Raw genomic sequence first — 57671 nt, 5'->3', positions numbered from 1 at the left:
CCAGCTCGACGTTGATCACCATGTCCAGGGCATCGATGTCCAGACCGCGGGCCGCCACGTCAGTTGCAACCAGCACCGAGGTGCTGCGGTTGGCGAACATCGCCAGCACCTGATCGCGATCACGCTGCTCCAGGTCACCGTGCAGGCCCACGGCCGACATGCCTTTGGCGGTCAGGTGATCGACCACTTCCTGAACCTGCTGCTTGGTGAAACAGAACGCCACGCAGGACTGCGGACGGAAATGGTCGAGGACCTTCACCACCGCTTCCAGGCGTTGCTCAGGGGAAATTTCGTAGAAGATCTGCTCGATCTGGCTGTCGGCGTGCAGCGCTTCGACCTTCACGGTCTGCGGATCGCGCATGAACTTGGAGGCCAGTTGCTTGATGCCGACCGGGTAGGTGGCGGAGAACAGCAACGTCTGACGGCGCTCCGGGGTCTGCTCGATGATGTCCGCGATCGAGTCATAGAAACCCATGTCGAGCATGCGGTCGGCTTCGTCGAGGACCAGCGTGTTCAGGCCGTCCAGCACCAACGAGCCTTTGCGCAAGTGCTGCTGGATGCGGCCCGGCGTGCCGACGATGATGTGCGCGCCGTGCTCCAGCGAGCCGATCTGCGGGCCGAAGGACACGCCGCCGCACAGGGTCAGGACCTTGATGTTGTCTTCGGCGCGGGCCAGACGACGGATTTCCTTGGCGACCTGATCCGCCAGCTCACGGGTCGGGCACAGGATCAGTGCCTGGCAGCCGAAGTAGCGCGGATTGATCGGGTTCAGCAGGCCGATACCGAAGGCCGCCGTCTTGCCGGAGCCGGTTTTGGCCTGGGCAATCAGGTCCATGCCCTTGAGCATCACCGGCAGGCTCTGCGCCTGAATCGGCGTCATCTCGGCATAACCAAGGGATTCCAGGTTAGCCAGCATGGCAGCGGAAAGGGGCAGTGAATTGAACGCGGTGTTAGTCACAAGGGTGGCCTGCAAAACAAAATGTCGCGCAGTGTATCAGGTCGCGGGCCCTGCCTTGGGGGCGCGGGCGATAAATGGTGGGGGAATTGGGCGGTTCATTTTTCGCGTTTGTCCTGTAACCATCGGTTCCCTGTGGGAGCGAATTCATTCGCGAAAAGTTCTAAGGCCGACAGACATGTGTCGGATGCACCGGCCTCTCGCGAATGAATTCGCTCCCACAATAGATCCGCGTTTAGCCAGCGGATCGCATCACGCCTCGATTTCCGGCTCGGTCTGTGGCTTGCGTGGCGGAATTTCCGGTGGCATGCGCGGTGAAAGCTGCAGGAAAATCGACGCCGCCAGCATGGCCAGCACGCCCACGCACAGGAACGTCAGCTGGAAGGCACCCAGCACGCTGCTGACCTCGCCGGTCGACACGTCGTCCGTAAACCCGCCCAGCAACGCGGCCGCGCAGGCGACGCCCAGGCTCAGGGACAACTGAGCCACCACGGAAAGCAGGCTGTTGCCGCTGGCTGCGCTGGCGTCATCGAGATCGATCAGCGTGACCGCATTCATCGCCGAGAACTGCAGCGAGTTCACACCGCCCAAAAACGCCAGATGAATCAGCAATACCCAGTACGGCGTGTCCGCATCGACCAGCGCCATGCTCGCCAGCAGGATCCCGAGCAGCAGCGTGTTGCCGGTCAGGACAATACGATACCCCAGGCGCTCGATGGCCCGGGTGGCCAGCGGTTTGGCGAACATTGCCGCCAGCGCCAGCGGGATCATGCTCATCCCGGCGTGGGAGGGCGAGTAACCCAGCGCCACTTGCAGCATCAATGGCACAAGAAAAGGCAGCGCACCGCTGCCCAATCGTGCAAACAGATTGCCCATGATGCCGACGGCGAAACTTCGGGTGCGAAACAGCGAGGCCGAAAACAGCGGCGACTCCACGTGCCCGGCGCGCAACCAGTACGCGGCCAGGCACGCCATCCCGCCGAACAGCAGCATCACCACGCGCAGGTGCGGCAGACGCAGTTCGCCCAAGCCTTCCAGGGCGATGGTGATCAGCACCATCGATGCGCCGAACAGCGCAAACCCCACTAGGTCGAAACGTGTTCGACCGCCACCCTGTAGGTCCGGGATGAACTTGCGCACGGCGAAGCACCCCAGGATGCCGACCGGAATGTTGATCAGAAAGATCCAGTGCCAGCTCAAGTATTCCACCAGCCAACCGCCCACCGTCGGACCCATCAGCGGGCCGAGCAGGGCGGGCATGGTGATGAAGCTCAGGATGCGCACCAGCTCGGTTCGCGGGTAAGCGCGCAACACGATCAACCGGCCCACCGGCATCATCAGAGCGCCGCCCAGACCCTGCACCACCCGCGCGGCAACCAGCATGCCGAGGGAGTTGGCGGCCGCACACAGCAGCGAGCCAAAGCTGAACAGCAAGATGGCGCTGAAGAAAATGCGCTTGATCCCGAACCGGTCGGAAATCCACCCCGACGCGGGAATCAGCAAGGCGATCGTCAGCATGTACGCGATGATCACCGACTGCATGCGCAGCGGGTCTTCGGACAGCGAACGGGCCATGGACGGCAGGGCCGTGTTGAGAATCGTGCCGTCCAGGCTTTGCATGAAAAACGCAATGGCGATGACCCAAGGCATCCAGCGCAGGGTTCGGGCGTCCAGTGGCGGCGTCGAGGTCGGCATGTGAAGTTCGAGGTCCTTACGGGTTGTGTATAACTTGGGGAAGTCTCGCAGTTCCTGTAGAGGAGCGCGCTTGGTCTGGGCCGCACTCGGACGATTGCGGTGTGTCAGGCGACATCTACATCACAGGCCCACCGCAATCGCGGGCAAGCGCGCTCCTACATGGATTGCGTCTGGCTAGAGGGTCAACGTCAGCCTGTTCACCAATGCGCCCGGCAGCAGATTCGAGGCTGTCTGACGTTGACTGTAGGTACTCGCCGACAGGATGAGTTCCCTTTCACTCGTCAATTGTTCGAGTGCGCTGCCCAGCAGACTGAAAAGACTGTCGTCGAAGCGCATGGTGCTCACGGGCGCCTTGATCTTGCCGTTCTCCACCCAGAACGTCGCAAAGCGGGTCATCCCGGTGATTCGTCCGGCGGTGCGGTCGGAGAAGTTCAGGTACCACAGGTTGCTGATGTACAGCCCGGTGCCCAGCGCCTTGAGCACATCGTCCAGGGCCAACGAGCCGCCGTTCATGCTCAGCGCGCTGGGCGATTCGCCCCAGCCGGCGCCGTTGGCGGTCAGGTTGTACTCGGCCGCGCTGCGTGAGTCGATCAGGCGATCCTTCGCAACACCGTCGACCACCAGCGACAGGTCGGCGCGTGGATAACCTTCACCCGAGAACGCTGGCGACAATGAGCCCGTGACCTGCTCACCCAGGCTCACCAACGGATTCAGCGTCGCATGGCCGTCATAAAGACGCTGCAGCGGACTGGTCTTGTCCGCCAGCGATTGCGCCGAGAAACCGCCCCAGCACAGCATGCTCATGACTTCTTCCAGTGCCGCAGGCGCCAGATACGCCCGGTATTGACCTGGCGGCAGCGGGTGCGAAGGATGCCCCAGAAACTCCAGCTGCTCGCGGGCAAGGGCGAAGCGTCGGGCGAATGCCTCGTCGTCCCACGCATGACCCGCGTAATTGGCCTTCACGGCCTGACCGTTTTCGTGGAACAGGCTCCAGTCAACGTTAAAGCTGTTTGCCTGATGCCAACCCAGCGCGCCGCTGGAGCTGGCGAATCCGCGATAGATCGGCCCGGCGGCGTAGATGCCGACCAGGTCCAGGCCTTCGCCCAGTTGCGCGATCTGTTCGACCACACGGGCACTGTCGGGCAACGGCGCGTCCTGGACATTGCTGCTTTGCCAGGCGTCGTCGTTGAGCAGCAGATAAGGGTCGACCGGCAGCAGCGTCAGGGTTTCGCGAAGTTGGTGCAGTGCTTCGTTCAGGCGCTGACGGTCCACGGTTTCGTCGCCGGACAGTGTCAGGTTCAGGTCGGCGTGCCGACCGTCTTCGATCAATTTGAACTGCAGGCTGGCCTGCTGCACGTGACCGGCCTGGCGCACTTTGGCGTGGTTGAACCGAATGAAATCCGACGCCTCGGCGTTGTAGCTCAGGGTGAAGCGTTCCTGGGGCGTGACAGCGCCGCGCAGCCAGTCGGCCAGGGCATTGAATCGGGCTCGATGGGACATCAGGCGTCACCTCCAAAAACATCGACGTTGGCAAATACGCAGGCAGGCGAGGCATGGCCGACGCGCACCACCTGATTGGGCTCGCCTTTGCCGCAGTTCGGCGTGCCGAGGACCTTGAAGGTGCTCGCGTCGCCAACGGCGCTGAGGTTGCGCCAGAACTGCGCGGAAATGGCGCGGTAGTTCGGGTTTTTCACCACACCCTTGAGCTCGCCATTCTCGATCAACTGACCCCATTCACAGCCGAACTGGAATTTATTGCGCGCATCGTCGATCGACCACGAGCGGTTGGTGCTCATCAAGATGCCGTGCTCGATACCGCTGATCAGTTGCGCCATCGATTGATCGCCCGGCTCGATGTTGAGGTTGGCCATGCGGTCGATGGGCGCGCGGTTCCAGCTACAGGCGCGACTGTTGGCAACGCCTTCCATGCCAGAACGGTATTGCGACAGCGCGCCGCCCAGAGGGCGTTCGAGGATGCCGTCCTTGATCAGGAACTGTTTGCTGGCGGGTGTGCCGTCGTCGTCATAGCCATAGCTCGCCAGTTGCTCGGGAATCTCCGGGTCGAAGGTCACGTTGAGCAGGTTCGAGCCGTATTGCAGGGTGCCGAAGTCGCTGGCTTTGACGAAGCTGGTGCCGGCGTAATTGCGCTCGTCACCGAGGATGCGGTCCAACTCCAGCGGATGGCCGATGGACTCATGGATTTGCAGGATCATCTGGTCCGGCGTCAGCAACAGGTCGCGAGGGCCGGTCGGGGTGTTGGGTGCCAGGATCAACTGCAGCGCCTGATCGGCGACGTTGGCCGCCGCCCCAATGATGCCGCAGGAGGTGATGACTTCCGCACCGCCTTGCTGGCCAAAGTTCTCGCGGCCCAGGCTGCGGGTCTGGCTGTCTTTGCCGTCGTAGGCCGTGACGCTGAGACCGGGGAATACAAAGCGCTGAGCCTGACGGATCTCGGCGCCGGCACTGTTGAGGTAGATCTGTTCGACGTTTTCGAGCCCCAGGCTGACTTGCCAGTTGACCAGGCGATCGTCCTTGGGCACGGACGCGGATTCGCTGCCGAGCAGGGCATAACACTCACTGAGCGACGGGAAGGCGCTGGTCAGGTTGGGTGAGAGGTAGTCGGCGCGGCTGGTCGCGACCGCCTGCTCGCGCAGGTCGAGCAGTGAGTACGGGGCGAGCATGCGGGCCTGAGCTTCGGCCCGTTCGAGCGCGGCCTGTAAACCCTGTTGCGAGAGGTCGTTGGTGGCCGCATACGCTTCGACGCCACGGATGCGCACGGTGAGCATCGCGCCTTCATCGGTGCTCAGTTGCGGCGGCTCGGCGACGTTCTTGCGCACGGACAGGTGCTGACTGGTCTGTTTGACGTAGCGCAGGGAGAAAAACTGGGCGCTGCTCTGCAGGGCGGCGAACCGCTGCTTGAGTTGAGCGGAGAAGTCGAACATGCAGGAAGGCTCCTTGGCGATTCGGACAGGCAATGGTCCGAATCATAGCGCGCTTGAGCCTTCGGGCGGAGAGCTAAGAAGGGTATGCATCGGCTGTACCGACCTCTTCGCCACCGTCGTAACCTCCGGCAGCTCCCACAGGATAATGCTCAGCAACCAGAAATTCGCCGCTGAGCGAGTCTCGCGTCAGAGGAAATCCAGTGTGTCACACACTCTCTGTAGGAGCTCCCACAGGATAATGCTCAGCACACAGAAATTCGCCGCTGAGCGAGTCTTGCGTCAGACGAATCCAGTGTGTGACGCACTCTCTGTAGGAGCTGCCGGAGGTTACGACGGTGGCGAATGCGTAGTGTCAGCCACCCTCAATGCTGCAGTGCTGATGCATTCGCGAGCAAGCTCGCTCCCACAGGGTTGGGGTTCTGTCCCGGGAAGCGAGCGGTTGGCTCAGCGCGCAGTTTGGGCAGCTTCACGCATCGGCTTGCCACGCGCCGGTGCATCGCCTGCGACGAAGTACTTCGCGGTGCTGCGCGGCAACGGCGCGCGACCACGGATCTTGTCGGCGATTTTTTCGGCGATCATGATCGTGGGCGCATTCAGGTTGCCGGTGGTGATGATCGGCATGATCGAGGCATCGACCACGCGCAGGTTCTGCATCCCGTGCACACGGCCTTCGCTGTCGACCACGGCCATTTCATCCGTGCCCATCTTGCACGAGCAGGACGGGTGATACGCCGTCTCTGCGTGTTCACGGACGAACTGGTCAAGCTGCTCGTCGGTCTGCACCTCGATGCCCGGGCTGATCTCGCGACCCCGGTACTTGTCCAGCGCAGGCTGCTGCATGATTTCGCGGGTCAGGCGGATGCCGTCGCGGAACTCCTGCCAGTCCTGCTCGGTGGCCATGTAGTTGAACAGAATGCTCGGGTAGTCGCGCGGGTTCTTGGACTTCAACTGCACGCAGCCGCGACTCGGCGAGCGCATCGAGCCCACGTGGGCCTGGAAGCCATGTTCCTGAACGCCTTTGCTGCCGTTGTAGTTAATCGCCACCGGCAGGAAGTGGTACTGAATGTTCGGCCACTCGAACTCTTCGCGCGAACGAATGAAGCCGCCGGCCTCGAACTGGTTGCTGGCGCCGATGCCTTTGCCCAGGAACATCCACTCGGCACCGATGGCCGGCTGGTTCCACCACAGCAGCGAAGGGTACAGCGAGACCGGCTCTTTGCAGGCGTATTGCAGGTACATCTCCAAGTGGTCCTGAAGGTTTTCGCCCACGCCAGGCAGGTCGTGAACCACCGGAATATCCAGCTTTTTCAGCAGCGCGGCAGGGCCTACACCGGATCGCTGAAGGACCTGAGGCGAGGCAATCGCGCCGCTGCACAGCAAGACTTCCTTGCGCGCACGGGCTTCGACGCGGGCGTCGCTGTCGCCAACCAGGTACGCCACGCCCACGGCGCGCTTGCCCTCGAATAGGATGCGATCAGTCAGCGCGTGGGTGACGATGGTCAGGGTCGAGCGCTTCTTGGCTTCGTCCAGATAACCGCGTGCGGTGCTGGCGCGACGACCGAACGGGGTGACCGTGCGATCCATCGGGCCGAAGCCTTCCTGCTGGTAGCCGTTGAGGTCTTCGGTGCGCGGATAACCCGCCTGAACACCGGCTTCCACCATCGCGGCAAACAGCGGGTTGTTGCCCGCTTTAGGTGTGGTCACGCTGACCGGGCCTTCGCCGCCATGGTAGTCATTCGGGCCGATGTCGCGGGTTTCAGCCTTGCGGAAGTACGGCAGGCAGTCGAGGTAGGTCCACTCTTCCAGCCCTGGCAATTTCGCCCAGCCGTCATAGTCCATCGCGTTGCCACGGATGTAGCACATGCCGTTGATCAGCGATGAGCCGCCCAGGCCCTTGCCACGACCGCATTCCATCCGGCGGTTGTTCATGTGCGGCTCGGGCTCGGTTTCGTAGGCCCAGTTGTAGCGACGGCCCTGAAGCGGGAACGCCAGCGCGGCAGGCATTTGGGTGCGGAAGTCGGCGCGGTAATCCGGGCCGCCGGCTTCGAGCAGCAGGACGGTGACGCCCGCGTCTTCGGTGAGACGGGCTGCCAGGGTGTTACCGGCAGAGCCGGCGCCAATGATGATGTAATCGAATTCCTGAGGCATGAAATCCTCCGTTCAGAAAGTTGTGGCGGGGGGGAGATGCGATCTGGAACCTGTAGGAGCCGGCTTGCTGGCGAATGCGTCACGTCATTCGACATCGGTGACTGACTCACCGCGTTCGCCAGCAAGCCGGCTCCTACACGTATATCGGCGCTGCCTCAGCGGCACCGATGATGCGTCGGTCAGAACACCGACGCGTAATCACCGAGCTCGACCTGTACCGATTTGATGCGGGTGTACTGCGCCAGCGAGCTGATCCCGTTCTCACGACCCACGCCCGATTGCTTGTAGCCGCCGACCGGCATCTTCGCGTCGGATTCGCCCCAGGCGTTGATCCAGCAGATACCGGCTTCCAGTTGGTGAATCACGCGGTGGGCGCGGTTCAGGTCTTTGGTCACGATGCCGGCGGCCAGACCCATTTCGGTATCGTTGGCGCGGCGGATCACTTCGTCCTCGGATTCATAACTGAGGATGCTCATGACCGGGCCGAAGATCTCTTCTTTGACGATGGTCATGTCGTCTTTGCAGTCGGTGAAAACGGTCGGCGCAACAAATGCGCCTTTGGCGAATTCGCCCTCGGTCAAACGATCGCCACCGACCAACAGGCGTGCGCCTTCATCCTTGCCCTTGGCGATGTAGCCCAACACGCTTTCCATGTGCGCGAAGCTCACCAGCGGGCCGAAGTTGGTGTTGTCATCTTCCGGGTTGCCGACGCGGATGCGATTGACGCGTTCCAGAATCTTGGCTTCGAATGCCGACTTGAGTGCGCCCGGTACGAACACCCGCGTGCCGTTGGTGCAGACCTGGCCGGAGCTGTAGAAGTTGGCCATCATGGCGATGTCGGCGGCGCGATCCAGGTCGGCGTCGTCGAAAATGATCAGCGGCGACTTGCCGCCCAGCTCCATGGTCACTTCCTTGAGCGACGAACTGGAGGCGCTGGCCATGACTTTCTTGCCCGTGTCGGTGCCGCCGGTGAACGAGATTTTCTCGATACGCGGGTGCTCGGTCAGCCAGGTGCCGACTTCGCGGCCGCTGCCGGTCAGGACGTTGAACACGCCGTCGGGCAAGCCGGCTTCGGTGTAGATCTCCGCCAGTTTCAGCGTGGTCAGCGAGGTGACTTCGCTCGGCTTGAAGATCATCGCGTTGCCCGCAGCCAGTGCTGGCGCGGATTTCCACAGGGCGATCTGGATCGGGTAGTTCCAGGCGCCGATGCCGACCGTCACGCCCAGCGGCTCGCGGCGGGTGTAGACGAAAGAAGAGCTGCGCAGCGGGATCTGTTCGCCTTCGATCGCCGGGACCAGACCGGCGTAGTACTCCAGCACATCCGCGCCGGTCACGATGTCGACGTATTTGGTTTCGGAGATCGCTTTGCCGGTGTCCAGGGTTTCGAGCGCGGCCAGCTCATCGTTGCGCTCACGCAGGATGTCGACAGCGCGACGCAGAACGCGCGAGCGCTCCATGGCGGTCATGGCAGCCCAGATTTTCTGGCCCTTCTCGGCGCTGGCGACAGCGCGCTCCACGTCGGCCTGACTGGCCCGTTGGACCTGGGCAAGCACTTCGCCGTTGGCCGGGTTGATGGCTTCGAAGGTCGCGTCGCTGCTGGCGTCGACGTAACCACCGTCAATGTAGAGTTTTTGCAGTTCGAAACGGGCCATAAAGTCCTCGCAGTTGTCTGTGAATGACGGTGACCGAGTGCGCTGAGCGCAGTGCCGGTCGATGTCGGGCGGCTGTGTCAGCGTGCCGCTTTTGCCAATTGGAAATCCATGTATTCGTAGGCGAGTTGTTGCGCCTGTTCGGTGTCGAAGGCATCGCCGGAAAGCGCGCCGCGCAACCACAGTCCATCGATCAGTGCCGCCAGGCCGCGGGCTGCGGTGCGTGCGTCATCCAATGGCAGCACGCGGCGAAACTGGCAGCACAGGTTGGAATACAGGCGGTGATCGTTGATGCGCTGTAACCGGTGCAGCGACGGTGAATGCATGCTGGTGGCCCAGAACGCGAGCCAGGTTTTCATGGCCGGTCCGTTGACCTGACTGGCGTCGAAGTTGCCCTCGATGATGACTTTCAGATGCGCCCGGGGGCTGTCATCGGTCAGTGCCTGTCTGCGTGCTGCAACGTTGATGATCAGTGCATTCATCAGGTGGCGCATGGTCGCTGCGATCAGGCCGTTCTTGTCCTGGAAGTAGTGACTGATGATGCCGTTGGAGACGCCCGCCAGTTTGGCGATCAACGCGATGCTCGCATCGCCCATCCCGACCTGATCGACGGCCGAAAGCGTGGCCTGAATCAGCTGCTGACGACGAATGGGTTGCATACCGACCTTGGGCATCTGTGAGTCTCCGTGGCTCGCCGGGTGATCGTGAAAGACTGAAAAACGGCCCCCAGTCTAGTGCTTTTTGATTGAACGTTCAATCAACAAAAAATGATGGGCGTGCGGAAAGGCCCTGCAAGCCTCTGATTCCGTGCCTTAAGCCAATCACCTGTAGGAGCGTGGCTTGTCCCGCGATCTGGTGCGCAGCGGCAGTAAATCCATCCACCTTGAGGGTGTCAGGCACACCGCATTCGCTGGGCTTTGCTGCCGGTTCCCGGCAGATCGCGGGACAAGCCTCGCTCCTACAGTTTCCGACGTCGCGCTTACCGGATTGCTGATCGTTCCCCTGTAGGAGCGCGCTTGCCCGCGATGAGGTCGGCACATTTAACATCGTTGGCGCCTGACACTACGCAATCGTCCGAATGCGGCCCAGACTAAGCGCGCCCCTACAGTCGGGTGGTGCGTTTAGCCGTGATTTTTACCGAGCAGCGCGTGGTACAGCTCGCTGTCACCCAGGATGCCGACCAGTTTGTTGTTCTCTTGCAGCACCAGCTTGTTGCCGGTGTGGTAACGAATCTGCAGCGCTTCACGCATGCCGATGTCCGAGTGCACGACGGTCGGTCGACGGCCCAGGTTCTCAACCGCCTGACCGGGTTCCCAGCTCTGCAGGTCAACCGCCGCGCCGTGCTGGCGCAGGCCTGTGATCGTGTTGCCGTCTGCCAGATCGATCCAGGAATCGTCGCCTGGGTCCAGGCACACTTGCGACCCGTTGATGCGGGTGCAATCGGTGATCGGACGCATCAGGCTGCGGCCACACAGAACGTTGAGCGGGTTGGTATGGGCGACGAAGGTGCGCACGTATTCGTCCGCAGGGTTCAGCACGATCTCTTCCGGCACGCTGTACTGGATGATCCGGCCGTCCTTCATGATCGCGATCCGGGTGCCCAGCTTCAGGGCTTCGTCCAGGTCGTGGCTCACGAACACGATGGTCTTGTTCAGCTTCTTCTGCAGGGCCAACAGTTCATCCTGCAGGCCTTGGCGGATCAGCGGGTCGAGCGCGGAGAACGGTTCGTCCATCAGCAGGATGTCGGCGTCCATTGCCAGCGCGCGGGCCAGGCCCACACGCTGCTGCATGCCGCCGGACAGCTCGTCAGGCTTCTTGTTACGCCATTGGGTCAGGCCCACCAGCTCGAGTTTCTCGTCCACCAACTGGCGACGTTCCTTCTCGGGGCGACCCTGCATTTCCAGACCGAAGCTGATGTTCTCGCGAACGGTCAGCCACGGCATCAGGGCAAACTTCTGGAACACCATCGCGATGCGCTTGGTGCGCATCATTTTCAGTTCAGCCGGGGTGCAGTTGGCGATGTTGATCTGCTTGCCTTCGTGCTCGACGAACAGCGAACCACGGCTGACCGTGTTCAGGCCGTTGATGCAGCGCAGCAGGCTGGATTTGCCCGAGCCGGACAAGCCCATCAGCACGCAGATTTCGCCTTTGTTGATTTCCAGGCTGGCTTTTTCCACGCCAACGATCTGGCCGGTTTTCTTCAGGATTTCTGGCCGCGCCAGGCCCTGATCCAGCAGCTTGAGAGCCTCGCGCGGGTCTTTGGAGAAGACGACGTCTACCTGGTCGAATTTGATGATGCTCATGCGTCCGCCCTCACTTTAGCGTCGGGTTGTTTGCAGATACGGTCGAGCATGATCGCCAGCAATACGATCGCAAGGCCTGCTTCGAAGCCCAGTGCGATATCAGCAGTGTTCAGTGCGTTGACCACAGGTTTGCCCAGACCGTCGGCACCCACCAGCGCTGCGATCACCACCATCGACAGCGACAGCATGATGCACTGGGTGATACCGGCCGCGATGCTAGGCATGGCGTGGGGCAGTTCGATTCGGGACAGCAGTTGACGGCGGGAGCAGCCGAAGGCCTTGCCGGCGTCGAGTAGTTCTTGCGGGACATCGCAGATGCCCAGGTAGGTCAGTCGGATGGGTGCGGCAATCGCGAACACCACCGTCGAAATCAGACCCGGTACCACGCCCAGCCCGAAGAGGGTCAGGGTTGGAATCAGGTAAACGAACGTCGGCACCGTCTGCATCAAGTCGAGGACGGGACGCATGCAGGTGTAAAACATCGGTTTGTGCGCGGCAACAATGCCCAGCGGCACGCCTATCACCACGCAGACCAGGGTGGCGAACAGCACCTGGGCGAGGGTTTCCATGGTTTCCTGCCAATACCCCAGGTTCAGGATCAGCAGAAACGAAATGACGACAAAGGCGGTCAGGCCCCACTTGCGCTGAATGAAGTGTGCAAGCAGAGCAATCAGGCCGATCAGGACAAAAGGATTGAACCAGGTCAGACCGGCGGTCAGTCCGTGGATCATGGTTTCCAGTGACGAGGCGATGGCGTCGAAGGTGCTGGCGCCGTGTTGGGTCAGCCATTCGACAAAGCCTGCGATGTACTGGCCTAGGGGGATTTTATGATCAGTCAGCATGATATCGATTGTCCGCGTGCGGGATGAAAAGAGGACAACAGGCGGGCGAACCCGCCTGCGTGTCGAGTTACTTCGTCAGCTCGGCTTTTGCGGCTTCCAGGCCAGGCTTACCGTCCACTGTGGTGACACCCGCCAGCCAGGTGTCGAGTACTTGAGGGTTTTTCTTCAGCCACGCCTTGGCGGCGGCTTCAGGCTTCATCTTGTCGTCCAGAATGTTGCCCATCAGTTCGCTTTCCATGTCGACGGTGAACTGCAGGTTCTTCAGCAACTGGCCGACGTTGCTGCACTCCTGGGTGTAGCCCTTGCGCGTGTTGGTGGCCACGGTCGCGGCACCGAAGTCGGGACCGAAGAAGTCGTCACCGCCGGTCAGGTACTGGATCTTGAAGCGCTTGTTCATCGGGTGCGGCGCCCAGCCCAGGAACACCACGGCGGTGTCGCGCTTGGCGGCGCGGTCCACTTGGGAGAGCATGCCGGCTTCGCTCGATTCGACGACTTTGAAACCCGCGGTTTTCAGGCCGAATGCGTCTTTGTCGATCATGCTCTGGATCAGGCGGTTGCCGTCGTTGCCAGGCTCGATGCCGTAGATCTTGCCGTCGAGCTCTTTCTTGAATTTGGCGATGTCGGCGAAATCATGCAGGCCTTTGTCGTACAGCGCTTGCGGTACGGCCAGTGTGTATTTGGCGCCTGTGAGGTTGGTGCGCACCACTTCGACGGTGCCGGCGTCGCGGTAAGCCTTGATGTCGTTTTCCATGGTCGGCATCCAGTTGCCGAGGAACACGTCCATGTTTTTGCCATCGGCCAGCGACTTGTAGGTCACCGGTACGGAAATCATAGTGGTCTTGGTTTTGTAGCCCAGAGACTGAAGGACGACGCTGGTGGTGGCGGTGGTTGCGGTAATGTCGGTCCAGCCTACATCAGAAAAATTGACTGTCTTGCACGCCTCGGGCTCTGCGGCCTGGGCCAGCAAGGGCAGACTCAGCGCAACGCCCAGCAATAGCTTGTGTGAACCTTTCATGGTTGGACTCCTTAGGTGTTTTCTTCTCGTCATCAGTCAGGGCTGACGCGTTTTTGGGTGTCGGCGAGTCAAGTGGGAAAACAGCTCTATCACTGCGTCTGGCGATTGAGTCGACAACGATCATGTAACAGGGAAAAACAAACGCCTACAGGGTGCGTCGTAACCAGTACAGAGGGGGTCGTATCCAGTGTCAGTGACGTCGCTTACAGATTTTTTCCCCGGTCGCCGAATGGTTTTCGAGTGTCGATGCGGCAAAAAGTGTCGAAAACAGTGGCTCTTCTTCTGGGGGATGTGCTCCTGGAGGCTTCTGCGTAGCCGCGACGTTCGTGGACAAGAGTGGGTCGGTGTGAGACGCCGCCCTTCGAGATAAAAGGCTGATGATGCCGCCATCTCGACGGATAGCAGCTTGAGCGTAGCAGTTCCGTCGCCGGCCGCTTGGCGCGCCGGGAACCCTGTTTTGCGGAGGTTTGCGGTTAATGGCTATCAGCGTGTTCGACCTGTTCAAGATCGGTATCGGCCCTTCCAGTTCTCACACCGTGGGGCCGATGCGCGCAGCGGCGTTATTCGTTCAAGGCTTGCGTGAACGCGACCAGTTGGCGTCGGTTTCGCGCATTGAAGTGCGCCTGTACGGATCACTGTCAGCCACCGGCGTCGGGCACGGCAGCGACAATGCCGTGATCATGGGCTTGATGGGTGAATGGCCTGACGCAATCGACCCGACGCTGATCGGTCAGCACATTGCCGAACTGCGTGAAACCGACACCCTGAAGCTCAACGGCGATCACCCGATCGCTTTCGTCTGGCAGCGCGACATGCAGCTGATCGACGAAAACCTGCCCTTTCATCCCAACGCCATGACCTTGATCGCCTTCGATGTGAGCGGCGAGTTGCACCGCGACACCTACTATTCGGTGGGCGGCGGGTTTGTGGTCGATGAAGCGCAAGCCGCCAGCGGCGTGCTGGACATGGACAACACTGCGCTGCCTTACGATTTCTCCAGTGCCGATGAGCTGTTGATGCTGTGCGAAAAACACGGCCTGCGCGTCTCGGAACTGATGATGGCGAACGAGAAAGTCTGGCGCAGCGAAGAGGAGATTCGCTCCGGCCTGATGCGCTTGTGGCGCGCCATGCAGGACTGCGTGGAGCATGGCCTCAAACATGAAGGTATTTTGCCGGGCGGCCTGAACGTGCGTCGGCGTGCAGCGCGCCTGCACCGCAGCCTGCAAGAGCTCAACAAACCAAACGTGATCGGATCGACATTGAGCGCCATGGAATGGGTCAACCTGTTCGCCCTGGCGGTCAATGAAGAGAACGCGGCGGGCGGGCGCATGGTGACGGCGCCTACCAACGGCGCGGCGGGGATCATTCCGGCGGTGCTGCATTACTTCGTCAAATTCAGCGATGAAGTCAGCGAAGCCAACGTGGTGGATTATTTCCTGGGTGCCGCATCGATCGGCATCCTGTGTAAGAAAAATGCCTCGATCTCAGGCGCCGAGGTGGGGTGTCAGGGTGAAGTGGGTTCGGCGTGTGCCATGGCGGCGGCCGGACTGGCGGACATCCTCGGTGCGACCCCGGCGCAATTGTGCAACGCCGCCGAAATCGGCCTGGAACACAACCTGGGTCTGACCTGCGATCCGGTCGGCGGCCTGGTTCAAGTGCCTTGCATCGAGCGCAATGCCATTGCCGCCGTAAAGGCGATCAATGCCGCACAGATGGCGCTGCGTGGCGACGGCAATCACTTCATCTCGCTGGACCGGGTGATTCGCACCATGCGCGACACCGGCGCTGATATGCATGACAAATACAAAGAGACCTCGCGCGGCGGGTTGGCGGTCAGTGCGGTTGAGTGCTGACCTGTGACTCGGCGGCGCTTGTTCCGACGCTTTCGTGAGCTTGCCCACGAAAGCGTAAGGCGGGGGCGCGCTGGATACTGAGCGGCCACCTCAAACGGTTCTGCTCGCTTTTGAATCACGTTTCAAACCCGCCGCTGCCTTTTGGCGCGTGAGCCTTGTGGACATGGCGCAAAGCCATGCTGCACACGCGTTCACAGGCCTGCCGTCGGTCACCCGTGCTTGGGGTGACACTCGTCAGCGTCAGAGATTTCGGCAATTCACACAAGTGCTACCGAATTGCTCATCCCTCCCTTTGTTTCCGTGGCTTCGGGATCGATAGGTCGCTATCGGAACAGCCATGTCGCTCCCGAATAGACGCATCGCGACGTCGCAATCAGGGTTTATTGAATGCCCATTCAACTTTAGGCATGGCATTTGCGTTGCAATAGCAAAGCTCTCCACTGACGAGAGCCAAACAACAAGAGCCTCTAACTGGGGCCATCAACCGCTTTATGTGTGAGGAGATACCGTGATGACTTCGTTCAACTCCGGGGCTCAACCCCAGAACCGTGCGCCTCAATCCATCGGCTTTCTGCTGCTGGACAATTTCACACTCATCTCGCTCGCATCTGCGGTTGAGCCACTGCGCATGGCGAACCAGTTGTCCGGTCGTGAGCTGTATCGCTGGACCACCCTGAGCGTTGACGGCGGCCAGGTCTGGGCCAGCGACGGTCTGCAAATCACCCCTGATGCTTCGATGCACAAGGCGCCGGTGCTGGACACCGTGATCGTTTGTGGCGGCGTCGGTATTCAACGCACTGTGACCCGTGAACACGTGAGCTGGCTGCAGAGCCAAGCGCGTCAGTCCCGTCGCCTCGGCGCCGTGTGCACCGGCAGCTGGGCGCTGGCCTGCGCCGGTCTTCTGGACGGCTTCGATTGCAGCGTGCACTGGGAATGTCTGGCGGCGATGCAGGAAGCTTTCCCGCGTGTTGCCATGAGCACGCGCCTGTTCACCCTCGACCGTAACCGCTTCACCAGCTCCGGCGGCACCGCCCCGCTGGACATGATGCTGCACCTTATCAGTCGCGATCACGGGCGTGAGCTGTCCGCCGCGATCTCGGAGATGTTCGTTTATGAGCGCATTCGTAACGAACAGGATCACCAGCGTGTGCCGCTTAAACACATGCTCGGCACCAACCAGCCGAAGCTGCAGGAAATCGTGGCGCTGATGGAAGCCAACCTCGAGGAGCCCATCGACCTTGACGAACTGGCGGTCTACGTTTCGGTTTCCCGGCGTCAGCTTGAAAGGCTGTTCCAGAAATACCTGCACTGCTCGCCATCGCGTTATTACCTGAAACTGCGCCTGATCCGTGCGCGTCAGTTGCTCAAGCAGACGCCGATGTCGATCATCGAAGTCGCCTCGGTCTGCGGCTTCGTGTCCACGCCACACTTCTCCAAGTGCTATCGCGAATACTTCGGCATACCTCCACGCGACGAACGCGTAGGCTCCAACACCGCGCAACAAGTGGCGATGATGCCGATTCCTCAGGCCATGGTCCTGGCACCGCTCTCCGGCCCGCTGTCGGCACTGAGCCAGGCGCGCAACGAATCGACGTTTGCGAGTGTGAGGTTGTAAAAAGCGGCGCTTCAAACGGTAGGAGCCGGCTTGCTGGCGAATGCGGGAGGCCAGTGACGGATGGCGTCGCTGACAAGACCCGGTTCGCCAGCAAGCCGGCTCCTACAATGTTTAATGTCGCAGCAGATCGCGATGTTATGCCTGCGTACGAGCTTTGTTATACGTCGCCAACGCCGGCAATAACTGCTGATCAATCGCCTGACGCACCGCTGGCAAGATGGTTGCGCTGCTGGTGAGCATCTTTTCCACCAATTGGCGCAATGCCCGAGCGCGGTCGTCGTTCAAGCCACACACGACCTGTGCGCAGGCTTGCTCAGCGGTGGCGCCGGAAGGCATTTCAAAGCCGATCGCTCTGAGTTGACCCAGTAGATCGTCCTGGTCGATCAGGTCCGCATGCATCATGACGCTCGCTCCTTTTATTGGGATTGAGCCGATTCTGGTAGCGCCGCGCACGCTCGGCAATACCTGTCGTCGGCAATGTCTGGGATACGCAACAGCACGTCGGTTTTGGCTATGTAACCATTTAGTTCATTCGGCATAATCGCCACATTCAAATTGCGCGGGCCACGGTTTGGTCACCCTCTGGGCCGCGCATGTCCCTCAACCCCGGTTTTGTAACGGCTTAACCGGGGCTTTTTTTGCCTGTGATTTGGTTTCCCGTGCGCGGTGGGGCACGAGCGGTCTGCGCAATGGCGGCTGTTTTGTTAAACTCCGCAGCCTTCCAGGAGCCGCCATGAACTACCGTCACGCCTTCCACGCCGGCAACCACGCCGACGTCTTCAAACACATCGTCCTGACTCGCTTGATCGCGCTGATGTCGCGCAAGGAGCAGCCGCTCGCCTACCTCGACACCCACGCGGGTCTGGGTCTGTACGACCTGCAAGGTGATCAGGCCACGCGTACCGGCGAGTGGATCGAAGGCATCGGCCGTTTGTGGGACGCGCACGATGTGCCGCCGATGGCTGCGGGCTATCTGGACGTGATTCGCCAGATGAACCGCAAGACCGGCGAATTGCGCTACTACCCCGGTTCGCCTGAGCTGGCGCGACGTCTGACCCGTGAGCAGGACCGCGTGTTGCTCAACGAGAAACACCCTGAAGACGGCGCGCTGCTCAAGGACAATATGAAATACGACCGCCGCGTGGCGGTGCACCTGGGTGAGGGCTGGCATGTGCCTCGGGCCTTGCTGCCGGTGCAGGAAAAACGCGCGGTGATGCTGATCGACCCGCCGTTCGAGCAACTGGACGAGATGAAGCGCTGCTCGGTCGCGCTCAAGGAAGCCATCGGCCGCATGCGTCAGACCGTTGCGGCCATCTGGTATCCGGTCAAGGACCAGCGTGCGCTCAAGCGTTTCTATCAAGAACTGGCTGAAACCGGCGCGCCGAAGCTGTTGCGTGTGGAATTGCTGGTGCATCCGCTGGACACGCCGAACAGCCTGAACGGCTCAGGCATGGCCATCGCCAACCCGCCGTGGGGGCTGGAGGAGGAGCTGCGTGAGCTGCTGCCTTGGCTGGCCGAGAAGCTGGGCCAGACTCAGGGTGACTGGACGATGGATTGGCTGATCGCAGAGAGCTGATTGCCTGAGGTGCTCGTGTGGCGAACACCGCCGCTGTAGGAGCCGGCTTGCTGGCGAACCGGTGGATCAGTAAACAATATGTTGTCTGACCTGACGCATTCGCCAGCAAGCCGGCTCCTACAGTGTATCGGTGTTGATCCTTAAGCCCGTTTGGCTCAAGCCAGGTTCAGGCTCGGCGGCATGCAAACGCCCGTGCCGCCAATCCCGCAATAGCCTTGCGGGTTCTTGGCCAGGTATTGCTGGTGATACGCCTCAGCGAAGTACACGGTCGGCGCCTGGTCGATCTCCGTGGTGATGTCCCCCAGACCGGCCTTGGTCAGTTCCGCCTGAAACACCTCGGCGCTGGCTTGGGCTGCTTCCAGCTGTTCAGGCGTGGTGGCGTAAATTACCGATCGGTACTGGGTGCCGATGTCGTTGCCCTGGCGCATGCCCTGAGTCGGGTTGTGCAGTTCCCAGAACATCGCCAGCAGCTCTTGATAGCTGACCTTCTCCGGCTCATACACCACCAGCACCACCTCACTGTGACCGGTCAGGCCGGAACACACTTCTTCGTAGGTCGGGTTCGGCGTAAAGCCGCCCGCGTAGCCCACGACTGTGCTTACAACGCCATCACGTTGCCAGAAACGACGCTCGGCGCCCCAGAAGCAACCCAGGCCGAAGATGGCGAATTCGACGTGCTCAAAGAACGGCCCCAGCAGCGGAGTGTCATTGACGAAGTGCTTTTCCGGCAGGGTCATCGGGGTTTCGCGGCCCGGCAGCGCTTGCTGGGCAGTAGGGAGTTCGTTTTTGTTCACAAGGATTTCCGAGCGCAGGGCCATGAGGTAGACCTCTCAGGGACAGGACAACCGACAGGGTTTGTCAGTGAAGGACGTATATGGGGTCAGATTGTGTTGTTACAAATGAAAGGCGACAAGTGTGCCGTACATGGAACGAGCGGGGAAGGGGAGCGAACCTTGGGCGTCAGAGCTGCGGCCCGCGTGGATAGCGCCGCAAGGCGTTGATCAGGTCTTCGCCCGGGATGGGTTTGTCGAACAGATAACCCTGGCCTACGTCGCAGCGGTGGCGACGCAGAAACGCCAGTTGCTCGGCGGTCTCGATGCCTTCCGCGACCACCGTCAGTTTGAGGTTGTGCGCCATGGCGATGACCGCCGAGGTGATTTCCATGTCGTCCTGATCGTCCGGAATGTCGCGGATGAAGCTGCGGTCGATCTTGATCACGTCGATCGGGAATTTCTTCAGGTAACTGAAGGATGAGTAACCGGTGCCAAAGTCGTCCATCGCCAGCGTCAGGCCGAGGGTTTTCAGGGATTCCAGTTGCAGGCGCGTATCCTCGGTCGCTTCCAGCAGCAGGCCTTCGGTGAGCTCCAGCTCCAGCAGCGACGGGTCGAGCTGTTCTTCGCGCAAGATGTTGGCGAGCGAGGTCACCAGTTCCGGGTCGGAGAACTGTTTGGGCGAGACGTTGATCGCCACGTGCAGCTTGCCGTAACCGGCAGCGGTGAGTTGCTTGCTCATGCGGCAGGACTGGCGCGCGACCCATTTGCCGATCGGAATGATCAGGCCGGTCTCCTCGGCGACGCTGATGAACTGGTCCGGTCGGATCATGCCCTTTTCCGGATGGTTCCAGCGCAACAACGCTTCCATGCCCAACAAGCGCCCGGTGCGCAGGCACAGTTTGGGCTGATAGAAGACTTCCAGCTCGTTTTGCGTCAGGGCGCGCCGCAAGTTGTTCTCGACGAACAGCTTGTAGCTGGCCTCGGCGTTGAGCGCTTCGGTGAACACCTGGACCTGATGCTTGCCGTTGGCCTTGGCCTTGTGCAGCGCCAGACCGGCGTTCTTCATCAGGGTTTGCGGGTCACGACCGTGCAGGGGCGCGCAGGCCAGGCCGACGGAGCCCGTCACGCTGATCAGCTGGTTATCGACGAACATGGGCTTGTCCAGCGTGGTCAGCACCTGACTGGCGATACGTTGACCGTCCTCGGGACCGGTGTCGTCGAGCAGCACTGCGAACTCGTTACTGGCAAAGCGCGCGAGAATCCCGGTCGGGCTCAGGCTGTTGCGCAGACGCCGCGCGAGGCTGATCAGCAACTTGTCACCGGTCTGGTGACCGAGGCTGTCGTTGATGCGCTTGAAGTTGTCGATGTCCACCAGCAGCAGGCTGATCGGCGTTTCGATGTCCCGGGCGAAGTGCTCGTCGAGGGTGCGAATGAACGCCGGACGGTTGCCCAGATTGGTCAGGTTGTCGGTGTACGCCAGGCGCTCGATCCGCTGCTGGGAGAGCTTGGCCTGGGTGATGTCTTCGTAGATGCCGATGTAATGGGTCAGCTCGCGGTTGTCGCCATAGACTTTGGAAATCGACAATTGGCCCCAGTACGGTTCGAGGTTCTTGCGACGGCTCTTGAATTCGCCCTGCCAGCTGTTGCCGCTGACCAGGCTTGAATTGGCGTCCAGCAACAGCGAGTTGAGATTTTCCAGCGCGGGGAGTTCCGACAGGCGATGGCCATGGACTTCATCCGCGGTGTACTGGGTGATCTCGGTGAAACTTGGGTTGACGTACTCGACCACGCCATCGCAATTGACCAGCAAAAACGCATTGGCGCTCTGCTCCACGGCACGCTGGAACAGGTGCAGTGCGTTGGTGGCGGTGCGACGATTGTGGTTGTTGATCGCCTGCGCAAACTGGTCGGCCAGCTCGCCCGCAAAGGCGATCTCGTCGGACTGCCAGTCGCGCGCCGTGCCGGTCTGTTCCAGGCACAACACGCCCACGACGTGGCCGTCGATGCGTATGCTGGCGTCGAGAATCGCGTTGATGTCACGCGGCCCGAGGCTTTCGGCCAGTTCACGGGTGCGCGGGTCGAGCTGCACGTCATTGGCGTCGATGGCACGACTGGTGTGCAGCGCTTCCAAATAACTGGGGTAGCGACTGATGTCGATGGCGGCGGGTTTGAAGTAACCGTCGATGTCCCGGCGATACTCGGCGATGGGCTCGAGTGTCTGGCCGTTGAGGTTCCAGATGGCCGCGCGATCAATGTCGTAGATCTCGCAAGCGCTCTTGGTGATCAGCTCGGCGGCTTCCTGCAAGGAGTTGCTGGAGCTGTAGCGATGGCGCGCCAGGCGCAGGATCAGGCTCTGCTGCGCACGAACCCGTTCAAGGTGCTGCAGCTGTTCGTGTTGAGCGCGCTGATTCAGCTCCAGTGCGATCTGCAGGCGCGAGTTCTGAACTTCCAGGTCCGGGCTGAACGCCAGCTCACTGGCGTCGAACACCTCATCCACCACCATCAGATAGCCACGCAGCAGGTGACGGTTGTGCTGCTTGTAGCCTTCTCCGATCTCAAGCAGGCCCAGCGGGCCGCGAGTCGTGTGAAGGGTGTAGCGGATGACGTAATGCGAGTTGCTGGCCAGTTGCATCTGTACGGCATCGTGCAAATGGTAGCGAGCCTCCGGTTCCATCAGGCTGGCATAAGGTGCGCCGATGAGGGCGCACAGCTCCATAGCCGGCATGTCGAACTGCTTTTCGCAGTTGGGATCCAGGTACAGCATCGCCCAGTTGGGTTCATTCAGCCGCTCGAAACGCAGCATGCCGAGCCGCGAGGGCACCGGCAATTGCGTCACGACCTCGGCTGCCGATCGGGCGGCAGCATCAGGTTGGCTTTTCATGAAGGAACTCGCTTTAAGAGTACTGTCGCGGATGGGCAAGGAGCCCATCGTTAAATCGCGTGTCGCAAGGTTGCATCATGGCGAACGGGCTGACAAGTGAGCGCGATGGCTTAGTGCTATAAATCTGTCGGCAAATCGGGGATTAACTAAAGGTTGTTGGTCGGATTTGTCGGGAAAGGCCGGTAAGTGGCTGATGTTGGTGCGTTGGGGTCGCCTTTTCGTCGTGTATGTCTGGTTTTTCGGTGGTGATGTTAAGAGGGGCTCTGGCTAACGCCAGACCTGTTTCGCCTTCGGCGAGTTACTTGATGACCCCAAGTAACCAAGGCGGAACAGTTCTGCCGTTAGGCAGAGCCACAACACAAGCGGCACCACCGAACTCGGCTATACCCCAACCCCAACCCCAACCCCCAAAAACCTGCGCCCAAAAAAAGCCCCGCCAAATGGGCGGGGTTGAGGTACGAGCGTGGCAGCTCGAAAAACAGCGAAGGCCCGTTTCATGGGAAACGGGCCTTGTACGGCTTACAGCAGAATCGTACGGATATCCGCCAGCAAATCGCTCAGACGCTTGGTGAAGCGAGCCGCTGCAGCGCCGTTGATCACACGGTGATCGTAGGAGAGTGACAACGGCAGCATCAGGCGTGGCTGGAAAGCCTTGCCGTCCCAGACCGGTTGCATGGTGGCCTTGGACACACCCAGGATCGCCACTTCAGGCGCGTTGACGATCGGCGTGAAGCCGGTGCCGCCAATGTGACCCAGGCTGGAGATCGTGAAGCAGGCACCTTGCATGTCGTTGGCCGACAGCTTTTTGCTGCGTGCTTTCTCAGCCAGCTCGGCGGCTTCGGCAGCCAGTTGCAGCAGGCTCTTCTGGTCGACGTTCTTGATCACTGGGACCAACAGGCCGTCCGGCGTGTCCACGGCGAAACCGATGTTGACGTATTTCTTGCGGATGATTGCCTTGCCGCTGGGTGCCAGCGAGCTGTTGAAGTCCGGCAGCTCCTTGAGCAGGTGCGCGCAGGACTTGAGCAGCAGAGGCAATACGGTCAGCTTCACGCCCGCTTTTTCGGCGACGGCTTTCTGCGCAACGCGGAAAGCTTCCAGGTCGGTGATGTCGGCCTGATCGAACTGAGTGACGTGCGGGATATTCAGCCAGCTGCGGTGCAGACCGGTTGCGCCCAGTTGCATCAGGCGAGTCATCGGCACTTCTTCGATTTCGCCGAAGCGGCTGAAATCGACTTCCGGAATCGGAGGAATGCCCATGCCGCCGGCAGCGCCGCCAGCAGCCGGTGCATCTTTGGCTTTGGTCATGATGGATTTGACGTAAACCTGCACGTCTTCCTTCAGGACGCGGCCATGTGGGCCGGTCGCCGTCACAGCGCTCAGCTCGACGCCGAATTCACGAGCCAGCTGACGAACAGCCGGGCCTGCGTGAACCTTGGCACCGTCTCTGGCAGGAGCGGCTGCAGGCGCAGGGGCCGCTTCGGCTTTCGGCGCAGGTGCAGCGGCTGGCGCTGCTGCAGGCGCGTCAGCCTTGGCCGGAGCCGGGGCCGCTGCCTGAGCAGGCGCGGCGGCAGGTGCAGCACCGGCCACTTTCAGTTTCAGGATCAGGTCGCCAGTGCCGACTTCGTCTTCGACCTTGACGCTGATGCTCTCGACAACGCCAGCGGCTGGAGACGGAATCTCCATCGAGGCCTTGTCGGATTCCAGCGTGATCAGGGACTGGTCAGCTTCGATACTGTCGCCCACCTTGACCAGCAGTTCGATGATGCGAGCTTTGCCCGACGAACCGATGTCAGGCACATGGATGTCCTGAACGGCGGCTTCGGCAGCAGGGGCTGGCGCGGCGGCAGGTGCAGGCGCTGCCTCAGCCGGTTTTTCAGCAGCAGGTGCTGGGGCCGCTGCGGCGGGCTCGGCAGCAGCTTCGGCAGCAGGAGCAGCGGCAGATTCACCTTCCACTTCCAGCTCGAGCAGCTCGTCGCCTTCTTTCAAGCGGTCGCCGATTTTCACTTTCAGACTTTTGACGACACCGGCCTTTGGCGCAGGGATTTCCATGCTCGCCTTGTCCGACTCAAGGGTCAGCAGGCTCTGATCGGCTTCGATGCGATCGCCAACCTTGACGAACAACTCAATGACTTCACCGTCACCGCTGCCGATGTCGGGTACACGAATTAACTCACTCACAATGTCTCTCCTTAGGAGAACCTGTTCACTCGACTGCGCTGCCGGGAGTGCGACAAAACAGCCTCGGATGCTCATTTACCGGAGTAAATTCCGCATCCTCGGCTGTCGTGCGCAATGTTGCAGCGCGCTTTGCGATCGTTAACGCAGGCCTTAGCAGTCCAGCGGGTTGCGTTTATCCGGGTCGATGCCGAACTTGGTGATGGCTTCCGCCACGACTTTCGGTTCGATGTCGCCACGGTCGGCCAGGGCTTCCAGAGCTGCCAGCACCACGAAGTGACGGTCGACTTCAAAGAAGTGACGCAGCTTCTTGCGGCTGTCGCTGCGGCCGTAGCCGTCAGTGCCCAGGACTTTGTATTCCTTGGTCGGAACCCACTGACGGATCTGGTCAGCGAACAGTTTCATGTAGTCGGTCGAAGCGATCACCGGACCTTTACGGCCGTTGAGGCATTCTTCAACGTAGCTCACCTGTGGCTTTTGGCCCGGCTTCAAACGGTTGGCACGCTCGACGGCCAGGCCGTTGCGACGCAGTTCGTTGAAGCTGGTAACGCTCCAGACATCGGCGCCGATGTTGAACTGCTCACGCAGGATCTTCGCCGCTTCGCGCACTTCGTTGAGGATGGTGCCCGAACCCATCAGTTGAACGTGATGAGCCGCTTCGCGCTTGTCTTCCTCAAGCAGGTACATGCCCTTGATGATGCCGTCTTCGACACCGGCCGGCATGGCTGGCTGGTGGTAGTTCTCGTTCATCACGGTGATGTAGTAATAGACGTTTTCCTGCAACGTCATCATCCGGTGCGTGCCTTCGTGCATGATCACCGCCAGCTCGTAGGCATAGGCAGGGTCATAGCTGCGCACGTTCGGGATGGTCGAGGCCAGGATGTGGCTGTGACCGTCTTCGTGTTGCAGGCCTTCACCGTTGAGCGTGGTACGCCCGGAGGTGCCGCCCAGCAGGAAGCCGCGAGTCTGTGCATCGCCAGCAGCCCAGGCCAGGTCGCCGATACGCTGGAAGCCGAACATCGAGTAGAAGATGTAGACCGGCAGCATCGGGGTGTTGTAGTTGCTGTAGGCGGTACCGGCAGCGATGAACGAGGAGAACGCGCCTGCCTCGTTGAGGCCTTCCTGCAGGATCTGGCCGTCTTTCTCTTCGCGGTAGTACATCACCTGATCGCGGTCGACTGGCTCGTAAAGCTGGCCGACTGGCGAGTAGATACCCAACTGACGGAACATGCCTTCCATACCGAAGGTACGCGCTTCGTCGGCGAGGATCGGAACGATGCGCTTGCCCAGTTCCTTGTCTTTCACCATCGAGGCGAGGATACGACCGAACGCCATGGTGGTGGAGATTTCACGGTCGCCCGAACCGTCCAGAATGGACTTGAGGGTGTCCAGTGGCGGAGTCGGGATGCTGGTGTTACCACGGTTGCGCTGCGGCAGGGAGCCACCGAGCTTCTCACGGCATTTGCGCAGGTATTTCATTTCCGCGCTGTCTTCGGCCGGACGATAGAACGGCAGCGATTCGAGCTCGGAATCGTTCAGCGGAATGTCGAAGCGGTCACGGAATTTCTTCAGCGACTCGATATCGACCTTCTTGGTGTTGTGCGCGGTGTTTTTCGCTTCGCCTGCACCGGTACCGTAACCTTTGATGGTCTTGGCCAGGATGACGGTTGGCTGGCCTTTGTGGTTGACCGCCTGGTGGTACGCCGCGTAGACCTTGTACGGGTCGTGGCCGCCACGGTTGAGTTTCCAGATCTCGTCGTCGGACAGGTTCTCGACGCGCTTGAGCAGCTCTGGATCGTCGCCGAAGAAGTGCTTACGGACGTAGGCGCCGTCTTTGGCCTTGTAGTTCTGGTACTCGCCGTCGATGGCTTTGTCCATGCGACGCTGCATGAGGCCGTCTTCGTCCTGAGCGAACAGTGGGTCCCACATGCGGCCCCAGATGACCTTGTTGACGTTCCAGGCAGCGCCGCGGAATACGCCTTCGAGTTCCTGGATGATCTTGGCGTTACCGCGAACCGGGCCGTCGAGGCGCTGCAGGTTGCAGTTGATGACAAAGATCAGGTTGTCGAGGTTTTCACGACCGGCCAGGGAAATGGCGCCCAGGGTTTCCGGCTCGTCGCACTCACCGTCACCGATGAAGCACCAGACTTTCTGCTTGCCAGCCGGGATGAAACCACGGTTTTCCAGGTACTTCATGAAGCGCGCCTGGTAGATCGCAGTAATCGGGCCCAGGCCCATGGAAACGGTAGGGAACTGCCAGAAGTCCGGCATCAGGTGAGGGTGCGGGTACGACGACAGACCGCCGCCATCCACTTCCTGACGGAACTTGAGCATCTGCTCTTCGCTCAAGCGACCTTCAAGGAAGGCGCGAGCGTAGATGCCGGGAGAAGCGTGACCTTGATAGTAGATCAGGTCGCCGCCGTGTTCTTCGGTCGGGGCCTGGAAGAAGTAGTTGAAGCCGATGTCATACAGCGTGGCGCTGGACGCGAACGTGGAGATGTGGCCGCCCAGATCAGGGTCTTGCATGTTGGCGCGCATGACCATCGCCAGTGCGTTCCAGCGAACGATCGAACGGATGCGGCGTTCCATGAACAGGTCGCCGGGCATGCGTGCTTCGCGGGTAACAGGGATGGTGTTGCGGTAAGGCGTGGTGATGGAGTACGGCAGCTGGGTACCACTTCGTGTGGCCAGCTCGCCCATACGGGTCATCAGGTAATGAGCACGGTCTTCGCCTTCTTTGTCGAGAACCGATTCCAGGGCGTCCAGCCATTCCTGGGTTTCGACGGGATCGAGGTCTTGCATGGCTTGCTCCAGGGCGGAAAGGCTTCCAGAATCGGTTGCCTGAGTTTGTTGCGACTGGCCTTGTGGGCAGACGACGTAAAAATTCTTGGATGGCCGGAGTTGTACCCGGCGTTGTGTAGTTTTACTACAAATCTTTGGCCGTTTCAGCTTTTTGACTTGTATATACAGTAGTAAAACTACAGGTGAACGATGTTTTCGCTCGGGTCATGCGGTGAAACAAATCGCTAATGTTGGTTGAAATAACAAGCAGATCAAGTGAAAGCTGATCCCGGCAACCAAAAATAATGAAGCGCTAGCAATTTTTAACCTTTGTTCGACAGTCCTGTCCGTATCGTGTGTACAACCTCCACGGCGGGTAGTCTTTTGAACGCCGACCAAGGATAGACCATGAGCCTCCCTTTGCTGGCTGATCTGCCGGCCGTCCTGCTGCCGTTGGTCACTCGTGCGCAACAGTCGTTCCGCGCTGCGCTTGTCTCTCTGACGGAGGCCGGTCAGGCGACTTTCGATGCCTGGCCCGCTGAACGTCTGGCGGCTTTTGATCGCGTTTGCGCGGCCAGCGACTTTGTCGCTGATCAGGTGAGTCGCGACCCTCAGATGCTGCTCGACCTCGCCGAATCCGGTGAGCTTGAGCGTGGCTTTAAAGCCGGTGAGCTGCGCCAGCAGATGGCCGTCGCAGTGCAGGAAGCTGCCAGTGACGATGAGCTGGGGCGTAATCTACGTCGGCAGAGGACGCGGCAGCAAGTCCGAATTATCTGGCGTGACCTGACCCGGCAAGCTGATCTGGTCGAAACCTGTCGCGACCTTTCCGACATGGCCGATGGCAGTATCGACCTCGCGTACCAGTGGCTGTATGAGCGGCATTGCCAGCAATTCGGAACGCCCACCGGTCGTCGCAGCGGCGAGCCACAGCACATGGTCATCCTCGGCATGGGCAAGCTTGGCGCCGTCGAATTGAACCTGTCGTCCGACATCGACCTGATCTTCGCCTACCCCGAGGGCGGCGAAACCCAGGGGGTTAAACGTCCGCTGGATAATCAGGAGTTTTTCATCCGTCTCGGCCAGCGCCTGATCAAGGCACTGGATCCGGTGACGGTCGACGGTTTTGTCTTTCGCGTTGACATGCGCTTGCGGCCCTATGGTTCATCCGGCGCGCTGGTGCTCAGCTTCAACGCGCTGGAGCAGTACTACCAGGATCAAGGGCGCGACTGGGAACGCTACGCCATGATCAAGGCCCGGGTGGTCGGTGGTGATCAGGCCAAGGGTGACGAGCTGCTGGAAATGCTGCGACCGTTCGTTTATCGGCGCTACCTGGATTTCTCGGCCATCGAAGCGCTTCGCACCATGAAACAGCTGATACAGCAGGAGGTCCGGCGCAAGGGCATGGCGGCGAACATCAAGCTGGGTTCGGGCGGCATTCGCGAGGTGGAATTCATCGCTCAGGCGTTCCAGTTGATTCACGGCGGCCGCGACCTGAGCCTGCAGCAGCGTCCTTTGCTCAAGGTGTTGCGCACGCTCGACGGTCAAGGCTACCTGCCTTCGGCTGTCATTGACGAGCTGCGCCAAGGGTATGAATTCCTGCGCTACACCGAGCACGCCATTCAGGCCATTGCGGATCGTCAGACCCAGATGCTGCCCGAGGACGATCGGGACCAGGCGCGCATCGCGTTCATCATGGGCTTTGCCGACTGGAACAGCTTCCACGAGAAGCTTATGTATTGGCGAGGTCGGGTTGACTGGCATTTCCGGCAAGTCATCGCTGACCCGGATGAAGAAGAGGGTCAGGAGGACGGCGGCGAAGAGATCGTCGGCGGCGAGTGGTTGCCACTGTGGGAAGAGTCTCAGAATGAAGAAAGCGCCTCCCTTCAATTGCAGGAAGGCGGATTCTCGGATGCGCAGAAAGCGCTGAAGCACCTGAGCAATTTGCGCAACAGTTCGCAGCTGCGCTCGATGCAGCGTCTGGGGCGTGAGCGGCTCGATGCGTTCATTCCACGCCTGTTGGCCCAAGCGGTCGAACACAGCAACCCTGATCTGGTCCTGGAGCGTGTGCTGCCATTGGTTGAGGCCGTGGCGCGGCGGTCGGCCTATCTGGTGCTTCTCACCGAAAACCCTGGGGCGCTGCGCCGGCTGCTGACCTTGTGCGCGGCCAGCCCGTGGATCGCCGAGCAGATAGCCCGCTTCCCGCTGCTGCTGGACGAATTGCTCAATGAAGGCCGGCTATTCAGCCCGCCACAGGCGCTGGAGTTGGGCGCCGAGTTGCGCGAGCGCCTGACGCGCATTCCTGAAGACGATCTTGAACAACAGATGGAAGCGCTTCGGCACTTCAAGCTGGCGCACAGCCTGCGTGTCGCGGCGTCGGAGATCACCGGCAGCCTGCCATTGATGAAAGTCAGTGATTACCTGACCTGGCTGGCAGAGGCCATTCTGGAACAGGTGTTGGCGTTGGCGTGGCGGCACACGGTCGCCCGCCATGGTGCGCCACGGCGCCCGGACGGCACGGTGTGCGACCCCGGCTTTGTGATTGTCGGTTATGGAAAAGTCGGCGGGATCGAACTGGGGCATGGTTCCGATCTGGACTTGGTGTTCATCCACGATGGCGATCCGCAAGCCGAAACCGACGGCGCCAAACCAATCGATGGTGCGCAGTTCTTTACGCGACTGGGCCAGCGGATCATCCATTTGATTACCACGCAAACCAACTCCGGTCAGTTGTACGAAGTGGACATGCGCCTGCGACCTTCGGGGGCGTCGGGTTTGCTGGTAAGTTCGCTGGGGGCGTTTTCCCGGTATCAGGAGAACGAAGCCTGGACCTGGGAGCATCAGGCATTGGTGCGTGCCCGGGTGCTGGTGGGCAGCACGGATGTGGGCCAGGGATTTGAAGCGGTTCGCGCAGCGGTGCTGGGCCGCGAGCGGGATCTGGGCACGCTGCGTCAGGAGGTCAGCGAGATGCGCGCCAAGATGCGCGACAACCTCGGCACCAAGGGCACAACCGCCGGCAAGGGGGCGAATGCCTTCGAAGCCACGGCGTCGTTCGATCTCAAGCAGGACGCCGGTGGTATCGTCGATATCGAATTTATGGTGCAATACGCGGCCTTGGCGTGGTCCAGAGAGCATCCTGCGCTGCTTCGATACACCGATAACATCCGCATTCTTGAAGGTCTGGAGCAGGCGGGTCTGATGCCCGCTGCTGACGCCAGTCTGCTGCGCGAGGTGTACAAGGCGTATCGTTCGGCCGCTCACCGACAGGCCTTGCAGAAAGATGCGGGGGTGGTCAACGGCGATCAGTTTGTGGCCGAGCGGCGTGAAGTGATGCGGATCTGGGCGCAGTTGGGGTTGAGTTGATGTTGGCGCAGGAAACATAACCCCCTGTGGGAGCGAATTCATTTCGCGAAAGATGTGTCAGGCCACGTAGATGTGTCGATGGGTCTGGCTCATCGCGAATGAATTCGCTCCCACAGGGGTGAGCCAGGCAGTGACAGCACTGCAACGCCCCAATTGAAGGGCATATATAAAGCTATGACAGGGAGGCGTCAGGCTGTGTGGAAGCGTCACGCAGTCTGATGGGCCTCCCTGCTCGTTTCTGGTCGTTTTTGGATTGAGCATGAGAATTCTGATCGTAGGGCCCAGCTGGGTCGGTGACATGGTGATGGCGCAAACGCTGTTCCAGTGCCTGAAACAGCGTCACCCGCAATGCGAAATCGATGTGCTGGCGCCTGAGTGGAGCCGGCCGATCCTTGAGCGCATGCCCGAGGTGCGCAAGGCCTTGAGCTTCCCGCTCGGCCACGGCGCGCTGGAACTGGCGACCCGTCGTCGCATCGGTAAATCCCTGAAGGGCCAGTACGATCAGGCGATCCTGCTGCCGAACTCCTTGAAGTCGGCGCTGGTGCCGTTCTTTGCAGGCATCCCGAAACGCACGGGCTGGCGCGGCGAGTTTCGTTACGGCCTGCTCAACGACGTGCGCACCCTCGATAAACAGCAATACCCGCTGATGATCGAGCGTTTCATGGCGCTGGCCTATGAAAAAGGCGCCGAGATCCCGCGCCCGTACCCCAAGCCAAGCCTTCAGATCGAAACCGCCAGCCGCGATGCCGCGTTGGCCAAATTCGGCCTGAGCCTGGATCGTCCCGTATTGGCCCTCTGCCCAGGCGCGGAGTTTGGCGAGTCCAAGCGCTGGCCTTCCGAGCATTACGCCAAAGTCGCCGAGGCGAAGATCCGCGAGGGCTGGCAGGTCTGGCTGTTCGGCTCCAAGAACGATCATCCGGTGGGTGAAAGCATTCGTGAGCGGCTGATTCCCGGCCTGCGCGAAGAGTCGGTCAACCTCAGTGGCGGCACCTCGCTGGCTGAAGCCATTGACCTGCTGTCCTGTGCCGACTCGGTTGTCTCCAACGATTCCGGCCTGATGCACGTGGCCGCTGCGTTGAACCGCCCGCTGGTGGCGGTCTACGGCTCGACCTCGCCGGGCTTCACGCCGCCGCTGGCCGATCAGGTGGAGATCGTTCAACTGGGCATCGAATGCAGCCCCTGTTTCGAGCGCACGTGTCGTTTCGGTCACTACAACTGCCTGCGCCTGCTGGAACCGGATTCGGTCATCCAGGCCCTGAGCCAGCTGGGCGGCACCCCGGTAGAGGTTGCCTGACTTGCGGGTATTGCTGATCAAGACCTCGTCGCTGGGTGACGTCATTCATACCCTGCCTGCGCTGACTGACGCCATGCGTGCGCTGCCGGGTATCCAGTTCGACTGGGTCGTCGAAGAAGGCTTCGCCGAGATACCGACCTGGCACCCGGCGGTTGCCGGCGTGATACCGGTCGCGATCCGCCGCTGGCGCAAGAACCTCTGGCAGACCTTCAAGAATGGCCAGTGGCGTCAGTTCAAGCAGCGTTTGCGTGACACCCCTTACGACCTGGTGATCGACGCTCAGGGCCTGCTGAAAAGCGCCTGGCTGACCCGCTACGTCAAAGCGCCCATCGCCGGCCTGGACAAGCACTCAGCGCGCGAGCCACTGGCCGCACGGTTTTACGATCGGGCGTACCCTGTGGCTCGCGGTCAACATGCGGTCGAGCGGTTGCGGCAGTTGTTCGCCCAGGCGTTGGGCTACGAAGTGCCCGCCGGCCTTGGAGATTACGGGCTGGACCGCAGTCGTTTGCTGCAGGCCGGCACCGGCGCGCCGTTTGTCTTGTTCCTGCACGGCACGACCTGGGTCACCAAGCACTGGCCTGAGCTGTACTGGCGGCAACTGGCCGAACGCATGATCGATCAAGGGCTTGAAGTTCATTTGCCTTGGGGCAACCCGGCTGAGAAAGCCCGGGCCGAGCGAATTGCCTCAGGCCTTGATAAAGCCGTGGTGCTCCCCAAACTCAATCTCGCGGGCGTCGCCAAGGTGCTGGCCAGCGCACAAGGGTGCGTTGCCGTCGACACCGGCCTTGGGCATCTGGCGGCGGCGCTCGACGTGCCGACCCTCTCGTTGTTCGGCCCGACCAATCCGGGCCTGACCGGCGCGTACGGCAAGTCCCAGGTTCATCTGGCAGGCGATTACCCGGCCTGCGCGCCGTGCCTGCAAAAGAAATGCACCTATCAACCGACGGCGCAAGACAAGCGCCGGGTTGATACCGAACGCGAGTGGCCCATGTGCTTCACTCGCCTGAATCCCGAGCGAGTGGCGAGCCAGTTGAGCGCGCTGTTGCCGGCAAAGGAACATCCGTAATGCAATTGGCATTCGTGCTTTATAAGTACTTCCCGTTCGGCGGCCTGCAGCGCGACTTCATGCGCATCGCCCTGGAGTGTCAGCAACGTGGCCACACGATCCGTGTCTACACGCTGATCTGGGAAGGCGACGTGCCACCGGGCTTTGAAGTGCTGGTCGCGCCGGTCAAGGCGATCTTCAACCATCGGCGCAATGAAAAACTCACCGACTGGATGAACGCCGACCTGGCCAAACGGCCTGTCGACCGGCTGATCGGTTTCAACAAAATGCCCGGGCTGGACGTGTATTACGCCGCCGACGGCTGCTACGAAGACAAAGCGCAGAACCTGCGCCATGGCCTCTACAAGTACTGGGGCCGCTATCGCCACTTCGCCGACTACGAGCGTGCAGTGTTCGCCAAGGATGCGAAGACGGAAGTGCTGATGATTTCCGAAGTGCAGCAGCCGCTGTTCATCAAGCATTACGACACGCCGCTGAAGCGTTTTCACTTGTTGCCGCCCGGCATCTCTCAGGATCGCCGCGCCCCGGAAAACGCTGCCGAGATTCGTGCCGATTTCCGTCGTGAGTTCCAGCTGAACGATGACGATTTGCTGCTGGTGCAGATCGGCTCCGGGTTCAAGACCAAGGGCGTGGATCGCAGTCTGAAAGCGCTAGCGGCTTTGCCGTCGGAGCTGAGAAAACGCACGCGGCTGTTTGTCATCGGTCAGGACGATCCCAAGGTGTTTCAGTTGCAAAGCACCGCCCTGGGGTTGAGCGACAACGTGACCTTCATGAAAGGGCGCAGCGACATCCCGCGCTTCCTGTTGGGCGCCGACCTGCTGATCCACCCGGCCTACAACGAAAACACCGGCACGGTGCTGCTGGAGGCGCTGGTCGCCGGATTGCCGGTGCTGGTCAGCGCGGTGTGCGGCTATGCCCACTACATCGCCGAGGCAGACAGTGGCCTGGTGCTCGATGAACCGTTCGAGCAGAACCAGCTCAACCAATACCTGGCCCGCATGCTCAAGGACGATGCCGCGCGCGTCACCTGGGCGCGAAACGGCCTGGCATTCGCCGACACGGCTGACCTTTACAGCATGCCGCAGCACGCTGCGGATGTGATTCTGGCGGAGCACCACGGATGAAACTGATCCTTGCTGAACCCTTCAAGACCCTCTGGGCCGGGCGTGATGCGTTCGAGGCCGTCGAGGCGCTGGACGGTCAGGTTTATCGCGAACTGGAAAACCGCCGCACGCTGCGCACCGAAGTCGAGGGGCGTGGTTACTTCGTCAAGATTCATCGCGGCATCGGTTGGGGCGAAGTCGCCAAAAACCTGCTGACCGCCAAGCTGCCGGTACTCGGTGCCGGCCAGGAATGGGAGGCGATCAACCGCTTGCATGAAGCCGGTGTGCCGACCATGACCGCCGTGGCGTATGGCGAGCGGGGCAGCAACCCGGCCGCACAGCACTCGTTCATCGTGACGGAAGAACTGGCGCCGACCGAAAGCCTGGAAGACGTCAGTATCAACTGGGTGAAAGCGCCGCCTGAGCCCCGCATGAAGCGTGCATACATCGCTGAAGTGGCGCGGCTGGTCGGCATGATGCACCGCGCGGGTGTGAATCACCGCGACTGCTACATCTGCCATTTCCTGCTGCACACCGACAAGCCGGTCACCCCCGAGGACTTCAAGCTGTCGGTCATCGACCTGCACCGTGCCCAGACCCGCCCGGCGATTACCATGCGCTGGCGCAACAAGGATCTGGCGGCGTTGTACTTTTCGGCGATGGACATCGGCCTGACGCGCCGCGACAAGCTGCGTTTCCTCAAGGGCTATTTCCAGCAACCGCTGCGCCAGATCCTGGCTGAAGAAGCGGCACTGCTGAGCTGGCTGGAAGGCAAGGCCGAGAAGCTCTATCAGCGCAAACTGCGTTACGGGGATGCGCTCTGATGGCAGGTTGGATCCTTGAGCCTGAGTACGCTGCGCTGGCCGATGATTTCGGCTCGCTCGATGCCGTGTTTGCCTTGAAGGGCGAGCGTCTGACCCGTGACCCATTGTCCGAGGTGATCCGGGTCGAGCGCGGCGGCGTGAACTACTACGTCAAGCGTTATGTGGCCGCCGGCAAAGGTCTGCGCCGGTATCTGGGGCGACCTCGCGTCAAGTCCGAATGGCAGAACCTCAAGCGTTTCGCCAAGTGGGGCATTCCCACGGCAGAAGTCGTGGCGTGGGGCCTTGAACGCAATGGCACGGCCTATGATCGTGGTGCATTGATCACGCGCGAGCTGCCGCGTACCGAGGATTTGTCCGAGTTGGCGCGGACCCATGACACGCGATTGGCAGACCGCTCCTGGGTCAACACGATCAGCCAGCAGGTCGCACGTTACACCCGGACCATGCACGATCATCACTTCACGCATAACGACCTGAAGTGGCGCAACTTGCTGGTGGACGATCATTCGACCGTGTTCCTGATCGACTGCCCCAACGGCGCGTTCTGGGTCAGCTTCATGCTGCGCTATCGCATCACCAAGGACTTGGCGTGTCTGGACAAGGTCGCCAAATATCACCTGTCCGCCACCCAGCGCCTGCGTTTTTATCTGCAATACCGTGGGCGCGAACGCCTGAATGATTCGGACAAAAAACGCATTCGACACATCGTCAGCTTTTTCGAGGGGCGCGAATGAGTGATTTCATTGCCGATGCCGACCGCGCCTTGCTTGAGCGCCATGGTCTGGCCGATTTCGACTCGCTGTGGGAGGTCGAACTCGACGCCGTCGACGAGCCCAACACCGGGCGTGGTGGCTGGAGCAGCGTGTTTCGCCTGGAGCTGGAAGGCTCTGGCTTCTACCTCAAGCGCCAGAGCAATTACCTGACCCGCACCTTGCATCATCCGCTGGGCGAACCTTCTTTCTCCCGGGAATTTCGCAACATCAGCCTGTACCAGACGCTCGGGATCCCGGCGTTGCATGCGGTGTTCTACGGTGAAAAGAAGGTCGAGGGTGAACGCCGGGCAATCCTGATGACCCGTGCGCTTGATGGCTGGACCGATCTGGACACGTTGCTGACGCAATGGGGTGAGTTGTCCGCAACCCAGCGTCTTGCGATTCTGCAGGCCTGTGGAGAACTGGCGCGCACGCTGCACAAGGCGGGTCAGGTGCACGGCTGTTTTTACCCGAAACACATCTTTCTCAAGGCACGCGGTGGTGCCTATCTGGCGCAGCTGATCGACCTCGAGAAAACCCGCAAGTCGATCTTTGGCCAGCGTGACCGGGTCAAGGACCTGGAACCGCTGCTGCGCCGCGCGCCGGTCTGGAACGAAGCTGAAATCCGCGAGATGCTCGCCGCGTATCTGCACGCACCCGGGAACAGCGGACTGGTCGAGGCCTGGTGGCAACGGCTGGCCAAGCGCGGTAGCCATAAACGTAGCAATCGATAGGCCGGGTCTCAGTGAATGCAAACCTCCCACAGGTCATCACTGGTTGTTGAATTCATGATGGGTCGAAGAGGGCGCCGATGCGTTTGTCTGAACTGAAAAACGCCGGTCGCACGCCAGCGCTGCCGATGAGCATCACGCTGGCCGATGCTGCCGGTCCTGCTCAATTGCAACTGCTCAGCCTGCTGCGGGTTTTGCCGGGGCATCGGTATGTGGGCGCGGGTATCTGGCGCGGGCGTCCGGTGCTGGCCAAGCTGCTGGTCGGGCAAAAGGCCCCTCGACACTTTCAGCGTGAGCGCGCCGGTGTCCAGTTGCTCGCCGAGCAAGGACTGACCACACCGCTGTTGCTGGCCGAGGGTCTGCAAGAGGGCGAAGGCGGCTGGTTGCTGTTCGAGTTTCTGGACAAGGCGCAGAGCCTCGGCGATGCCTGGAAAACGGTGGAAACCTTGCCGCCCCTTGCCGATGAACAACAGGCCGTACTCGGCGAGGCGCTGGCTGCAATCGGTCAAATGCACGGCAAAGGTCTCTGGCAGGAAGACCTGCACCTGGACAACCTGCTGCGTCACGACGGCAAGCTGTACCTGATCGATGGCGCGGGTATTCGCGTGGAGAACGCCGGGCAACCGTTGTCCCGGCAAAAGGTCCTGGAAAACCTGGGCGTGTTCTTTGCGCAACTGCCCAAGTCGCTCGAACCGTTTACCGAAGAGTTGTTGGTCCATTATCTCCTGAGCAATGGCGAACACGGCTTGCCGGTCGAGGCGCTGCAAAAACAGATCGACAAGGTCAGCAGCTGGCGCCTGAAGGATTATCTGATCAAGGTCGGGCGCGAGTGCAGCCTGTTCAGCGTCAAGGACGGACCGTTCGGCCTGCGCGCGATTCGTCGTGAAGAAGAGGCGGCGATGTTGCCGGTGCTGGACAGCGCAGATGCATTGATCGACAGCGGCCATCTGTACAAGACCGGTGGCGCAGCGAGTGTCGCGAAGGCAGACGTCGGGGGCCGGGCGCTGGTGATCAAACGTTACAACATCAAGAGTTTCGCCCATTGGCTCAAGCGATTCTGGCGACCGAGCCGTGCCTGGCATTCGTGGCGTGAAGGCAATCGTCTGATGTTCCTGGGCATTGCCACACCCAAGCCGTTGGCGTTGCTGGAGCAGCGGTTCTTCTGGCTGCGCCGCAAAGCGTACCTGGTCACCGAATACCTGCCTGGACCGGACATCATCGAACGTTTCGCGCCCTACGTGGCGTCGGGCGATGCACCGGAAAGTGAGTTGCAGGCGCTGGATACCCTGTTTGCGCAGTTGCGGCGTGAGCGCATCAGTCATGGCGATCTGAAAGGGCATAACGTGTTCTGGCAGCAGGACCGCTGGGCGCTGATCGACCTCGATGCCATGTGTCAGCACACCTCGGCAGGCACGTTTGCCGCGGCGTATGCCAAGGACCGCGCACGGTTCATGCGCAACTGGCCCGCCGACAGCGCGCTGCACCGGTTGCTGGAGCAGCGTCTGCCAAAGACGCCTTGAATCGGTTCCGTGTGAAGAAGGCCGTCTGCGATGACGGCCTTCCCGCGAAGTGGTGCCTCAACCCACCCGGGTCAGGTTGATCTCCTCCAGCGCCAGCACCAGCGCGTCCATGTCTTCATAGGGCCGCTGATGTATGGCGGTCCAGCTTGGGCGCTCCACAAACACATTGCCCACCGCGTTAAGCCGAACAGGCGTGTGATGGATTTCGTTATCCCGTGACCTGTGAACGATGACGTACTCGCCACTTTCGTTCTGCTCGGTCAGGAACATCCCGGGGCGCGAGAGGCGGTCCTCGAGCGTCAGCGGTTGAGGTGGCCTGATTGCCACGGGGCTTGTGCGAACGTCCAGCTCTACCCTGAAATCACCTTTCAAGAACTCCTCCCGATTACGCAGCGGGATTCGCACACTCTCACCGGGGTCCAGCGTGATACCGCGTGAGCTGCCTGGCGATACATCGAGCACGCGCAACCCGATCCCGCCTTCAAGTTCGGCAAGCCCGGGCACGATGTCGGCGTAAGTGTTGGAGTGGCTGTTGCCCACCAGCGCAACCCAGCGATGGCTCCCCATCACCGCTTGGTGACGGCGGATGGTGCGCGAGGCGAAGTAATTCATCATCCGCTGGCGTGTGGTGAACGTGGCTTGCGAGAGCCCTTTGAGGTGGTAGCTCGCGGCACAGTCGATGGCCCGGATTTCAAGCCCGTGCTGCTGCGCCTTGATCACCAGCGTTTCAAAGGAGTAGACCCCGCTGGGGTCGGTCACATGGCCTTGGTCCAGCACTTTGAGGTCGTGCAGCAACCGTTTGCTCATCTGACCGCTGTCCATGAATCGGTCGAGATCGGCTTGATGCAGATCGGTCAACAGATGCTCCATGTACAGCGTTTTCACCTGCTGCTCTGCAAGCAGCGGCAGGTTATCGATGATGAGTTTCTTGCTGGCAATGGAGGCGTGAAACTCCCCAATGACCATCCCGTCGGTGTGCGCGTATAGCTGCGGGATGAATGTCTGCAGGTCCCATTGCGGTTCTGGCACCGGCATTGTCGGACGGGGAGGAAGCTGAGCCGCTACGATGTTTCGGGCGTCCTTTTCAAGCTGGTCACGTCGCGCGAAGAAATCGCATCTCGCCGATTCCAGGTCAGAATCTCCAAGCTGATATTCCTGATTCAGCCCCTTGCGTTCGAAATGGGCGAGTTCATGCACCGTTGTCCTGGCATCGGTTGGCACCTCATACGCGGGATCGACGAAGGATTGCTGAAGCGCAGTGGGCGGGCTGTCGGGCAGCCAGTCTTCGGCATCGATCCGCTGCCAGCCCGCCTCGGGGTCCCAACGGAATCCGTGGTCGCCGGTGTGCGTGCCGCCCATGGACGCGCTGTCCATTTTTTGCAGCAAAGCATCATCCAGCCGGGTTGGCTTGGCGGGGATGACCGGTGGTTCGGCCAGGTGTGGATTCGCACATTCGATCTTGAAGTCGCAGACGCTCAGTTGAGTGTCTGCGCTTGTGGATTCAGGCTTGGGACGGATTCGTGTGACACGCCCGGATGGCACGTCCTTGACTTCCACGCTGATCGCACCCTGAAGTTCGGCAATGCCGGGGACGTCGCCGTGGGTGGTCGCCAGCGTGTGGTCGAGCAATGCTACCCAGCGACGGGACGGATGAGCGGCCACGTCTGCACTGATGAGTGTATGGCCGAAAAACTTGCTCATTTTTTGAGCAGCGGCGCTGTCTCCAGCGGCGATTGCCACGGGATGCTCAAGCATTGGATAGCTCACTGACGAGCTGAAAGGGCGCACTTCGATGTTGTGCCGATGGGCCTGTTTGATCAGGTGGTAATAATCGTACTCGCGGCTGTGATTACTCAACGCGCCATCGTTCAGGTACTCGAGATGGTCCTTTATTTCGTGGGACCCGGCGCGGATTCTGGAGCCTTGCGCCTTGTACTTGGCCAGCTTGTTCAGGTGCTTGTCGGTGAACAGGTGCTCGATGTAAATCACTTCGACGCGTTGCTGCGCCAGCAGCGGCATGTTGAGCAGCAGCAGGCGTTTGCTGGCCACCGACTGGATCGATTCGCTCATTACCAGGCCATTGCTGTGAGCAAACACATTTTCGACGAAGGTGCTCATCGGCGTTGAAGGCTTTACCGCGGGCAGTGTCGGTCTGGGCGGCAGTGCAGGTTGGACGAAGAATGCCTGAGCGTCCCTGTAGAGCTTTTCTCTCAAGGTGGCGTAGGTTTGGCGAGCCTGGCCGAAGACCAGTTCGAAGTATTCCTCCATGCCAAGGTGGGTAGGATCCTGGGGACTGGCTCCCAGGATGCGCGTCATCACGGGCTGGAGATGGGCCGGGAGTTCATACTCGAGCACGTCAGTGGTCATCGCGGTCGCGCCGGACGGCGTTTCCTGCAAAGGGGTGAAGCCGGCACGGCTGTCCAGGCCGCCTCCGCGAAGGTTTGTGCGGTTCAGCAACGTCCATTTCCCGTTTTCATCGAGTCGAACCGGCTGCTTGCCGAAGAAAGCGAACGGATTGGCGGGGTCAACGATGTTCCAGCACCGCAGTTGGGCATCGTATTGCACCTGATACGTCTGACCATCCATCGTGATGCAGTGCCTTCCGTTTTCCAGGGTGACACCGTCGGCATGGTTGCCCAGACGGGTCGTGGCCTCGGGCAGCGCCGGCGTCACAACCCGATCAGGGATGACCTCGTCGAGAGCGTGCGTAACGGCGTGGTCCATTGACTGGGTGTCGGGTGTCAGCGGCGTCCATCCGGACCGGGTGGCGGGGTGTTTTTCCAGCTTGCGCACGAAGCCGCCAAAGCCTTTCAAGCCCGACGCGGCGTCACCTGCAGCGCCCAGTGCATTAAAGACCGAGGCGAGGATGAGTGCGTTGGCGTCTTCCGGGTGCTCGCCAGTGAGTGCCTTGACCGCGAGGAGGCTGTCACGCAGCGAAAGGGCTGCGCCGACCGCGAAGCTGGCCGGTGGGAAGGGCAAGGTCAGGGCCGTCGCGATGGTCTCGACGCTGCTCCAGACCAATTGCGTGATCATGTCGCTGCGGCTTGTCGTCGTGTCATCGACATCGCGCAGCTTGCGCTCGATGACCCGGTTGAAACAGACATCGCCGACGTTGGCGATCGGTTCGCGCGTCAGAAACGGGGCTTTGTTTGCGTTGCCTTCTTTCATGTCGTTGAGGAAGAACGACAGCGTCCGGCGCGCAGCGAAACGGCAACGATCCTTATAGTAGTCGATCATTGCGCTGTTTTTCAGTGAGTCGGCAAAGTGGCGGAACGGTCGGAATTCGATGCCGTCCGGCGCCTGCGGGGTGTACAGCAGCGCCGCCAGTCTGACCTCGGTCGGCATCAACGCAAAGCAACCCTGTACCGTCTCGACGTGGATCAGTGCGGTGTCGGGAATGACGATCTGGTCAATGCCGGTCAGTCCCGAACCAATGAAGGGTTTGTCCACATGAAGCTGCAACGGGTAGACCGGGTAACGCTCGCGAGTGGCGGTGTCGTCACGATTCAGGAAGGCGATCGACCGGTTGAGCCATGAGTACTGAGTCGCGCTGATGTGCCCTTGCAGCAGGCTTCTCAGTGCGGCGGCTTTCATCTGCAATTGAATGATCAGCGTGCTGGCGTTGCGGCGGTACTCGTAGCCCGGCGATTGAGGGTCAAGCAAGGTACGTTTGACCAATGCGCTGTATTCGTCCGCCAGCCATGTGCCGCGCACCGATCCCGTCACGATGGCAGGCGTAAGCGCGCTCAGGTCGACGCCATCCGGCCCGCTGAAGCTGGCCATGGAGTCGGTGCCCTCGTTGATGAAGTCGAGGCTGTCGTCGTAACCGTCGCGCACCATCTGGGTGTACGTCTGCGTCTGGCGCGGCGAGGTGATAACGATGCTGTCGGGGTCGACCGTGCCAGCGCTGACGCCCAGCAGTAGATTGATTTTCTGGCGCGCGCGCTCATGGACATAGGCTTCGAACGGCTGAACATGGGTATGCGGATGCGCTGCGTAGTTGTGCACAGCACCCGCTGCGTCGCTTTCGAGCTTCGCCAGTTGCTGGCGTTGGTCTGCACTGGCCTGGGTGTACCAGTCCGGGGTATGGATTTTCTGATCGGCAAGCGTCACTCGGACGTGCTCGCTGGCCATGACGCGCAGCGCCTTGTCGTAGGCGATCGGGTCCGACAACTGAATGAAGTGCGTGTCGCGGGCGGGAAGGCGGGCCTGCGCGTTGAGCGTTTCCCTGAACGCGGGTCGTTCGGACGCGTCCATTTGCCGGGGCAGATAGTCGCTCATCGACGCATCGGCGCTCCATGTGATCAGCTCGTCGCGCAGTTGGCTTTCGTTGTTGAAGGCCTGAAACGCCTGATTGCGAGGGGCGTCGGCGGTGAACAGGATCAGTCGCTCGAGCTGACCCTTCGCGTCTTCTTGTCTGAACACCAGAAGATTGCCCAGCGTTCCGTGCGGGTTGAGCTTGATAAGGTGTACACAGTTGACGCCGCCATCCTGCGTCGAGTCGGTAATGGACTCGAGCAGGCTGAAATCTTCGCCCGTCAGGTGGCCCTGCATTTTCGCCGCATACCCCAACGCAGAGACCTGGTGGCGGATGGCCTCTGCCATCAACGCCTGGTTGGCTGCCTTGCTGTAAAGGGTGCGCTGGTATTCGCCGAAACCTGAACGTGCGTTCAACGCTTCGATCACGTCGGCCACATAGTTGGGCGTGAGCTGCGGATAGCGGGTCGCTGCCGCGACGCCCTCAATCGAAAGGGCGGTTTGGGTCAGGAAATCAGAACCCGCCAGGCGATCTCCCGAATGCAGGCCGTAGAGGGCCAGCAAGGTCAGAGACTGGCGCGCGGTGTAGGTTTCGTCGGTCACCGGTAAACGGCGTTGGGTGCTCACTGTAATGGCAGACGGGTCCAGGTCGTAGCCGTGATCGTTCGCCAGCCTGGCCTGCAGGCACAGTCGGGCGTAGGTCTCGGGTGACGTTGCGCCGTTCAGAGCGGTATGAAGTCGCTGGCGCGCCTCCTCGTAACGGGTAATCCGGGTGTGGTATTCCTGACGATCATGGGTATCGGCCAGCTTCATCCAGTAGGGCCAGCTCGCCCGAAGTTGAAACTCGAGGTTGGCCTGCTTGCGTCGTTCGATCATGGCGGCAGTGCCAAATAGACCGGGCATCTGGAGGGCGTTTTCAAGCGCAAGCGCGCGCACCTCCGGTTGCCAGTTGTGGCCCTCAATGCAGACGTGTCTAACATCGCGGCGCTGCTTGTCCAGCTGACGGCCGATTGCGTAGGCGTAGGGATTGCCTGAGACCGGCGCCAGCCTGACGTCGGTCGCGGTAAACGTTTCCAGCATCAGGTCAGGATCATCAACGATGGCGCGCACGGCATCTCGATACAGGCGATCGGCGTTGATGAGCAGCGCATCTCGTAATCCGTCGTCGTTGAGCCACTGAACGACCGTCGCAATCAGCGCCTTCTGATTGGCGTATTGAGTCAGCCCCATACCCGGCAAGGCCAGCAGGCCAGGGCCGGTCGCCGCTCTTAGAAACAGCGCCCCTTTGATTTCCACCCATGTTCGTTCGCTCAGTTTGACGTGCAGCGAGCAGGACCGGACGGCAGAAGGCTGCTCTGTCGCGCAGAGCATCGCAACGTCTGGCCAGAGGTCGCGATCGTGGATTTTGAGAGCGATTTCCTGTTGCAAGGCCTGTTGGAGTCCAGTCGAAAACAGTGCCTGTCGACTGTTTCCTTGTGCAGAGGGGGCGATCCAGAACGCGTCGACACGTTCGAGGAGCGCGGTGATTTCTCGCTCCCGTTCAATGTTGTCGTTGCCTTGTATCGCGTCCAGCAATGCGGTCGAAGCGTGGGGCAGGGCGCGGAGCTCTTCGGCCAGCGTCGTATTCAATCGGCCGAGTTGTTCCAGCGCGGCCAGCGCGATGTCCTGTTCAGGGGTGGCAACAGCTGAGGCGGGGTTTCGTGCGTCCATGTGGGGTTCCTGATCCGTCCTTTTGGGACGGACACGAGTGGTGCGGGTGGTCCGCGTGATTGATGACCCCAATCAATCAGCACTCGACGGGCGTTGAGCGGTACATATCTATTGCCCTGCGCCATATGGCGCTTCATTACGCTATAATCCCGCCCTTTAGCTGCCCGCCGCCCAAGCGCCAGGCACACCTTATTGATCAGGCGCACGCCGCCTGCACGCAGACTTAAGAGGCTAGACCCTAGTGGCATTGACGATCCTTGGCCTGTCCGGCGCCCTTAGCCATGATCCTTCCGCGGCCCTGTACATCGACGGCAAGCTGGTGGCGGCCGCCGAAGAAGAGCGCTTCGTTCGCGACAAGCACGCGAAGAACCGCATGCCTTACGAATCGGCGAAGTTCTGTCTGGAACAGGCCGGCATCAAGCCTTCCGACGTCGACGTGGTCGCCATTCCGTTTGCCCCGATCAGCCTGTTCGGCGAGGCGCGCTGGCATTACGCCAAGCGCTACTGGTATGCCCCGGACCGCGCGCTCGACGCCATCCTGATGGGCAACCGTCGCTACAAGCGCTACCGCAACAAGATCGTCTGGTGCCTGGAGCAACTGGGTTTCGACCCGAAAAAGGTCAAGATCGAGCCGGTCGAGCACCACTTGGCTCACGCCTCCAGCGCCTATCACTGTTCCGGTTTCAAAGAGAAAACCGCGATCCTGGGTATCGATGGCAAGGGCGAGTACGCCACCACGTTCTTCGGCTACGGCGAAAACGGCAAGATTCACAAGATCAAGGAATTCTTCGACCCGGATTCCCTGGGCGGTCTGTACGGCGCGATCACCGAGTTCCTCGGGTTTGAAATGCTCGACGGCGAGTTCAAGGTCATGGGCATGGCGCCGTACGGCGACGCCAGCAAGTACGACTTCTCGCGTCTGGCCAGCTTTGAGAACGGCGAACTGGTGATCAACACCGAATACGCCAACGTCATCGGCCTGCGTCGCTATAAAGAGAAGGGCAAGGGTTTCTACTTCTCGCCAAAACTGATCGAGTGGCTGGGTCCCAAGCGCGAAGGCGATATCGCCGACGAGCCGTACATCCACTACGCCGCCAGCATGCAAGCGCTGTTCGAGAAGCTGGCGCTGCAGATGATGGATCACTATCTGGGCGACATCCTCAAGGAAACCGGCAAGATCGCGTTCGCGGGCGGTTGCGCGCTGAACGTCAAGCTGAACCAGAAAATCATCGCCCGTCCGGAAGTCAAAGAGCTGTTCGTTCAGCCCGCTTCCGGTGACGCCGGCACTGCGGTCGGTGCGGCTGCCTACGTTTCCCACGCCCGCGGTGTGCCGGTCGAGAAGATGGAACACGTCTACCTCGGCCCGTCGTACAGCAACGAAGACGTGATCGCGGCCTGTGCCCGTCACCCGAGCGCGCCCGCATGGCGCAAGCTCGACAACATGCCGGAGCAGATCGCCAAAATCATGGTCGACGGCAACCCGGTCGCCTGGTTCCAGGGGCGCATGGAGTTCGGTCCGCGTGCATTGGGCGGTCGTTCGATCATCGGTTGCCCAAGCGTGGCCGGCGTTGCGGACCGCATCAACCACCAGATCAAGTTCCGCGAGCGCTGGAGGCCTTTCTGCCCGTCGATGCTCGACACCGTCGCGCCGCAGATGATCAAGATCGATCACCCGGCGCCGTTCATGACGTTCACCTTTGAAGTCGCCGAAGAGTGGAAGACCCGCGTGCCGGAAGTCGTTCACGAGGACGGCACGTCCCGGGCCCAGGTGCTCAAGCGCGAATACAACCCGCGCTACTACGACATGATGAAGGCGCTGGAAAACCTGACCGGCAACGGCGTGTCGCTGAACACCTCGCTCAACCGTCGTGGCGAACCGATGATCTGCTCGCCGACCGATGCGCTGAACATGTTTTTCGGCTCGGACCTGCAGTACCTGATCATGGAAGACATCCTGGTGGTCAAAGACGGCGCGGACACCTATGACACGCTCGGCTGAGCGGCATGTGTTGCAGTTCTGCCACGGCTATGACGGGCCGTTTCTCGACTGCGCCCGTCAATACGCCAGCCTCTTTGCGGGCAAGGGATACCGGGTAACCACGGTATTCCTGACCGGCACGGCGGACGCCGAGGTGGCCGAAAACTGCGCCTCGGACGAAGTGCTGTTCATGGAGTACAGCTCCAAGGCCATTCGTGGCTTGAAGCTGGGCGCGATTCGCGATTTGCGCAAAATCGCTGCCTCCCGAAATTTCTCGTTCTGCATCGCTCATCGCTTCAAACCGATCTATATCGCGTTGCTGGCAACGCGCTTGCCGGTGATCGGTGTGCATCACGCGTTTGGCGATTACCAGCGCCGCAGCCGCAAGCTGTTCGCCCATCTGTTTCGCATGCGCCTGAGCTTGCTCGGGGTGTCGGATGCCGTGCGCGACGACATGCGCCAATGCCTGCCGAAATGGCCGACCGGACGTATCCAGACGCTCTACAACCGCATCGACGTCGAAGCCCTCGCGGCCACGCAGTTGTCCCGTGAAGAGTCCCGCGAAGCGCTGGGTCTGCCGCAGGACGCCTGGATTGTGGGTAACGTCGGGCGTCTGCACCCGGACAAGGACCAGGCCACGCTGTTGCGCGGATTCACTCAGGCACTGCCCAGGCTTCCCGCCAACAGCCAGTTGGTGATTGTCGGCAAGGGCCGCCTGGAGCAGGACCTCAGAGAGCAGGCGATGGAGTTGGGCGTTGGTCGCGAGGTCATGCTGCTAGGTCAAGTACCTCAGGCCAGTCGTTACTTCAAGGCGTTCGACGCCTTTGCCCTGAGCTCCGATCACGAACCGTTCGGCATGGTGTTGCTGGAGGCGATGGTCGCCGGCGTGCCGCTGATCGCCACCTCGTGCGGCGGCGCCAAGGAAGTGGTCGAGGGCGTCGGTATTCTGTTTCCGTTGAAAGATGCCGAGCACCTGGCTCAAGGTCTCGTTCATCTGTCTCGGCTGGATGCCGGTCAGCGCGAGTCCTGCGCCGAGATGATGCTGGACCGCCTGCGTGATCGCTTCTCCGACGAAGCTGTGCGCTCGGTGTTCTGGCGTCTACCGCAAGTCACCGACCTGACTGCGGAGTCCTGATGCTCAATCGTTTTCAAGCCTGGCGTGAACGTGGCTGGACGCAGATCGATGCGGCCGCCTATCAACACGCCTGGCAACGTTTTGGTGGCAGTGTCGCCACGCATCCGTTGGTGGTAGAGCGTCTGGCGGGCCTGGCGCAAATCCCGGTGCGATACCTGGGATGGCATCAGGACGGCGAGCTGAAAGCTGCGATCCCGACCTGGGGGCGTTCGCTGGCGTTGTCCAAGGACGTGCTCAAGCGTCATGGCAAGAAGGGTCTTTACGATCTGGGCAACGCAGAATTGATCCTGCCGATTGCTGCTGATGCTCAGGTTCCGCTGCGCCATCATGGTCGCTATCTGTCGGAGTTGAGCCAGGGGCGCATCGCAACACTCAAGCCGCAGGCCGAGTCATTGGCCATGGCCCGTACGCCCGAAGACCTGTCGAAGAAATTCCGCTACAACCAGCGTCGCGAACTGCGTCTGCTTGAAGAGGCCGGTGGCGTCATTCGTCCCGTCGCTGACTTCACCAGCGCTGAACTGGCAGACATGTACTGCGACCTGTTCCAGCGTCGCTGGGGTTTCGCGGCCACCGGCGCCGAGCGGATGGGCGAGGTGATCGAGCTGCTGCGCGAGTTGCTGATCGGTTCAGTGATCTTCCTTAACGATGCGCCGATTGCCATTCAACTGGTGTACCGCGTCGAGGCGGCTGAGTGGATCAGCGTCGAATACATCAACGGTGGCGTCGACCCCCAGACCCGTGATTTCAGCCCCGGTAGCGTGCTGAGCTTTCTTAATACGCAAAGTGCCTGGGAGCATGCACGGGCGCTGGGCAAGCCGCTGCGTTTTTCTTTTGGTCGCGCCGATCGTGAATACAAGGATCGTTGGTGCAACCCCGTTCCGGTGTTTCAGGTGTGAGCCGCAAGCAGGCATTGCTCAAGCGTCACCGCCGTAACAAGCGCGTGGCACTGCTGGTGGCGCTGATAGTGCTGATTGCGCTCGGCGTCCTGTTGGCCTGGTGGTTGCCGCTGGTTCTGGCGGTGCTCGGTTGGGTCGCCCACGAGGCGTGGTTCTCCGACCATCTGTTTTATTCGCCAAGCGATGACTATCAGTACCGGTTCCCTGCGCCAAACGAGGTGCCAGGCGCTGCCCTGCGTGGCGATCTGCTGCATGTCGATCCGCCATTGACGCTCGACGGTTCCGAGACGCTGGTCCTGGCGCTGCCGATCAAAAGCACTTGGCTGGGGCGTTTTTTCGATCCGTCTGTCGAGCTGAGCAGCGGTGAGATGAACGACAGCCAGGCGTTCGAGCGTGGCGTGAACGGTTTGCGCTACCTGAATCTCACCGGTTTTTACGACGCGTTGAACGCAGGCACGCTGCGCATTCGCGGGCGTCGCTGCGGTATTCACGGGGCGCTGCGGTTGTGGTCGTTCCGCCATGACGATGCCCGGCGTCAGCGGGTCATGGTCATCGCGCCGCATGCCGATGATGCCGAGCTGGCGGCGTTTGGCTTGTACGCCGAGGCCGAGGAAAGCTGGATCGTGACACTCACCGCCGGCGAGATCGAAGCGGAGCATTACCAGCAGATGGGGATGAATCGCGCCGATGCCGCGCGGATCAAGGGTCGGCTGCGTGCCTGGGACAGCATCGCGGTGCCGCGTTGGGCTGGTGTGCCGGAATCCCGTTGTGTGCAGCTGGGTTATTTCTGCTTGCAATTGCCTGCCATGCAGGCCGCTCCCGATCAGCCTGTCGCCTCCCGCGAAGCCGATCTGAGCGACACGCGGCTGTTTCGACAATTCAACGCCATGGCGCTGCCCGGCGATGCCGACGGTGCGCCCACCTGGAACAACCTGATCGCTGACCTGCGGGCTTTGTTGCTGCAGGCGCGACCTCAGGTGGTGGTGATGCCGCACGCGACGATTGACCCTCATCCCGATCACATCTGTTCTCAAGCCGCAGTTCTGGAAGCATTGGCGGGGCTGGAATGGCAGCCGAGTGTGATTCTCGGGTACGCCAATCACTTGCACGACAACGACCGCTGGCCAATGGGCAATGCCTACAGTGGCGTGGCGCTGCCCCCGGTATTCGATGCTTCGCAAGCGTTGGTACCCTACAGTATCCAGCTCAATACCGAACAACAGCGAGACAAGGCCATGGCCTTGGGTATGATGCATGACCTGCAGCCGCCTGCTCCGCTCAAACGTCGGATCCGGCGATGGTTGCAGAAGGTGTTGGCTGGCCGGCGATGGCCTGCGGAAGGTGAGAACGAGTTTTTCAGGAAGGCCGTGCGTCGTCACGAGCTGTTCTGGCGCAGGGAGCTCTGATAGCCCTCGACGCCTTCAGGGTGTTGAGCGGCCGGGCAGGCATGATCAGGTTTTATAAGGATGTCCATGAAGGTTTTATTTCTGGTCCAGAAAGAGCAGCGCGCGATTCTGGATCGCCTCTATGAAGGCGTCGCTGCCAGTTGCGATTGCGACCTGCGCTGGTTGACCTCGGACGACCAGCGCCATTTGCGTCGTTACTTTCGCCAGCACGTCGACGTCACGAAATACGACCGTATCGTGTTCTTCCTGAGGTTCAAGCAGGAGATCCGTCAGGCGAGCTTCATTCGCACCGTCCCTAATCTGGTGATCCTCGAGCACGACGCCTACCAGAACTACATTCCGTGCAAGTACACCGGCAAGTTCAGCGCTCACTACCGCAAGCTGCCCTGGGTGCGCGTCATCAGCTCCGGGTTCATGGTCAGCGAACGTCTGCGCCAAGAAGGCTTCGACGCTGTTTTCGTCCCCAAGGGCTACGATCAGACGCTCCTGAGTGACCAGGGGCGCGAGCGTGACATCGAGCTGGCGTTCGTCGGCAGCACCAACAGCGTGGCTTACAGCGGGCGCAAGGCGTTGCTCGATGAGCTTGGCCAGGTGGAAAAACTGGTGGTGACCCGTACCAAGTCCGGCGAGGAATACTGTGACACGTTGAACCGGATCCGGTTTTTCGTCAGTGCCGATGTGGGCATGGGCGAATACATGATCAAGAATTTCGAGGCTATGGCGTGCGGCTGCGTGCTGTTTGCCTATGATCAGGGAGAGGCGGAAAACCGCGCGCTGGGTTTGCTGGACATGCACAACGTGGTTTTTTACAGCGACATCCCCCAGCTACAGGCGAAACTTGCGGCGCTGCGCAGTGATCCAAATCTGGCGCAGCGTATTGCGGTGAATGGTCGCGATCTGGCAGTGTCTCAGTTCGGCTTCGGCGCAATCGGTGCGCGGATTGTGCGCGAGCTTGAACCTGCGTTGCGCGAACAGGCCCCGCTGAGCTGGGTTGAGAGGCTGCGTGCAGCAATAGGGGTTTGACCGATTCAGTTAGTGATGGAAAAGAAGTACATTTCCCGGGCGTAATAGCCGTCGTTACGGCAGTATTCTGTTGGCGGGTTGTGTTGCATACAAACATTCGGATTCACCGTGCTCTGGTCGATCTGCCATACGGTTCGCCGCTGTGAACGCTGACTTACGCTGCTCTCCTGGGGGGCGCATTGGCTTTATCATTGATTGATTCTATCTGCAGGGATGTAGTGACCTTCCCGTCAAGGCGCGGTGCAAAATGAGCCTCGTGAACGTGATGTGGTCGAGCGGCGCGCCATTTTCGTCGGTGCACAAGGTGCATCATCAAATCGTTTCGCAGCTGGACCCGGGAATCGAAGTCAAAACCTGGTTTCTCAAGGGGCGGCAGGGTGCGGCTGCCACGCCAGGTGCGGCTATTCGTGAATGGGGGTTTTCCTCTCACCAATTGAAGGCGAGGCATTTTTGGCGCTTTCTCAAGCCGGTCCTCTACGTGCGCCTGCGCAAGGCCCTGATCGACTGTGACGCTCGGGTCGTGTTGCTCGACGGTCTGGGGGCTTCACGCGTGCTGCTTCCGGTCTTGAAAACCATGCCTCATATCAGGGCTGTGGTGGTGTTTCATGGCGCCACTCGCCTGAGCGAAGAGCAAAAGACACTCTTTCAGGATTTTCCTGCCGAGCGGCTGACATTGGCGGCCGTCTCCATGACCCTTGCCTCGTCACTCAAGCAGTCACTCGGGTTGCCCGTTCAGGCGCTTCGCAGCGCGCTCGATCCCGAGCTGTTTTGTCTGGAGCTGCAAGAACGTGAGCAGGCCCGTCGTCTGATGGACCTGCCCAGCAGCGGAGTGCGGGTCATGGGGGCCGTTGGACGGCTGGTCGCCGATAAAGGCTTCGATTATTTGCTCGACGCGTTTTCCCAAACGCTGACTCGCCATCCTGATCTGAAACTGGTCATCGTCGGAGAAGGGCCGGATCGTCGAGTCCTGGAAGGCAAGATTCGGCAGTTGAATCTGGCGGATAAAGTCTTTCTGCCGGGTCACAAGCCAGGCCTGGCGAAGCTGTATCGCGGATTCGATTGGGTCGTGATTCCATCGCGCGAAGAAGGCCTCGGGCTGGTTCTGCAGGAAGCGGTCATAGCCGGCGTTCCTGTGCTGTCCAGCGATCTCGAGGTTTTTCGTGAGCAACTGGGCGAGGCCGGGCGCTACGTCCCTGTCGCGGATGTGCCGGCGTGGGTCGCCGCCATCGATCAGTTTGCTGCACAGGAAAGCGAGAGCATATCGGCCTCTCAGTACCGCGCCCTGGCCCCGGAGCGGGTGTGGTTGCAATTCTGCAATGATTCCCGCGCCCTGCTTGCCCCGGATCGTCCCTAGCCTCATCAGGTGTTCAGCAGGGCGTGCTCCAGGTCCTGCAAGGGAAACTCGTCACCGAGGTTTTCTCGTTCGATGTAGCGGGCGAAATGCTGAACGTTGCGCTTCTTCAGGCTTTCCGAAAGGGGCGCCTTGAAAAAACGCATGTCGGCAACGTCGATCAGTCCCAGAGTCTTGTCTGGCGTGACCACGATATTGCCCAGATGCAACGAGCGGAAATAGACGCCTGAGCGGTGCAGTTCGCGGATCAACCCGATCAGCGCGGGAAGCGCCTGTGCCCAGCTGAATCCCGGGGCTTTTGCCAGTTGGCGAAGTGTTTCGCCTGGCAAGGGCTGGTACAGCACGGCGGTCATGCCCGGTTGCTCGAGTGCGTAGAAGTGAACGACCTTCAACGTCGGCACACCCAGTTTTTCAAGCTGTACAGCATTGTCGATAAAGCGTCTGGAGTACGGTCGTAGCAAGGCAGACGAAAACCAGCGTTTACGCCTGAAGAGTTTAAGGATATTGCCCCCCTGCAACCTGTACACTTTCGCGCCATAGCTGTCGGCTTCCAGCACTGAGGCGCCGACGATCATTTGGTCTAAAGCGGCTTTTGAGAGCCGAGAGCATTGCATCAGTAAAAAGCCTTATGGAAGTTGCGAACCGTTGAAGAGGCAATGATGCCCAAAAGCGAGCGCTTTAACCATGGTGGTCGGCTGGTCGAAATTGTTAGGGAGAAAAGATGCATTCAAGTCTCTGGGCGCGAACGTTGCTGTCCGTCGGATTTCTGTGGTTTGTGCTGGCCATTGGTTTCGCACCCGCCAATAAGGTGTACCAACAGGGTTTAGTGGTGTTTCTCTGGCTACCTACGATTATCCTGGCGTGGTCGGCTCGCAGTAACTTTCAAGCGTTTTTCCGCGCGCAGCGATTGCTATGCCTGCTTCTGGTTCTGTTCGCGATATGGGCAACCATCACCCTGTCCTGGAGTGCGACGAGCGAGCCGGACCGGGAGCTGAAGCGCGTTCTCTATATCGCCATTTTCATTCTGTTCTTTCCCGTTCTCGCCGTCGTTGGCCAGGAAAGGGTTGTTCGCTTGCTGCAGTGGAGCGGCGCAGGAATGGCGGTGGCGGCCCTGGTTTCGATCCTCAGGTTCTTTGTCTATCAACACAACCCGTGGATCGCCCGACTGGAAGGGATCGGTGAGTTAAGTCATCCGATCCTCGGTGCTTACGTGATTGGCGTCGGCGCAGTCTGGACGCTGCTTCTGCCGCCCCAAAAAAAGATCTTGCAGGCTTTCTGGCTGCTCGGGCTGTTGTTCTCGCTAGCCTTTGTGGTCATGTCTCAGAGCCGGGGTGCGGTGCTGGCGCTTTTCCTGACCGTCATCGTATTGCCCATCTGGTGGCGTGACCCTCGGGCCTGGACAGTCTCGGCTGCGGCGATTGTGGTGGGCATCGTCGGTTTCTGGTTGCTGGAACCTTTGATGGTCGCGCGCGGATCTTCTTACCGTCCCGAAATTTTTGCTTCAGCTGTCACAATGATCGGCGATCATCCGTGGACAGGCCTCGGCCTGGGCTCCGATTACAAGGTGCTGGCGAGCGGTATACGGTTCGATCATTCCCACAACCTGTTTACCCATGTCGCGATCGAGCTCGGGTTGCCGGGCATGTTGCTCTGGGCGGCCGTGTGGTTGACCGTGCTGTGGGAATGCTGGCGTGCCCGGGATACCGCCCTTGGTCGTTGCCTGATGGGCATCTGGGTGTTTTCCACGCTGGCGATGCAGTTTGACGCCGCAAGCCTGACCGGAACGCCAAGGGCCGAGTGGTTCATCAGTTGGCTGCCCATCGGTCTGGCCAGCGTTCTGGTATGGGCACGGGACGCGCGCCCGGCTGTGGTAAAATCCCGCGTTCAATTCAACCAGTGAGCTTTACGATGAGTGACAAAGGGTCCGATAGCGGACAGAGCTCCAGCCTGAAAATCTATCTTCGACTGTTGAACTACGTGAAGCCTTACGTGGGCATCTTTCTGCTCAGCATTGTGGGTTTCGTGATCTTTGCCTCCACCCAGCCCATGCTGGCGGGCATTCTCAAATATTTTGTCGACGGCCTGACCAACCCTGAAGCGGCCTTGTTCCCCAATGTGCCCTATCTCAGGGATCTGCAGCTACTGCAGGCCGTGCCGCTGCTGATCGTACTGATCGCGGCCTGGCAGGGTCTGGGGTCGTATCTGGGTAACTACTTCCTGGCCAAGGTCTCTCTGGGCCTGGTGCATGATTTGCGCGTCGAACTCTTCAACAAGCTGTTGGTTCTGCCGAACCGGTATTTCGATACGCACAACTCCGGGCATCTGATTTCCCGCATCACCTTCAACGTGACCATGGTCACGGGGGCTGCGACCGATGCGATCAAGGTCGTGATCCGCGAAGGCCTGACCATCGTGTTCCTGTTCCTGTATCTGGTGTGGATGAACTGGAAACTGACCATCGTCATGCTGGCGATCCTGCCCTTGATCGCGTTCATGGTCGGCAGCTCCAGCAAGAAGTTTCGCAAGCAGAGCAAGAAAATCCAGGTGGCGATGGGTGACGTGACCCACGTCGCGTCGGAAACCATTCAAGGCTATCGCGTCGTTCGCAGCTTTGGTGGCGAGAAGTACGAAGAAGAGCGCTTCGCCAAGGCCAGCACCAGCAACACCGACAAGCAACTGCGCATGACCAAGACCGGGGCGGTCTACACCCCCATGCTGCAACTGGTGATCTACACCGCCATGGCCGTGCTGATGTTCCTTGTTCTGTGGCTGAGGGGCGACGCATCCGCCGGTGATCTGGTGGCCTACATCACCGCAGCCGGTCTGCTGCCCAAACCGATTCGTCAGCTATCTGAAGTCAGCTCGACGATCCAGAAAGGCGTCGCGGGCGCCGAGAGCATTTTCGAACAGCTTGATGTCGAGCCGGAAGTCGATACCGGCACCATTGAGAGGGATCGGGTCGAGGGGCGTCTGGAAGTTCGCAACCTGAACTTCACTTACCCTGAAACCGAACGTCAGGTGCTGCACGACATCAGCTTCTCGGCGGCGCCGGGTCAGATGATCGCCCTGGTGGGGCGGTCCGGCAGTGGCAAGTCAACCCTGGCGAACCTGATTCCTCGCTTCTATCACCACACATCGGGGCAGATCCTGCTCGATGGTGTCGAGATCGAAGATTATCGCCTGCGTAATCTGCGCAGGCATGTTGCCCAGGTAAACCAGAACGTGACCCTGTTCAACGACAGCGTTGCCAACAACATCGCTTACGGCGATCTGGCCGGCGCGCCGCGTGCCGACATCGAGGCCGCTGCAGCCGACGCCTACGCGAAAGAGTTCGTCGAGCAGTTGCCAGAAGGCTTCGACACTCAGGTGGGCGAAAACGGTGTATTGCTTTCCGGTGGCCAACGTCAGCGTCTGGCCATTGCCCGCGCACTGCTGAAAAACGCGCCGTTGCTCATTCTGGACGAGGCGACGTCGGCGCTGGACACCGAGTCCGAGCGTCACATTCAGGCAGCGCTCGATCAGGTGATGAAAGGCCGTACCACGCTGGTGATCGCTCACCGGCTGTCGACCATCGAGCGTGCCGACATGATTCTGGTCATGGATCAGGGACGCATCGTCGAGCGTGGCACCCATTCTGAGTTGCTGGCACAGAACGGCTACTATGCTCGCCTTCACGCGATGGGACTGGACGAGCCGGCGCCGGTGGGCGCCGTTTAACGCGCGAGTTCAGCGACAGGCGCTATGAATGTGTGCCGGCTTGATTGTGAATGCGGTGGGTCAGCGGCGTCCATGGTGATTGAGCCACCGCCTTCGCTGCCCTCGTAACCTCGGACGTCTCCTACATAGACCGGGTTGATGCAGGAGCCCATGTCCAGACCTCGGGCCTGTGGGAGCTGTCTTGCCTCAAGCGGCTCTCACTGTGTTTTCTGCGCTTGCCGTTACATCGACTTTTCCCCAAGGCGTCAAGCCTTTGCAAACCCTGTGCTAAGATTCCGCCCCTGTTCATTCTTAGTTACGGGTTGTTCGATGAAGTTGTCCATGCCGCGTTTCGATCAGGCACCAGTTCTGGTAGTGGGCGATGTCATGCTCGACCGCTACTGGCATGGCGGTACCTCCAGGATTTCGCCTGAGGCCCCGGTGCCGGTGGTCAAGGTCGATCAGATCGAAGACCGCCCGGGCGGCGCCGCCAACGTTGCGTTGAACATCGCCGCACTGGGCGCGAAAGCGTCCCTCGTGGGCGTCACCGGCCAGGACGAGGCCGCCGAGAGCCTGAGCAACAGCCTTCAGGCCGCGGGCGTAACGGCGCGCTTTCAACGCATTGCCCACCAACCCACCATCGTCAAATTGCGGGTCATGAGCCGCCACCAGCAACTGCTGCGTATCGACTTCGAAGAACCGTTTGCCACCGACGCGCTGTCGTTGAGCCAAGAGGTGGATTCGCTGCTCGATGGCGTCAAGGTGCTGGTGCTGTCCGACTACGGCAAAGGCGCGTTGAAGAACCATCAGGTGTTGATCAAAGCGGCGCGCGACCGTGGTATTCCTGTGCTGGCCGATCCGAAAGGCAAGGATTTTGCGATCTATCGTGGCGCCAGCGTCATCACGCCAAACCTCAGCGAATTTGAAGCCATCGTCGGGCATTGTGTCGATGAAGCCGAACTGGTCGCCAAAGGCGCACAACTGATGGCCGAGCTCGAACTGGGTGCCTTGTTGGTGACCCGTGGCGAGCACGGCATGACGCTGTTGCGTCCCGACCAGCCAGCGCTGCATTTGCCTGCGCGCGCTCGCGAAGTGTTCGACGTCACCGGTGCCGGTGACACGGTGATTTCCACCCTGGCGGCGGCCATTGCAGCGGGCGAAGAGTTGCCGCATGCCGTGGCGTTGGCCAACCTGGCGGCGGGTATCGTTGTCGGCAAGCTGGGTACGGCAGCCATCAGCGCTCCGGAACTGCGTCGCGCCATTCAACGCGCCGAAGGGTCTGAACGTGGCGTGCTGAGCCTGGATCAGTTGCTGCTGGCCATCGACGATGCGCGGGCGCACAACGAGAAGATCGTCTTCACCAACGGTTGCTTCGACATCCTGCATGCGGGCCATGTCACCTACCTCGAGCAGGCGCGGGCCCAAGGCGATCGTCTGATCGTCGCGGTCAACGACGATGCGTCCGTCAGTCGCCTCAAGGGCCCGGGCCGCCCGATCAACAGCGTGGACCGGCGAATGGCCGTTCTGGCGGGTCTGGGTGCGGTGGATTGGGTCATCAGCTTCCCTGAAGGCACGCCGGAGAATCTGCTCACTCACGTCAAGCCAGACGTGCTGGTCAAGGGCGGCGATTACGGTGTCGATCAGGTGGTTGGTGCCGAGATCGTCAAGGCGTATGGCGGGGAAGTGCGCGTACTGGGTCTGGTGGCAAACAGCTCAACCACGGCCATCGTCGAGAAAATCCGCGGGCAGTAATCAGGTCGCTTTGTTGTAGTAGCGCGCTTGCCCACGATTGAGCCAGGTCAGCCGACAAATGTATCCGGCCAAATAGCAATCGCGGGCAGGCGCGCTCCTACAGCTGAGCAAGGCCCGCGACGCTGGATCAAGTTTTATGCAGCTTCTGCCGCGCAATGCGCAGCAGCTGCTTGGCACCCACTTTCAGGCGACGCTTGATGCCGGTCTTCTTCGGCTTCGGCGGTGTCATTCCCTGTTGTAACAACCAGTCCTTCCAGCGAATGCGCTCGTCCCTCACCACCCAACCGTCCTGAGCTGCAAAGCTTTCGGCCAGATACAGGCCCCGAGTGCCCGCAGGGGAGAGCTTGTCGTTCTTGAGGGTGTAAAGCTCCGGCAGCGGCGAGCCGTTTTCCAGCGGCATCAGGTACAGATCCGGTTTGCTTCGGTTGAGCCGCGCCACCAGTTGGTCGTTTTCCAGCGCTTCGTCCACATGGAAGAGGCTCAGCGGGCGCGCCTCCTTCGGGACTTCCAGACGCATGTCGTAGATCAGTTGCAACGACGCGGTCGGCAAGTGAACGTAAGCGCGTGGGCGCTCGATCAACGTCATGCTGCCGCACCGTACAGGTCGTGCGGCG

At 60.7% G+C, this 57671-nt stretch carries 38 protein-coding genes (2 of these 38 running past the window's edge); 20 read left to right on the top strand and 18 right to left on the bottom strand.

The annotated features are described in order from the left end of the window. The 10 genes from dbpA to AB4N84_RS08030 all read right to left on the bottom strand — a co-directional run. A protein-coding gene (gene dbpA / locus AB4N84_RS08075; RefSeq protein WP_460045897.1) for an ATP-dependent RNA helicase DbpA crosses the window boundary here: on the bottom strand, positions 1 to 958 show its 5' portion. The gene continues 422 nt to the left of window position 1, outside the view; only the first 958 of its 1380 coding nucleotides appear in the window; its start codon is at positions 956 to 958; its stop codon lies beyond the left edge, outside the window. A 249-nt stretch (positions 959 to 1207) separates the two neighbouring features. Further along, positions 1208 to 2650 carry a multidrug transporter subunit MdtD gene (gene mdtD / locus AB4N84_RS08070; protein WP_460045896.1) on the bottom strand — a complete coding sequence of 481 codons (1443 nt, stop codon included), beginning with the start codon at positions 2648 to 2650 and terminating at the stop codon, positions 1208 to 1210. Between the two features lie 174 nt (positions 2651 to 2824). After that, a complete protein-coding gene (locus tag AB4N84_RS08065; protein ID WP_460045894.1) occupies positions 2825 to 4150 on the bottom strand; it encodes a TldD/PmbA family protein in 1326 nt (441 codons plus the stop codon). Then, entirely contained in the window at positions 4150 to 5592 is a 1443-nt protein-coding gene (locus tag AB4N84_RS08060) for a TldD/PmbA family protein (RefSeq protein WP_460045892.1), read from the bottom strand. Before AB4N84_RS08060 ends, AB4N84_RS08065 begins: the two co-directional genes overlap by 1 nt. 444 nt (positions 5593 to 6036) lie before the next feature. Continuing rightward, on the bottom strand, positions 6037 to 7740 hold the full coding sequence (gene betA, locus AB4N84_RS08055; protein WP_460045890.1) for a choline dehydrogenase: 1704 nt from the start codon (positions 7738 to 7740) through the stop codon (positions 6037 to 6039). Between the two features lie 179 nt (positions 7741 to 7919). Then, on the bottom strand, positions 7920 to 9392 hold the full coding sequence (gene betB, locus AB4N84_RS08050; RefSeq protein ID WP_460045888.1) for a betaine-aldehyde dehydrogenase: 1473 nt from the start codon (positions 9390 to 9392) through the stop codon (positions 7920 to 7922). Between the two features lie 77 nt (positions 9393 to 9469). After that, positions 9470 to 10063: a transcriptional regulator BetI gene (gene betI, locus AB4N84_RS08045; protein ID WP_074751704.1), complete on the bottom strand. Its 594-nt coding sequence runs from the start codon at positions 10061 to 10063 to the stop codon at positions 9470 to 9472. 447 nt (positions 10064 to 10510) lie between these two features. Further along, on the bottom strand, positions 10511 to 11692 hold the full coding sequence (choV, locus tag AB4N84_RS08040) for a choline ABC transporter ATP-binding protein (RefSeq protein ID WP_074751706.1): 1182 nt from the start codon (positions 11690 to 11692) through the stop codon (positions 10511 to 10513). Next, the gene (gene choW / locus AB4N84_RS08035; protein ID WP_460046961.1) at positions 11689 to 12537 is read right to left on the bottom strand and encodes a choline ABC transporter permease subunit; all 849 of its coding nucleotides are present in this window, start codon (positions 12535 to 12537) and stop codon (positions 11689 to 11691) included. Before choW ends, choV begins: the two co-directional genes overlap by 4 nt. A gap of 64 nt (positions 12538 to 12601) precedes the next feature. Next, positions 12602 to 13549: a choline ABC transporter substrate-binding protein gene (locus tag AB4N84_RS08030; RefSeq protein WP_074751710.1), complete on the bottom strand. Its 948-nt coding sequence runs from the start codon at positions 13547 to 13549 to the stop codon at positions 12602 to 12604. Positions 13550 to 14025: 476 nt separating this feature from the next. On the opposite strand from AB4N84_RS08030, the gene AB4N84_RS08025 reads away from it, so the two are divergent. Further along, on the top strand, positions 14026 to 15402 hold the full coding sequence (locus AB4N84_RS08025; RefSeq protein ID WP_460045886.1) for an L-serine ammonia-lyase: 1377 nt from the start codon (positions 14026 to 14028) through the stop codon (positions 15400 to 15402). 511 nt (positions 15403 to 15913) lie between these two features. After that, positions 15914 to 17017 (top strand): choline metabolism transcriptional regulator GbdR, encoded by a 1104-nt coding sequence (gbdR, locus tag AB4N84_RS08020; protein WP_346828801.1) that lies wholly within the window; start codon positions 15914 to 15916, stop codon positions 17015 to 17017. Positions 17018 to 17152: 135 nt separating this feature from the next. Here the strand turns inward: gbdR and AB4N84_RS08015 are convergent, their stop codons facing one another. Next, entirely contained in the window at positions 17153 to 17419 is a 267-nt protein-coding gene (locus tag AB4N84_RS08015) for a hypothetical protein (RefSeq protein ID WP_460045885.1), read from the bottom strand. A gap of 331 nt (positions 17420 to 17750) precedes the next feature. Here AB4N84_RS08015 and AB4N84_RS08010 point away from each other — a divergent pair, with 331 nt between their 5' ends. Next, positions 17751 to 18593, top strand: coding sequence for a 23S rRNA (adenine(2030)-N(6))-methyltransferase RlmJ (locus AB4N84_RS08010; RefSeq protein WP_074751717.1), 843 nt, complete (start codon positions 17751 to 17753; stop codon positions 18591 to 18593). Positions 18594 to 18748: 155 nt separating this feature from the next. Here the strand turns inward: AB4N84_RS08010 and msrA are convergent, their stop codons facing one another. The 4 genes from msrA to aceE all read right to left on the bottom strand — a co-directional run bounded on the left by msrA (position 18749) and on the right by aceE (position 27224). After that, a complete protein-coding gene (gene msrA, locus AB4N84_RS08005; protein WP_460045883.1) occupies positions 18749 to 19411 on the bottom strand; it encodes a peptide-methionine (S)-S-oxide reductase MsrA in 663 nt (220 codons plus the stop codon). Between the two features lie 142 nt (positions 19412 to 19553). Continuing rightward, positions 19554 to 22247, bottom strand: a complete 2694-nt coding sequence (locus tag AB4N84_RS08000; protein ID WP_460045882.1) for a putative bifunctional diguanylate cyclase/phosphodiesterase — start codon at positions 22245 to 22247, stop codon at positions 19554 to 19556. Positions 22248 to 22766: 519 nt separating this feature from the next. Continuing rightward, on the bottom strand, positions 22767 to 24425 hold the full coding sequence (gene aceF, locus AB4N84_RS07995) for a dihydrolipoyllysine-residue acetyltransferase (protein ID WP_460045881.1): 1659 nt from the start codon (positions 24423 to 24425) through the stop codon (positions 22767 to 22769). A gap of 150 nt (positions 24426 to 24575) precedes the next feature. Then, positions 24576 to 27224, bottom strand: a complete 2649-nt coding sequence (gene aceE, locus AB4N84_RS07990) for a pyruvate dehydrogenase (acetyl-transferring), homodimeric type (RefSeq protein WP_074751725.1) — start codon at positions 27222 to 27224, stop codon at positions 24576 to 24578. A gap of 387 nt (positions 27225 to 27611) precedes the next feature. Between aceE and glnE the strand changes: the two genes are divergently transcribed. From glnE to AB4N84_RS07950, 8 genes are all read left to right on the top strand, one after another. Then, the gene (glnE, locus tag AB4N84_RS07985) at positions 27612 to 30563 is read left to right on the top strand and encodes a bifunctional [glutamate--ammonia ligase]-adenylyl-L-tyrosine phosphorylase/[glutamate--ammonia-ligase] adenylyltransferase (protein ID WP_460045879.1); all 2952 of its coding nucleotides are present in this window, start codon (positions 27612 to 27614) and stop codon (positions 30561 to 30563) included. A gap of 259 nt (positions 30564 to 30822) precedes the next feature. After that, complete coding sequence (gene waaF / locus AB4N84_RS07980) at positions 30823 to 31857, top strand: lipopolysaccharide heptosyltransferase II (RefSeq protein WP_074751729.1); 1035 nt, start codon at positions 30823 to 30825, stop codon at positions 31855 to 31857. A 1-nt stretch (position 31858) separates the two neighbouring features. Continuing rightward, positions 31859 to 32923, top strand: coding sequence for a lipopolysaccharide heptosyltransferase I (gene waaC, locus AB4N84_RS07975; protein WP_460045878.1), 1065 nt, complete (start codon positions 31859 to 31861; stop codon positions 32921 to 32923). Beyond that, positions 32923 to 34047: a glycosyltransferase family 4 protein gene (locus AB4N84_RS07970; RefSeq protein WP_460045877.1), complete on the top strand. Its 1125-nt coding sequence runs from the start codon at positions 32923 to 32925 to the stop codon at positions 34045 to 34047. The genes waaC and AB4N84_RS07970 overlap by 1 nt, the downstream gene beginning before the upstream one ends. Continuing rightward, positions 34044 to 34850: a lipopolysaccharide core heptose(I) kinase RfaP gene (gene rfaP / locus AB4N84_RS07965; protein WP_074751735.1), complete on the top strand. Its 807-nt coding sequence runs from the start codon at positions 34044 to 34046 to the stop codon at positions 34848 to 34850. Before AB4N84_RS07970 ends, rfaP begins: the two co-directional genes overlap by 4 nt. Then, a complete protein-coding gene (locus AB4N84_RS07960; protein WP_074751737.1) occupies positions 34850 to 35584 on the top strand; it encodes a lipopolysaccharide kinase InaA family protein in 735 nt (244 codons plus the stop codon). The genes rfaP and AB4N84_RS07960 overlap by 1 nt, the downstream gene beginning before the upstream one ends. Then, positions 35581 to 36336: a lipopolysaccharide kinase InaA family protein gene (locus AB4N84_RS07955; RefSeq protein WP_460045875.1), complete on the top strand. Its 756-nt coding sequence runs from the start codon at positions 35581 to 35583 to the stop codon at positions 36334 to 36336. Before AB4N84_RS07960 ends, AB4N84_RS07955 begins: the two co-directional genes overlap by 4 nt. Positions 36337 to 36413: 77 nt before the next feature. Continuing rightward, complete coding sequence (locus AB4N84_RS07950; protein ID WP_460045873.1) at positions 36414 to 37853, top strand: lipopolysaccharide kinase InaA family protein; 1440 nt, start codon at positions 36414 to 36416, stop codon at positions 37851 to 37853. A 57-nt stretch (positions 37854 to 37910) separates the two neighbouring features. Here AB4N84_RS07950 and AB4N84_RS07945 read toward each other — a convergent pair whose 3' ends face one another. Continuing rightward, positions 37911 to 43820: a dermonecrotic toxin domain-containing protein gene (locus AB4N84_RS07945; RefSeq protein WP_460045872.1), complete on the bottom strand. Its 5910-nt coding sequence runs from the start codon at positions 43818 to 43820 to the stop codon at positions 37911 to 37913. Positions 43821 to 44061: 241 nt separating this feature from the next. Here AB4N84_RS07945 and AB4N84_RS07940 point away from each other — a divergent pair, with 241 nt between their 5' ends. From AB4N84_RS07940 to AB4N84_RS07915, 6 genes are all read left to right on the top strand, one after another. Next, the gene (locus AB4N84_RS07940) at positions 44062 to 45819 is read left to right on the top strand and encodes a carbamoyltransferase family protein (protein WP_074751742.1); all 1758 of its coding nucleotides are present in this window, start codon (positions 44062 to 44064) and stop codon (positions 45817 to 45819) included. Beyond that, positions 45803 to 46933 (top strand): glycosyltransferase, encoded by a 1131-nt coding sequence (locus AB4N84_RS07935; protein WP_460045871.1) that lies wholly within the window; start codon positions 45803 to 45805, stop codon positions 46931 to 46933. Before AB4N84_RS07940 ends, AB4N84_RS07935 begins: the two co-directional genes overlap by 17 nt. Then, complete coding sequence (locus tag AB4N84_RS07930; protein ID WP_460045870.1) at positions 46933 to 47829, top strand: antimicrobial resistance protein Mig-14; 897 nt, start codon at positions 46933 to 46935, stop codon at positions 47827 to 47829. Before AB4N84_RS07935 ends, AB4N84_RS07930 begins: the two co-directional genes overlap by 1 nt. After that, the gene (locus AB4N84_RS07925) at positions 47826 to 49235 is read left to right on the top strand and encodes a PIG-L deacetylase family protein (protein ID WP_460046960.1); all 1410 of its coding nucleotides are present in this window, start codon (positions 47826 to 47828) and stop codon (positions 49233 to 49235) included. The genes AB4N84_RS07930 and AB4N84_RS07925 overlap by 4 nt, the downstream gene beginning before the upstream one ends. A gap of 66 nt (positions 49236 to 49301) precedes the next feature. Beyond that, complete coding sequence (locus tag AB4N84_RS07920; protein ID WP_460045868.1) at positions 49302 to 50258, top strand: glycosyltransferase family protein; 957 nt, start codon at positions 49302 to 49304, stop codon at positions 50256 to 50258. 247 nt (positions 50259 to 50505) lie between these two features. After that, positions 50506 to 51612 (top strand): glycosyltransferase, encoded by a 1107-nt coding sequence (locus AB4N84_RS07915; protein ID WP_460045867.1) that lies wholly within the window; start codon positions 50506 to 50508, stop codon positions 51610 to 51612. Between the two features lie 5 nt (positions 51613 to 51617). Here AB4N84_RS07915 and AB4N84_RS07910 read toward each other — a convergent pair whose 3' ends face one another. Continuing rightward, positions 51618 to 52223 (bottom strand): BUD32 family EKC/KEOPS complex subunit, encoded by a 606-nt coding sequence (locus tag AB4N84_RS07910; RefSeq protein WP_460045866.1) that lies wholly within the window; start codon positions 52221 to 52223, stop codon positions 51618 to 51620. Between the two features lie 134 nt (positions 52224 to 52357). Between AB4N84_RS07910 and AB4N84_RS07905 the strand changes: the two genes are divergently transcribed. The 3 genes from AB4N84_RS07905 (at position 52358) to hldE (ending at position 57057) form a co-directional block, all read left to right on the top strand. Next, positions 52358 to 53509, top strand: coding sequence for an O-antigen ligase family protein (locus AB4N84_RS07905; protein WP_460045865.1), 1152 nt, complete (start codon positions 52358 to 52360; stop codon positions 53507 to 53509). 8 nt (positions 53510 to 53517) lie between these two features. Further along, positions 53518 to 55326, top strand: a complete 1809-nt coding sequence (gene msbA, locus AB4N84_RS07900; protein ID WP_460045864.1) for a lipid A export permease/ATP-binding protein MsbA — start codon at positions 53518 to 53520, stop codon at positions 55324 to 55326. 309 nt (positions 55327 to 55635) lie between these two features. After that, positions 55636 to 57057, top strand: a complete 1422-nt coding sequence (gene hldE / locus AB4N84_RS07895) for a bifunctional D-glycero-beta-D-manno-heptose-7-phosphate kinase/D-glycero-beta-D-manno-heptose 1-phosphate adenylyltransferase HldE (RefSeq protein WP_074751758.1) — start codon at positions 55636 to 55638, stop codon at positions 57055 to 57057. A gap of 127 nt (positions 57058 to 57184) precedes the next feature. Here the strand turns inward: hldE and AB4N84_RS07890 are convergent, their stop codons facing one another. Next, positions 57185 to 57671, bottom strand: the 3' portion of a protein-coding gene (locus AB4N84_RS07890; protein ID WP_074751760.1) for a metal ABC transporter ATPase. The gene runs 485 nt beyond the window's last position; the window shows 487 of its 972 coding nt (coding positions 486-972); its start codon lies off the right edge, out of view — the gene reads right to left on this strand; the stop codon is at positions 57185 to 57187.

It is taken from the genome of Pseudomonas sp. S2_H01, assembly GCF_054668305.1.
This window is presented reverse-complemented; position numbering and strand designations above follow the sequence as displayed.

Coding starts and splice junctions, on each gene's coding strand:
- msbA (WP_460045864.1), top strand. CDS start 53,518: ATGAGTGACAAAGGGTCCGATAGCGGACAGAGCTCCAGCCTGAAAATC.
- AB4N84_RS08015 (WP_460045885.1), bottom strand. CDS start 17,419: ATGATGCATGCGGACCTGATCGACCAGGACGATCTACTGGGTCAACTC.
- aceE (WP_074751725.1), bottom strand. CDS start 27,224: ATGCAAGACCTCGATCCCGTCGAAACCCAGGAATGGCTGGACGCCCTG.
- hldE (WP_074751758.1), top strand. CDS start 55,636: ATGAAGTTGTCCATGCCGCGTTTCGATCAGGCACCAGTTCTGGTAGTG.
- rfaP (WP_074751735.1), top strand. CDS start 34,044: ATGAAACTGATCCTTGCTGAACCCTTCAAGACCCTCTGGGCCGGGCGT.
- AB4N84_RS08030 (WP_074751710.1), bottom strand. CDS start 13,549: ATGAAAGGTTCACACAAGCTATTGCTGGGCGTTGCGCTGAGTCTGCCC.
- AB4N84_RS07970 (WP_460045877.1), top strand. CDS start 32,923: ATGCAATTGGCATTCGTGCTTTATAAGTACTTCCCGTTCGGCGGCCTG.
- AB4N84_RS07945 (WP_460045872.1), bottom strand. CDS start 43,820: ATGGACGCACGAAACCCCGCCTCAGCTGTTGCCACCCCTGAACAGGAC.
- AB4N84_RS08000 (WP_460045882.1), bottom strand. CDS start 22,247: ATGAAAAGCCAACCTGATGCTGCCGCCCGATCGGCAGCCGAGGTCGTG.
- mdtD (WP_460045896.1), bottom strand. CDS start 2,650: ATGCCGACCTCGACGCCGCCACTGGACGCCCGAACCCTGCGCTGGATG.
- AB4N84_RS08060 (WP_460045892.1), bottom strand. CDS start 5,592: ATGTTCGACTTCTCCGCTCAACTCAAGCAGCGGTTCGCCGCCCTGCAG.
- betI (WP_074751704.1), bottom strand. CDS start 10,063: ATGCCCAAGGTCGGTATGCAACCCATTCGTCGTCAGCAGCTGATTCAG.
- AB4N84_RS07950 (WP_460045873.1), top strand. CDS start 36,414: ATGCGTTTGTCTGAACTGAAAAACGCCGGTCGCACGCCAGCGCTGCCG.
- choV (WP_074751706.1), bottom strand. CDS start 11,692: ATGAGCATCATCAAATTCGACCAGGTAGACGTCGTCTTCTCCAAAGAC.
- betA (WP_460045890.1), bottom strand. CDS start 7,740: ATGCCTCAGGAATTCGATTACATCATCATTGGCGCCGGCTCTGCCGGT.
- AB4N84_RS08065 (WP_460045894.1), bottom strand. CDS start 4,150: ATGTCCCATCGAGCCCGATTCAATGCCCTGGCCGACTGGCTGCGCGGC.
- AB4N84_RS07915 (WP_460045867.1), top strand. CDS start 50,506: ATGAGCCTCGTGAACGTGATGTGGTCGAGCGGCGCGCCATTTTCGTCG.
- betB (WP_460045888.1), bottom strand. CDS start 9,392: ATGGCCCGTTTCGAACTGCAAAAACTCTACATTGACGGTGGTTACGTC.
- AB4N84_RS07920 (WP_460045868.1), top strand. CDS start 49,302: ATGAAGGTTTTATTTCTGGTCCAGAAAGAGCAGCGCGCGATTCTGGAT.
- waaF (WP_074751729.1), top strand. CDS start 30,823: ATGAGAATTCTGATCGTAGGGCCCAGCTGGGTCGGTGACATGGTGATG.
- AB4N84_RS07960 (WP_074751737.1), top strand. CDS start 34,850: ATGGCAGGTTGGATCCTTGAGCCTGAGTACGCTGCGCTGGCCGATGAT.
- AB4N84_RS07910 (WP_460045866.1), bottom strand. CDS start 52,223: ATGCAATGCTCTCGGCTCTCAAAAGCCGCTTTAGACCAAATGATCGTC.
- AB4N84_RS07930 (WP_460045870.1), top strand. CDS start 46,933: ATGCTCAATCGTTTTCAAGCCTGGCGTGAACGTGGCTGGACGCAGATC.
- AB4N84_RS08025 (WP_460045886.1), top strand. CDS start 14,026: ATGGCTATCAGCGTGTTCGACCTGTTCAAGATCGGTATCGGCCCTTCC.
- AB4N84_RS08010 (WP_074751717.1), top strand. CDS start 17,751: ATGAACTACCGTCACGCCTTCCACGCCGGCAACCACGCCGACGTCTTC.
- AB4N84_RS07935 (WP_460045871.1), top strand. CDS start 45,803: ATGACACGCTCGGCTGAGCGGCATGTGTTGCAGTTCTGCCACGGCTAT.
- glnE (WP_460045879.1), top strand. CDS start 27,612: ATGAGCCTCCCTTTGCTGGCTGATCTGCCGGCCGTCCTGCTGCCGTTG.
- AB4N84_RS07955 (WP_460045875.1), top strand. CDS start 35,581: ATGAGTGATTTCATTGCCGATGCCGACCGCGCCTTGCTTGAGCGCCAT.
- gbdR (WP_346828801.1), top strand. CDS start 15,914: ATGACTTCGTTCAACTCCGGGGCTCAACCCCAGAACCGTGCGCCTCAA.
- msrA (WP_460045883.1), bottom strand. CDS start 19,411: ATGGCCCTGCGCTCGGAAATCCTTGTGAACAAAAACGAACTCCCTACT.